The sequence below is a fragment of the Hymenobacter sp. YC55 genome (genome assembly GCF_029433095.1).
Classification (GTDB): domain Bacteria; phylum Bacteroidota; class Bacteroidia; order Cytophagales; family Hymenobacteraceae; genus Hymenobacter.
The window spans coordinates 1-57137 of record NZ_JARNTX010000003.1; the positions used below are offsets into that span (position 1 = coordinate 1).

The following is a 57137-nucleotide window of genomic DNA, read 5'->3' on the forward strand; positions in this document are numbered from 1 at the left end:
GGCCATGCACGGCCACGCACTGGTCCGTCTCGATGTGGCGGCTCGCATACCGCGAATAGATGATGCCCGGCGGCGTAAAGAGGGGCGCTGGCTCCGTTTTCATACGTTTTCCCGGTTACACTTAACCACACAAAGGTCGGAAGCAGCGAACGCAGAGTGTTTGCGTAGAAAGCTCAATGTTGCGTTTGCCCCTGAACGTGGGTGCGGGACTGTTGCAAAAGTTAGCTCCCGCTGAAAGTGGCCCAGCGATTGTTCTAGGTAGCTGGGCAGGGGGCGGCACTCTTGTTTTGTGCCTTATTCCTGCTTGCTCACCCAATCTGCATCACCGACCCGCACCTGCTCACCCTGCTCGCTGCCATCCGCCGCATGTGAGGCCCTCCCTCAGCCGCTCACACCTAGCTTTGCTCGCGCCCCCCCCGCTCGTCCCGCTGAGCGCTCGATGAGGGGCGGGCTACTTTCGCCCCGCGCCAAATAGAAACCGCAGGGCCTCGTATTCGGTGATGAAGGGCACCGACATATGGCTCTCGTCTTTGTAATACTTGCCCTGGTACTTCAACCCATTGTGCTTGTTGGTCTCCAAATAGCGCTGCAATTGCAATACACTGCGCATGTGCAAGGTCTCCGCCGTCGTATCCGCACGCACCGCCGGTAACTCCATGTCCTGCTCGGCCGTGTTGGCAATGCCGAGATACAGGGCGGTTCCTTGGAAGCTTCTCTGTTCCAACGCCCGTTTGGTTTCTTTTAAGAGAGTTTGCTTGTCCCACCACATGCTGGGGTCAATACAGATATAGGCGTTAAATAGTCGGGTATGGTGCACGAAGATTTGCATCACCGTCAGCCCGCCGAGCGAGTGGCCAATCAGCAGTTTGTCGGGTCGGGTCGGATAGTGCCGGTCAATGTAGGGGATTAATTCCTGTTCGATAAAGGCAATAAATTTCTCGCCCCCGCCGGTCGTTTTGCTAGTACCAGGCGCCCAAAAAGGCGGGTCTGTAGTGACATGCGTGGGGGTTAAATCTTTTCTGCGGTCCGAATGAAGCAGGCCGACCACGATCATTTCCGGACAAACGGTGTTGTAATTGGTGCTCAAGTATTGAATCAGGCTAGTCGTCGCGGCAAACTGGGCGTCGGCATCGAAGAGATACACCACCGGATACCGTTTGTTGGCCCCCTCCTTGCCGGAGGCACTAGAGGGGACGTGCACATAAAACTTTCGCTGTTCTTTTAACAGAGTTGAGGGGATACTGTCGGTTTGGCCCAGGACCAGTTGCTTGCCCGGCTGCGCGTGACAGGGGAAAGATAAAAGAACAGAGCAGAGAAAAAGAAGAACCTGTTTCATGGGCGGCGTCGGCTTAGCAAGAATAACTGAGGTGGTCTAAGCTAGCTGGCCCCCAGCAAGAAATATACGTCCTTCTTTTGCACGGTTAAGCAACGAGTTTGATACACCCTCGGCTATGGCTGTAAACGCGGGCGGTAATGTGGTGGTGACCGGCTTTAGTGATGGCGACACCACCGCCAACTACAACTTCCTTACGCTCAAATATTCAACCAGCGGCGGGCAATTGTGGGTGAAAACCTACAACAGCACTGGTGTCAGAAACAGCCAGGAAGTGCCCGCCAATCTGGCGCTAAATCCAGCGGGTAATGTGGCCGTGACGGGTCGTTCCTACACAAGCTCCGGCCAGAGTGCTTACGCCACGGTTAAATATTCGGCTGGTGGGCAGCAGCTATGGGCCGCGCGCTACGAGGGATTTGGCCCTGCAAGCCAGCTACACGGTGCAACTGGCGTTATGTTAGTTGGAAGCAACCCTGGTGACCCGCGCTGCATCTGGCGGCTAGGCCACTTCTTCTTCGTCCTCGATGTCACTCGCTTCGCGTTTTCGCCTGCTGCTCGGCAGGGCAATGGTTGTTCTGCTGGTAACCGCGCTACCCCTCGCTGCCCAAACGGTGCAGAAACAACGTCTGCCCCTCCGCGACGAAACCCATTTGTATCAAGCCAGCAAGCCCACTACGCCGTTAGCCCTCTTCGTGCTCGCTCCCCAACGGCCGACCCCGCGGGGAGTGCTGCTCTTACTGCCCGGCTTGGGGGAGAAAGCCGAAGACGTGTTCCAGCAAACCAGCCTGGCCCAGGAAGCGGCCCGAGCGGGCCTACTGACGGTGGTGCCCACCCTCAACAACCGGCTCTACCTCGACTCGGCCAGTGCCCACTACCTCGATGACGTCCTGCGCCACCTGCTGGCACAGTACCCGAACATGGAGCGCCTGTTGTTCCTGGGCGGCTTTTCGGCCGGCGGACACTTAGCCTTATCCTATGCCGAACGCCTGGTGGGGGATACGACCCGCCTGCCGTTGCGGGTGAAAGCCGTGTTTGGCGTCGACCCCCCGGTGGATCTGGCCGCCTTCTGGCAGGTGGGGCAGCGGCGCATCGCCCAGCAGTGCAGCCCCTTGCTGGTGCGGGAAGGCCGCTCGCTGGTGGCCACCCTAACCCAGGCGTTCGGCGGCTCGCCCGAGCAGGTGCCGGCGGCCTATCATCAGTACTCGGCGTTTTCCAGCAGCAGTCCCAGCGGCGGCAACTTGGTCCTGCTCAAAGCGATTCCCGTGCGCGTGTACTGTGAGCCCGACCTGGCCTTTTGGCGCCAGCACTACTGTCCCACCCTGCAGCTCGCGGATCTGAATGCGGCCCACCTCCAGCTGTTGGTAGCGTGTCTGCGGCGGCAAGGCAACCAGCGGGCGCAGTACCTAGAGACGCGCGGCAAAGGACGCCTTGGCCGACGGCCCTTCCCGCATTCCTGGTCAATTGTCGATGCTCCGGAGTGTATTCACTGGCTGCAAACCGTTGGGCCAGAGGAGTGATGAGCCATATTCGTCGGGTTACTGGAGCCTTTTTTAGACGGTACAGCTATTGGTGTCGTCTTAAAAAACGAACCAATAAAAGGATGGCTAACCGGGGAATGGGCATCCGCCACTACTTTGGCGCTGAAACAGTTCATTGGCCTGTCAGCCTGTATCTACTCGGCTACGCAAACTCCCGGCCTGTCCAAAGAATGGATCTTTAAGTTGGAAAGGTGGCCGTAAAGGTGGAGCCCCGACCCAATTCGCTTTCGACTTCGATGCTACCTCCGGCCTGGTCGAGGATCTTTTTCACCAAGTACAACCCCACCCCCGTGCCCTCGACGTGGGCGTGCAAGCGCCGAAACAAGCCGAACAGCTGCTGCTGCTGGGCCGCACTCAAGCCCAGCCCGTTGTCGTGCACGCGCACGACCAGCCGGCCCGCCTCGCGGTAGCTGCGCACGCGCACGATGGGCACGCGGTCGGGGTGGCGGTACTTGAGGGCATTGCTGATCAAATTCAACAACACCGAGTGCACGTGCTTGGCGGCAAACCAAAGCCGGGCCGGGCCGGCCAGCTCTACCTCCAACTGCCCGCCGGTGGCCGCGAACTGAACGGCGAGTTCCTGGCGTACTTCTTCGAGCACGGCAGCCAACTGCACCGACTCGCGGGGGAGGTCGGCTTGTACGCGCGTCGCACCAAAGTCGGCCAGACGGTCGAGCGTGTGGCGAAAGCGCGCCATCGACTCCTGCATCATGGTCAGGATAAGCTCGACTTGCTCGGCTTGCCGGGCCGCGGGGGGCAGTTGCTCGACCAGGGCCTGCACTAGCCCTTGCAGATTAGCCACGGGCAGGCGCAGGTCGTGGGCGGCGGCGTACACGAACGTGTCGAGCTCGGTGTTGAGCTGACCCAACGCGGAGTTGGTGTGCTGCAGCTCGTCGTTGAGTACGCGCAATTCTTCGTTGCTGGCTCCGAGGTCCTGGTTGGCGTCTTCCAAGGCCTGGGTGGTGTGCTGCACCTGGGCTTCGAGGTGGCGGCGGGCGGAAATGTCTTCCAGTGTGGTGTAGCCGAGCTCGCCGCTTTCGTCGGGAAACAAGACCGACGTGACCCGGCACCACACTAGGCTGCCGTCGGGGCGCACCAGGCACGTCTCGAGGGCAAACCAGGGCAGGTGGTGGGCCCAGAGGGCAACCTGTAAGCGGGCCCAGTCGGCCACGTAATCAGGGTGGGCAAACTCGAGAATCGTGTGGCCCAGCAAATCCAGCGGCGAAGCCAAGCCCAGCAAGGCGGCTACGGCGGCGTTGGCCTGCCGAATGGTGAGGTCGGCCGCAATGATTTTATGGCCCAGCGGGGAGTGCTCGAATACGGTGCGAAAACGCACTTGGCTGAGGCGGTATCGTTCGCGTTCCGCGTGGTGGGCCGCGTGCTGGTCGCGCTCGGCCTGCAGGCGCGCCACTTCAGCTTGAGCGGCGCGCAGCTCGGCTTCGAGAGCCTGATACGCAGAGGGGGGCAGATCAGGCATAACAACGACCAACAAGCAACAACCTTCGTCAGAAGCGGAAAGGTACGCGTTTGGCGCCAAGAACCGCGCGCAAGGTCGAACATTACGCGCTTACTGACAGATAGTACAGCCTCGTCTTTGTTTCAACCCGTAGCTTCGCATGGGAGTTCTTCGTTCTCCTCTTTCTGCCCGGACCGAACCTGAAGGAGTAACGGTGGAAACGCAGGTTTATTTTCAGGAACGATAGTAGGCAGGGCTTGGCCAGTAAAAGCACCAGAAACCGGCCACTCACGGGATAGGGCGGTAGCCCTCCTGGCGACCGTAGTTTCCGCTACGGAAGAGGAAGCAAAAATACACTTTGCTGTAGGCTGCCAGACGTACCGCCGTAACACGGAGCCAAGTAGGGAAGAGCCTATTTCTCAGCATTTATTGTATTATATAAAGTACAACTATCTTTCGATGTTATGCCAAACAATCAGCAATTGCACTGTTAAGATAATTTATGCGTGAAAACTGCTATCTTGCAATCTGCCCAGCCCGTACGAGCAGCGTTGTACTCGAGCAGTAGGAACCCGAACGAGTCTCTGCATGCCCTAGGTAACGCAAGTACTCGGCCCTCCAGCGCAACTTTCCTTTTCCCGTTAGACAGCCGGCAGTGCTGCTCGTCGCAGTAATTGCGCTTCCCTTTCCCTTCTGCTGCCTCGTCAGCCCTTTTCTATGTCGTATCCCCTGCCCTTCTTCGCGAGTTTTTTGCAACAGGGTCCCATGCTCTTCTTCGTGTATTCCTTGACGCAGCAGCGGGTGCTGTACGTGAGTCCGGCCTACGAGCGGGTGCTACATGGCACTTGCGCCCGCGTCAACGAGGAGTTGCCGGCGTTGCTGGCGCGCGTGCATCCCGACGACCAAGACCACGCCGCGGACTGCTGGCGGCGCTGGCAAGCGGGGGGCCTGCACGAACCGTTTGAGTTGCGCTTGCGGCAGCCCACCGGCGAGGATCAGCACCTGTGCCTGACCCCGCACCACCTGGTTGGTTCCGACGGCGAAACGCAGGTGGGCGGCCTGGTGGAGGATATCACGACCACCAAAGTCATGCTCTGGCATGCCGACAAGTACAACTCGAAAAAGAACACCACGCTCGAAATCCTCTCCCACGACCTGGCCGGCCCCTTTGCCATGTTACAGCAAATGAGCGACTACTTCCACGAGGCGATGGCCCCGCTGCAAAACCCGGAGCTGGTACGCATGGTCGAGCACATGCGACAACTGTGCGGCGACAGCGTCAACCTGATTCGTGATTTCGTGGATCACGAGTTCTTGGATTCGGTTCACGTCGAGCTCAAGCGCGAACGGGTGGATTTGGTGGAAAAACTGCGCTTGGTGATGGCGCAGTACCAGCAGGGGGAACCCTACGTAGGCAAATCCTTTGCTTTCCACGTCGAGCAAGCGCCACTTTACGTCGTCATCGACCAGAACAAGCTCATGCAGGTCATCAACAACTTGCTCAGCAACGCGCTCAAGTTCACGCCCGACGGCGGCACGATCACCGTCAGCCTGGCCCACGCGCCCGGGCAGGCGCTGGTACGCGTGGCCGATACGGGAGTGGGCATTCCCGAAGCCCTGCACCCCACGCTGTTCGAGAAGTTCACCCCGGCGCGGCGCCCGGGGCTGCGGGGCGAACGCAGCACGGGCCTGGGCATGTCCATCATCAAGACCATTGTCGAGCTGCACGAGGGAACTATCGCCTTCACGAGTGCGGAAGGGCAAGGCACCACCTTCACCCTCACCCTGCCCCTAGCCGACGAGGACCCCGCGCTACGCTAACCCGCGGGTCAGGTCGCCTTCGCGCATAAATTTTTTCCGCCGGGATCAATGGCGAGCACCACAACCCGCGGCCGCCGACTTGGTAAGGCAGGGAGGGGACGCTTATTATTAGAGCTGGCGGGATCTAGAGCCGTATCTAAGTCCGGCTGAGTTCGCGCAGGGGCACACGGGGGCCGGGGCGCGGGCGTTGCCGTGCTGGTGCTGCCTATGATTGTCACCACGCTCGCGGCCGTGAGTTTGCTGCGCTACTGGCCCGCGCAGCTGCCGCGCCGGCTTCCGCCGCCCGACAGGCCGGACAGCCGTATCCTTGCAGGTGCTGGTGACCCGCCTGCGCAAAGCATCCATGCACCGCACAGCCAATCACGACGATAGCGGCGTTGGCGCGATAGACGACCAGTGAGTAATCGTAGCGCGGGCCGTGCACGGCCCGTGCGCGGGCAATCCAGCCCTGCCTGGTTTGTTTAGCTGCCATACTGCATCTCGTTTAGTGGACGCTCGCTACCCACTATGGGCCGAACGGAGGCGATGTAGGGCCGAGCATACCCTATGGGCCCGGCCAAGAACACCGTCAATTCCCTTAGTAGCCTTAAATTCAACCCTGCCATTTTCAGAAGGTAAGTAGTAAAGGAAAAACCATCTGGCACCAACGGGGTGCCAAGCCGCTTAAAGCTGCTGCCAGACTCTGCGGCCCCCTTTTTAAGAGAACGCCCCCTAGCATTTTGCAACCCTCCAGTAGCAAAACGCCAGGCGGCGTTACGCTCGGTTTGGGGACGGTTGCTGGCCGGGTTCACCCGTCCGGCTGCTTCAAACTTGCCGTAGCGGGAAGCTCCGCGGGGTGGGCAACTGGGGGGCCAATTACTTTTTGGCTCTTGCCCTTAGGCCCACGAGTGATCTTAGGCTGACAACTACCGGGCGGAGCGCCCGCTTAATACAAGAATTTTAGGGGCGGGTGCTCCAGAAGCGAAAAGCTTCGTAGGAAAGACACTTCACGAAATAGTCACGCATCGAAAAGCCGCGCCATTCCAAACAGTAGCGCTGAAAGGCGGCTACTGCGCAGCACGCCTCGAAGCCTTGCTGCGCGTAGTAGTTGTGCTGGCCGGGGGGAAGTGTCAACAACCACTCGGCATAATCAGTAGCGGTCAGTTCGATGGCCGTGCGCTGCGCATGGTAGGCCAAGGCAGCCCGTTCAATCTCCAACTCAATTGCAGTCATAGCCAGGAATCAGGCAGCCGGAAATACCAAGCAAACAGAACAAGGAGCAAACCACCGAAGAGGGCATGGCATAGGTAGATCCGTTTTTTTCTGTACCCCTGAGGTGCAGGACGGTTGCCAAGCCGCCAATAGGGTGCCAACCGGCCAAAACGGGCTTGTAGAGGCTTGAGCGCCCCGACCGCGTGCCAGGCCCCCTAGCGTTATGCTGCGCTCTGCTGGCGAAACGACTGGGGTCTACTCGTTCACTGCTTGCTGCCATTAAGCTCATTGAGGCCAGTTTTCAAGCTTTTTGTGTACCCTTGCACCTCTAGCCACCGAACATGCTGGCTACGATCCTTATGCCCGACGGAACCCTACTGCTGATTGACGACGAAGGCAGCCTGCGGCAGTTGTTAACCCGCGTGCTGGAACTGGAAGGCTACACCGTGCTACCAGCGCCCACTGCGCAGCAGGGGCTGGAATTGTTGCGCGACCACGCTGCGGAAATTCTGGTGGTGCTGTCGGACGTGAAGCTGCCCGACGGCCACGGCCTGAGCTTGCTGCCACGCTACAAGGCCGTGGGGCCCCTGGTGGAGGTCATCCTGATGACGGCCTTCGGTACCATTGCCGATGGGGTGCAGGCCATGAAATCGGGCGCCTTCGACTACCTCACCAAAGGCGACTCCGACGACCAGCTGGTGGTGGTAGTGGAGCGGGCCGCCGAAAAAGCCCGCCTGCAGCGCCGCGTGGCCGAGCTGGAAAAGCAACTGGCCCCGCAGTTCACCTTCGATTCGATGATTGGTCATTCCGCGCCGCTCACCCAAGCCAAGGCCCTGGCCTTGCGCGTAGCGCCCACCGACAGCACCGTGTTACTGGAAGGACCCACGGGTTCGGGCAAAGAGTTGTTTGCGCAAGCCATTCACGCGGCCAGCCCACGGCGCACCAAGCCATTTGTGGCCGTCAATTGCAGCGCCTTCCCCAAGGATTTGCTGGAATCGGAGCTGCTCGGCTACCGCAAAGGCGCTTTCACGGGGGCCCTGACCGACAAGCGCGGCCTGCTGGAGGAAGCCAACGGCGGCACGCTGTTCTTGGATGAAATAGGGGAGCTGCCGCTGGAGCTGCAAGCCAAGCTGCTGCGGGTGCTCGAAACGCAGAGCTTCACCAAAATCGGGGATACCAAACCTGTAACCGTAAACGTGCGCATTGTGGCCGCCACCAACCGCCACCTGCGCCAGGAAGCCGAAGCCGGCCATTTCCGCCCCGACTTGTACTATCGGCTGGCCGTGTTCACCGTGGCCGTGCCCCCGCTCAATGCCCGCCGCGAAGACATCGAGCCGCTGGCCACGCACTTCCTGCATTTCTACGCCGCCAAGCTGCGCAAGCGCTTGCGCGGGATGGAAGTCGACTTTCTGCGCCAGCTCACCCACTACAACTGGCGCGGCAACGTGCGGGAGCTGAAGAACGTGCTGGAACGCGCCGTCATTTTGGCCGAGGGCGAGTGGCTGAGCCCCGACAACCTACCCGTTGAGTTCGCCCAACAACTCGCTCCCGCCTCGGGCCCGTCCACCGCCCACGAGCGCACCTTGCGCAGTATGGAGTGCCAGCACATTCGCAGTGTGTTGCAGGAAGCCCACGGCAATAAAACCGAAGCCGCCCGCATCCTGGGCGTCGCCCTGACCACCCTTTACCGCAAGATTCAGGAGTACGAGTTGTAGCGCTCCGGCATACGGCAACGTATGCCGGAACGCGTCTCTTTATCTTGTTCGCTCTGGATAGCATCATCCGCGCCAGTTACTCCGTCTGCTACTGCTGCCGCCGCGTCCGGCGCCGTCCTGCACGTGGCCACCCCGGCCGGGGTTCTTATTGCGCTAGACATCGTGTACGGGGATATTGGCACCACCCCGCTGTACGCGCTGCGGGCTATTCTGAGCTTCTATGCGCTGCTCCGGCGGCAGCCAGCCAAGTGGCTATACTTACCGGGTTGGCCTCGACAACAGCAACGTGACCAGCGCAAATTGGCCCCTTGCCATTCCCGAGCGCCCGGAGCGGCAACTCGTGCGCAAGCAGCCGCCAGTCCACTCCGTAACTCGACCATGTAAATTAGCGGGCCCCTCGCTGCCTAGCGAAGCAGTAGCCCGCCTCTAGCGTTTCGATAGGGGCGGGTGGTATTTTAGGGTACGCCATAAAGAGCGATTTTCTATTTAATCAACTCACTATCTAATTGTTATCAATAATTCTTGCTGGCTGTACGGGGCTGGCATCTGCCTTGACTAAGCAGTGAACAGGTTTTTCGGTCCTGGGTGTGTGCCACGGGGCCGGTTGGTTTCACCTTCTGTTCTGCTGCTTATGTTTGCTCCCCATCAACTGGCGACGCTGCTTGTCCAGCATTTCCCCGCCCTCGTTCCGACTTGCAGCCGACTTGCTTGCCAGCCACCATGCCGCAACAGTTGTTGTACTTCGCGGCCTATACCCGGCAGGTAGCTATTCGGGGCCGCTTGCACGAACTGCGCGACTGTCTGCTGCTGGCCGGCCAGCTGTTACACCTCAACGATTCAGCGCTTTCTTCGGCGGTGGTGCATATTTATTTGCCCGCCCTGCGCTTGTCCGAATTACCCCAGGACGCGCAGTTGGTGCGGCAGTTCATGCCCGCGGCCCTCTGCCAGGCCTGTTATCCGCATGCCGCCTAGGACGAAGCCTATCCTAAGTTTATCCTTTTTTCGTCATGAAATACGCATTGGGTTTCTTGCTGCTGCTTTGGGCTGCTATTGCATTAGTTAGCTGAGTTGTATTTTCTCTTACTTCTGTTGCTCGTCGTTCTGCCGTAGGCGGTCGGGCACCCCCTCCCCTTTGTTTTTTGCCATGCTTACTCCCGTTGAAACGGCTCAAGTGCTTGCCAGCAATTTCCCGGAATTAACTTTTTCCCTACGTAGTACCCAAGGTCCCCACGGGCGAAGCGGCTTTTACAGCCAACTCGACAGCTTCGCCGTGTTCACCCGCCGCGCCATCGATGAGTGCCACCCCAGCTTGTTACGCCACTGCTTTGCCGTAGCCGATACCCTACTGCAACGCGCTGATGCGTACTTGGCCGCGGCCATCGAGACGATTTATCTGCAAGGCTTGCACCTCGACGATACGCCGGCCGGCAATGAGCTAGCGCGCGCGTTGATGCCTGCTCGGCTCTACCGCGCTTATGAGCACCAGCGAGCCAACATTCTTGGGCTGGGTGCTAACTAAAGCCGCCTTACCTTCCTGCTAGTCCAACTCAATCAGCTTACCCGCCAGAACTTTTATGTAGCCAACCGAAACGCCTTACGCGGGGCCGCCAAGCTTGTCGGTTAGCGAGAGTTCAGTCCCGACTGGTACCGCGGTATTGCATTGCAAAACGCTTCTCCTCCGCACGTACATCAGGAACTGCAGACGTAGGGGCCAGCACCAGAATCCTTGGCCACACCCCTAGCGGGCAGATTCATTTGCTGTAGCGGCGGCGAACCATCGCCCTCGATATTCCGCACCAGGACAACCTCGCGCAGCACTTCATGCAAGCCCTCTGACAGGGAAATGTCGTGCTTTCTCTCCTTGATGATTAAGGCAATAAGCACGTGCTCTCTTGAACTGCGACTGGCGGCTGCCAGAACAGAAAACGCTTTTTTGTCCAGTGTCATTTAGTTGCTCTGCTCACCAAACGGGCTCAAAGGAATGAGGAAGTATGCTGGCTTGCTAAGGGACCACCTCTATCTTGTTCGCTCCCTTCTCAGGATTTGTTAGGAGGGCCAAAAAGAAATAAGTCTAGGGCAGCACCTACCGGCTTGCTGCAAAAGAGGTACTAACAAACCTTCGGGTTTCAAGGCAGCGCGTCCTTCGCCACGCGCGCAAGCGAATATATTTATACTTGATTGCTGTTATATTTCTACTATTTCGGGGATCTTAGTACCTGTTCATGTGCTGCCGGTGGTTCGCTAGTTGGTACTTGTCGCAGAGCCAGGCACCGTCAAGCAGGAGAGTGCTGCCGTTTCTTGCCGGCTGGTTAGCCGTTTCCCGTCTGCCTTCTTCTTTTCCCCATATCCCACCCCTTGTATGCTCTATTTTACGCAGGTGCTGCTCGCAGCAGGTTTCTTGCTGCCCCCCCTGACAACTCAGGTACAGGTCGACCAAAGCGTACCCCACGCGGTATGGGCAGTTCTCCCAACGGCTGCCCAGCCAGCGCCCCGGCGCCCACTACTTCGTCCCGGCCCCTCGCCAACTCCCAACGCGTCCCGCCCCGCGGAGGCCGTCCGCGAGGTATGGGCGGCGCGGTATCAGCTGACAGCGGGGCAGGCCACGGATATGACCCTAGACGCGGCCGGCAACGTGGTCGTAACCGGCACGTTTTACAATGGTAACGCTTCCCAATACGTCACGGTGAAGTATGCGGCCAGTGGCCAGCAACTCTGGACGGCCCACTATGACGAGGCCGCAATCGGCCGGGCCGCGAAAGTGGTGGTCGATGCCACGGGCAATGTGTACGTGAGCGGAACGGGAACCAACGGTCCTGGCGGCAACCGGCAAGACTTTATTACCCTCAAGTATTCCGGGAACGGCACCTTGCTTTGGAGTAAGCGCTTCGACGGGGGTATGCGGCGGCGAGATTACGCAGCGGACGTAGCGGTGGATGCGGCTGGCAACGTCTACGTCACCGGCACCTCAGATCCGGGAGGGACGGTAGAGAGCGACTTCGGCGAGTTGGCGACCGTGAAGTATTCACCCACCGGGCAGCCGCTCTGGACAAACTCCTTGCCGGCCGACTTCTCCCGTTTCCGGCAAGCGGTGGCAATCGCCCTCGATGCGGCCGGCGATGTGGTGGTCACCGGCTTCGATGGCAGCAGCGGATACTTGACGAGTAAGTATGCGGGAGCTAATGGGCAGCAACTCTGGCAAACCCGCTCGGCGGGTCGAGTCCCGGTTGACCTGGCCGTCGATGCGGCCGGCGATGTCGTGGTCACGGGCTCCGTGTCCGAGAACGGGTACGTAACGTGCAAGTATGCGGGCACCAGTGGCCAGCAAGTCTGGCAGGCCCGCGACGGGAACCCGGGGCAAGTCAGTGCGCTGGCCGTCGACGGGAACCGCAATGTGGTCGTTACCGGGTACTCGGGCGCCGAGTATGCCACCCGGAAGTATTCGCCCAGTGGTCAACTGCTCTGGGTGGCGCGTTACGCCGGGCCCGGCACCGGCTTGGAACGAGCGACGAGTGTCGCCCTCGACTCGGCCGGCAACGTGTATGTGACGGGCACGTCGACCGTTGCCACTCCCACCAGTACCATCACCAACAGCTTGGCCACCGTCAAGTACGCCGCCGAAGATGGCCAGCCGCTCTGGGTCGCTCGCCATACGCGGGCGGTCGGAGTGAATGCAGCGGGGGTAAAGACGGTGGGGGTCGTCGTCAGCCCGAGTGGACTCGTATACGTAGCCGGCTCCAGCGAAGGGGCCTACTTCGCGTTTCAGTACGCCCAAACGGGGGGGCTACCCGCCGGACAACCCGTGGTCGGACCCATCAGCGCCACAACCGATCGGGGCGCCTGCAGCGCGCAGCTGGCCTTTGCTGCCCTTGCCCCGGGGCCACCCGCCACGCTCACCTATGCGCTGCCCAGCGGGCCCATCACTTCACCCCACGTGTTTCCGGTGGGCGTGAGCCAAGTGACCGCCACAGCGACCTCCAGCGCGGGCACCTTCCAGCAGACGTTCCCCGTGACCGTGACCGATACCGAAGCGCCCACGCTGACGGTGCCCGCGGAGTTCGTATCGTTTAAGGCCCCGGCCGATTCCTGCGTTGTGACGCGCCGCTTGGTTTCGCCAACTGTCACCGAGTCTTGTGAACAAGTAACCGTAGTCGGGGTGCGCAGCGATTCGCTGGCCTTGAGCGCCCCTTTCCCCGTCGGGCAGACCGCCCTGTTATGGCGGGCAACCGACCAAGCCGGCAATCTAACCCAGGTGAGGCAGTATATCAATGTCTTCGAAGAGACCCTTCCCATTGTGCGCGCCCAAAATGTGACGGTGCGCTTAGTGAACGGGCAGGCCACGGTTACGGCCGAGCAAGTCAACAACGGCAGCAGCGATAACTGCGGCCTTGCCTATATGGCGCTGAGCCGGGCCTACTTCACCGCCGCCGACCTGGGCCCTAATCCCGTTACATTATTTGTGTGGGACCGCTCGCGCAACTTGGACAGCGCTCAGGCCGTGGTCACGGTGCTGCCGGCGGCCCCTACCAGCGGCCCGGCCCGCTACCGCCTGCATGCTGGCGGCGGCCCCCTCACGACCGCACTAGGCCTGTTCGCCGCCGACGAGTACGCGGCGGGCGGGGCCGTTTTCACGACCGACCAGGCCATTGCCGGCACCCCCGACGAGGCGCTCTACCAAACCGAGCGCTACGGCAGCTTCACCTATAACCTGCCCGTGCCCAACGGCCAGTACACCGTCCGGTTGCACTTCGCCGAAATCTACTGGAACGCGGCGGGCCAGCGCGTCTTCGACGTCGCCGCCGAGGGCAGCCAGGTGCTCAGCGCCTACGACATTGTGCGAAAAGTTGGGGCCTTCACGGCCACCACCGAGACCTTCCCCGTCACCGTCACCGACGGCCTGCTCACCCTGACTTTCGCGCCCGGCACCAGGGGTGTGGATTTGCCGAAAGTGTCGGCCATCGAAGTGCTGGACGTGGTGCCGGCGGCCGTGCTGCGCCTCAAAGCCGGTGGGGACGCGCTGAGCACCTCCCTCGGTCACTTTGCCGCCGATCAATTCGCGACCGGCGGCAGCGACTTTGCTACCGACCAGCCCATTGCTGGCACCGAGGACGATGCCTTGTACCAGAGTGAGCGTTATGGCAACTTCGTCTATCACCTGCCGGTGCCCAACGGCACCTACACGGTCAAGCTGCACTTCGCTGAGCTCTATTGGAACGCGGCGGGCCAGCGCGTCTTCGACGTGGCGGCCGAAGGAACGACCGTGCTCAGCGCCTATGACATCGTGCGGAAGGTAGGCCCGCTGACGGCCACCACCGAGTCCTTTTCGGTGACCGTCACCGACGGGGTACTCTCGCTGGCCTTTGCCTCTGGCGTTACGGGGGTGGACCAAGCCAAAGTGTCGGCCATCGAAGTGCTCAGCAACAATGCTGAGCGGCCCGCGGCTAGCCCGCTGGCCGCGGTTGCGGCGACCAAGCTGCCGGTCTACAGTGCCCAGGTCAAGCTCTATCCCAACCCGTCCGCTGACGGCCGGGTTACGGTCGAGTTGCCGGCTGCCTTCCAGGGAGAAATGAGCTATACCTTGGTCTCATCGTTGGGCACAACCCTGAGCCAGGGCCAGCGCACCATCTCGGCCGCGGGACAGCCCTTGACGTTCGACTTCTCGCTGCAGCTCGCGGCGGAAGGCCTCTACTACCTGCACTTGCGCGGGGCCCAGGGCCAAGCGCACGTTAAGCTACTACGGAAATAACCCACCGCCCCGGCGCTGACCCGACGCGCGCTGAAGCGTCCAACGAACGAGGAGGCCCTGCTGCGGCAGAGGGGCACCGTTTTGAACCGCCTGCCCGGAACGAGGGGCCAGTCCAGCTACGGGCGGATGCCGAAAAGCGGAAAAGGGTCTGCTGCCTCGGGCGGCAGACCCTTTTTTTTCTCAGGGGGCCCTGCGACCAACTCGCGATTTATAATTCAACTTGAGGAGCTGGCAGGTGCGGGCCCTTTTACCCAGTGAGCACCTTCCAAGTGAATCTGCAGAAAAGGTTCCTGCTAGGCCACTAACAAGCTACTCTGTGTGTACACACAAGAGCTCTTTACTTGATATAATTCAACTTCTCGGACTACCGTAAGCCTGATTTTAGCAATCCATCGGCACTGCGCTGAGGTTAGTTCAGAGAAAAGAGGCCTAGACCATTCGTGACGTATGGTCATCCGATTGAGATTGTCCCGAATCGCCCCCCCTCCTGCACCTGGATGGAATCCGGAAACGCAAAGTACTCGCGCAGTTGGGCAGCGTCGAGGGGTTCTGTAAAGGTGTAATCCTGACTTCCTCATTTTGGCTAACTCTTTCCTCGATTAGCCTAATTAAGGCCAATAGCCTCTGGTAACCTTTGTGTTTCAACTAAAAAGCAACACATGAAAGCGCAACATGGTCAAGCAACCCGTATTGCCCTCGTAACGGGGGCAAATCAAGGCATCGGCTTACAAGTCGCAAAAGAACTGGTGGCAAACGGGTACACCGTTCTGGTGGGTTCTCGAAATCTTACAAAGGGGGAAGAGGCAGCAACGGGTATTGGGGCTGGTGCAATCCCCATCCAGTTGGATGTGACCAATTCGACGTCAATAGCCAAGGCAGCCGAACGAATTCATACAGAATATGGCAGAATCGACGTACTAGTGAACAATGCGGGAATCTCACAGGCCGGAAGAGCGAACCGAACCTTTGAAGAGGCTACCAACGAGGCCCGGGCAAGTATGGCTTCCCTTGAGGAAGTGAAAGCCATATGGGAGACCAATGTCTTTGGGGTTATCGCCGTGACCCAGGCGATGCTGCCCTTCCTCAAGGAATCTGCTGCCGGACGAATCATCAATGTATCCAGTGCGTTGGGTTCCCTGAATCTAAATGCAGATCCCACGTATCCTTATCGGGCTATTTTTGGAGTGGGGTATGCCGCCTCTAAAACGGCCCTTAATGCCGTTACCTTGAGCTTTGCTATTGAATTAGAAACGTCAACTATCACGGTCAATGCGGCAAGTCCCGGTTTCCCGGCCACCGCTCTCAACAATTTTCAAGGTACGGAGACGATAGAAGTGGCGGCTCGTAACATTGTTCGTGCGGCGCTGGACGAAAGTGGTGTAACCGGTACATTCACCGGTTCTGATGGTGCCTTACCTTGGTAAATAAAAAAGGCATAAATAAAAAGCAAATCTACCCTGGAACGCGTAAGTTCCTAGTTAGATTTTTATTGAAATGAAAGATGAAAAAGGAAGAGCGTCCCTATCATAAATTTAATTCTTTATCCGAAGCCCATCGGGCGTTTGGCTTGCCTAAACCGCAGCACCCGTTGATAAGCTTAATTGACAATACAAGTAATCAAATCGATTTAAATACGCTACCTAACTCGATTATTCTGAATTTTTACAAGATATCATACAAAATAAAGCTGACTGGAAGCGTAAAATATGGGCAAGGGTCTTATGACTTCGATGAAGGTGGTTTATTATTTGCTGCGCCTGAACAGGTAATTGGGATAGCAGATGAAGCCGACGGCCATAGAGGGTATTCCTTGTTTATCAGTCCGGAATTTTTACTGCACCATCCTTTAGCAAAAAAAATCAAACAGTATGGCTTTTTCTCTTATTCTGTCAACGAAGCCTTGCATCTTTCCGACCAGGAAAAGTCAACAATAGACGCCATATTCAAGCTAATTGAAGAAGAGCTCAACAGCCGGATTGATGATTTCAGCCAGGAAGTACTTATTTCACAGATTGAATTGCTTTTAAATTGCTGCAACAGGTTTTACAAAAGACAATTCATCACCCGTAAAGCTGTAAATAATGACTTATTACAAGCACTGGAAGATATTTTAGAAGAATGTTTTAGCGCGAACGGACCCCTTACCCAAGGGTTACCAACGGTACACTTTCTTGCTGAAAAATTAAATATTTCATCCAGCTACTTGAGTGATATGTTACGAAGCCTTACGGGACAAAATGCGCAACAACACATCCACAACAAACTAATTGAAAAGGCAAAAGTAAAAATATCAACTACTAATTTAACGATAAGTGAAATTGCGTATGAATTAGGTTTTGAACATCCCTCTTCATTTACTAAACTATTCAAGGCAAAAACGACTATTTCACCTTTAGAGTTTAGACAATCCTTTGTTTGATACCTGACAAGAAATGCTGAAAAGACAAGGCCGTTATGCTTCCTCCGGGGCGCATTGCTCCCCTTGAATGGGAGGCTGCGGAAGGCGACTCAGTACACTAGGCAGGTGTTGACGGCCGCCATGCCTCGTCGAAAGATAAGGATGGGGTGGGCCGTTTAGGCATGACAGGTAAACTAGATTTTAGGGGTAATTAGAGGGTGATGTTCCGTCCGCCGCCCGAAGGTGCGAAAGAAAGGGGAGCCTGGGTTGCGTAGCCAGGGGTCGGGGTACAGGAACCGACAGGCTGGCCCATCGGCCCTTGTCATCCTTCCACTACAACGAGTTCTTCGGAGACGAGTATCCCCCCTTGGGTCAGGTCGAGGAAGTTGGCATGGTCCGGGTCCACTTTGGTTTGAAAGTTTTCAGAAAAGAACAACGCGTTCAGGTCTTCCAAACTGTCAAACCACGTTTCCACTACCGCATCGTAGCTCGGCTCGCCAAACCCAGCGGCGGGAATGGGGTAAGAGACAACGAAGCGACGCATGTACCGGGCTTCGGGAAGGGCAAGCAGCAGCGGCTCATGCACGTTCCGGCGATAGTCTTTAAACTCCTGCTGGCTCATGCCGGCGCGGCGCTTCAGGGTAAGGAGCAGTTTTATCATGGCAACAAGGGGGGATCCGTCCAGAGCGGATGTTTGTAGATAAACCGAGTTAACCCGCCGCCCCGGCAGGAGCACCAAGCCCCGCTTTAGCGAAGCCTACTGCCACCAGGCGGCCTGTTTAACGACAGCAAAGGTCGGTCGATGACATAGCCGCTGTTTACCAAATTCACTCAGATACTTACCAAATTCAAAGACGCCGAAAAGTCGAGGGCGTGAGGCCGGTGTGCTTTTTAAAGAAGTAATTGAAATGCGCCGGCTCGTCAAACCCGAGGCTGTAGCCGACTTCGGCGATGTTCCAGTCCGTGTGCCGGAGCAGGGCTTTTGCTTCGCTGCTCAAGCGGGCGGCAATGTGGTCGGTGGTGGTTTTGCCGGTTGTGGCTCGCACGCAGTGGTTGAGGTGGTTGGGGTGCACGGCTAAGTGCTGGGCAAAATCGCGGGCCGAGCGCAAGGCCACCCGCTGGGTGGGGGACTCGAGGGGAAACTGCCGTTCGAGCAACGCTAAAAACCCGGCCGTGAGGCGCGCTTTGGCATCAGCCGGCGGGTAGCGGGTACCGGCCGGCCGCAGTTTAAGAGCGTAGTGCAGCAACTCCGCGGCGTAGGTCCGCAGCAGGTCGTACTTGAGCAAGTAGTCGGAGGCGAGTTCGGTTAGCATTTTCTCGAACAAGGCACTCACTTCGGCCACTTGGGGAACCGTGAGGGGGTAGATGAGCACGTTGCCGGGCCCGAAGAACGGTTGTTCGGGGAGAGTTATCCCCCCACGTTCCTGAAAGAAGTCTTGGCGAAGAATGCAAAAAAAGCCGGTTATCTCCGCGGAGAGCAGGTATCGAGTGTAGGGTAGTTGCGGAGCGAAAAACAGTAAGGCGGGGCCAAGGGCCTCGACTCGTTGGTCGGCGTAGTGATAGGCACAGTGCCCGTGGCGGAGCAGCGCGATTTTGTAGAAATCGCGGCGGCTAAACTGCACGGGCTCGGCGCCGAGGACCAGGGACTCTTCCAAGCGAAATACATTGACCTGCCCCAGGTCGGTGGGCCGGGTATCCGGGGTAGTTTGGAAGTGGTGCTGATAAAATTCGGGGAGACCCTCGGGCTTTGCCATGCGGCAAACTTACCAAATTCACCTTTTCTCGGGGGCGGGGCCGCTGGTTTGCCAGCGTCGCTTGGCCCGCTGAAATGGTTTCCAGAAGCGGCAGTCGGCCATCCAAATAAAAGATAAGCTCACCCCACCGCGAGGAAGCGGACTAAGCCGCAGTCAGAAAGGGGTGCCTTGTGGAGCCATCTCTAGTTGTCGGTAGCAGGCGGTACTTGCTAACGCTTCACTGGCCAACTATTTTTTTGTGGTGTATAACTCCCCAAGCCGCTAACCCTTCAATAATGGGTTGCAGGGTTTTGCCATGTTCGGTCAGCTCATAGGTAACGGTTATGGGTTGCGTATCTACAATAGTTCGCTTGATCACCTGGTTTATTTCCAACTCCTTCAATTCCTTGCTCAACATTCGATTGGAAATCCCGACTACATCATGCAAGATGTCGGAAAACCGTCGTTTCGTGAAACAGCAAAGAGCGGAAATAATGGCAATTTTCCATTTCCCGTTCAGCACATCCATCGAGTCCTGAACGGTTCGCATGAGGTACTTACGTCTGGTTTGAGCGTCTTCTTTTGAGGACATGGCAAGGTTACTTGGTAACACCGATGTAACGGTTATTTTTAATTACAAAGTTACTAAATAGAACAAGGGTAGTCTACTTTTGGCCCGTCAACCAACAAACTTTTTCATCATGCGTCTGAGAGGAAAAAATGCGATTATTTGTGGGGGAACCACCGGCATTGGGTTTGCGGCGGCCCAGGCCTTTATCGAGGCCGGGGCGACGGTTTGGATAACGGGCCGAGGGGAAGAGAATCTACGGGCCGCGGCGGCAAAAATCAATAGTCCCCATCTACGAACCGTAGTGGCCGACACCTCCGCGCTGGCTGGTATCGCCGCGCTGGAACAAGCCGTGCAAGAAAGCGGGGCCACTATCGATGTGCTCCTGTTGAATGCCGCCATCGTCGGCATTCAGTCAATTGAGCGGACCACGGAAGCGGAGTTTGATGCCCAATTCAACACCAACGTGAAAGGCCATTACTTTACGTTGCAGAAGCTGCTGCCTTATTTGGCGGATGGGGCCTCCGTACTGTTCACCTCTTCCGGTTCCGCCACGGCGGCCACGCTAAATACGAGCGTGTACGCGGCGACCAAAGCCGCCTTAAACAAAATTGCGCAGGTTGCCGCGAATGAGCTGGCAGGCAGAAAAATTCGCGTAAACGTGGTGAGTCCCGGGCCGGTTGCGACGGAATTAGTGTTAGCTGCCCCGGCAGAAGTGTTGACCCATTTTGCCTCCTCGACGGCCTTGCAACGACTAGGGCAGCCCGAGGAATTGGCCAAAGCCTTCTTATTCCTGGCTTCCGATGAGGCCAGCTTTATCACTGGCACGGAGCTGCTGGTAGACGGCGGTTGGGTTAACTACGCGTACAAGTAGAAACTCTGTTCTTCGGAACGTGTTAGGGAAGTAGCCAATGCTGATTAGGGCTTGCCCTATGTGTTTAACCATACCCTCTCTATTGTACAAGCTCCCACTTAAGCTCAGGAAAGCGACATGCTTTTCTTTGCTATTTCTGTAAGCTTCTAACTGCTAGGTGCCCGCAAGGAATATTAAACCAAGCAAGAAGCGAAGACAGTTATCTTTGAATTCCGCAAGTTCGCTGCCCGATGAAACCCACTTCGCTCGACCAGTTTTACCAGGAGGCAACTACTGCTCTTGATACGAAATTGCAGGCTTTGTTGCCCCCCGACATTCAAAAAGAAGTGGGGCATTTCAATGTGTTCAACATCCAGGAGTTGTTCGAGCGCCTGCGCGAGAAGCCCGTGATGCCCTACGACCGCCGGGCCTACTATAAAATCAGCTTGATTAGCGGGCGCAACCAAGCCGAATACGCCGACAAAGTAATTGCTATCGAGCGCAATGCCCTGCTCTTTGCCACACCCAAGGTGCCCTACCATTGGGTGCCGCAGGACCTGGAGCAGGCGGGGTATTTCTGCATCTTCACCGAAGCCTTTCTGCTGCCAGCCAAGAGCGGGGTGGTGCTGGACGAGTTGCCCATCTTCCAAGCCGGCGGCTACCCCGTATTTCAAGTGAGCGACGAGGAAAGCGCGGAAATCAAGGCCATCTTTCAAAAGATGCACCGGGAAATCGGCTCCAACTACGCCTACAAATATGATCTGATTCGCACGTACTTGCTGGAAATCATTCATCTCGGGCAGAAGCTGCAGCCCGTGACGGCGCTCTACCCCGCCCATACCGCTTCTGCCCGGGTATCGTCGCTGTTTATTGAACTGCTCGAGCGGCAGTTTCCCATCGAAACGCCTCGGCAGAAGCTGCAGTTGCGCACAGCCAAGGACTATGCGGACCGCCTCGCCGTGCACGTCAACCACCTCAACAAGGTGCTCAAGGAACACACTGGCCGCACCACCACCGACATCATCGGCAGCCGCGTGGTGCAGGAAGCCAAGCTGCTGCTCAAGCAAACCAACTGGAACATCTCGGAAATTTCCGACAGCCTCGGCTTTGCCGAAGTCGCTCACTTCTCCAACTTCTTCAAACGACAGACTTCCTTTTCACCTTTGGCCTTTCGAGCGTAGAGCCATTAGATGTGAATTTCGCAAAAGATGGATTGCGGAACGCAAACACTCCGCGGTGTTCTAGGGGGACCTTTGCCCGGTCATTATTTCTCTAGAAACTCATGGACGTACGTCAGAACACTATTCTCATTACCGGCGGTACCAGCGGCTTCGGCTACGCGTTTGCGGCTCGCTTACTGGAGTTGGGCAACACCGTGCTTATCACGGGCCGCAACCAAGCCAAGCTCGACGAAACCAAACGTCGTCTGCCCGGCGTGCATACCTTCCGAAGCGACGTAAGCGACCCGGAAGCGATAGCGCGTCTCTACCAGCAGGTAGTCAGTGAATTTCCGGCCCTCAACGTGCTCATCAACAATGCCGGGGAGATGCGCAAGCTCAATCTACAAGATCCGACGCTGGATTTGCGCGACCTCACCCGGGAGGTAGACATCAACCTGGTGGGTCCCATTCGCATGGTGCAGCAATTCCTACCGCACCTGAAAACCAAAAAGACGGCGGCCCTGCTGAACGTGACGTCCGGGCTGGCCATGACCCCATTTCCGCTGGCGCCGATTTATAGCGGCACCAAAGCGGGGCTGCGCGCTTACACCAAAGCTTTGCGGGTACAACTGCAACACACGCCGGTCAAGGTATTTGAACTGGTAGCGCCCGCCGCCAAAACGCCCCTAGCCGATCCGTTTGCCGGCGTGATGGCCGAGAGCATGCTCATGGCTCCGGACAAGGTGGTTGCGCAAGCCATCGAGGGGCTGCAGCACGATCGGCTGGAAATCTATCCCGGCCTGTCGCGCATCTTGCGCTACATGAGCCGTCTAGCCCCGGGGGTACTGCTCAAGCAAATGAGCAAGGGCGTAACCGAAGCGTTTGCCCAGCCCCGGGTGAAGGCCTAAGCGCGCTACGTTTCTTCCTCTATCCTCCCTGTCATGGCCCGGCTGCCCAGGCCATTAGGGTGAAATGGGATTGGCGGAACTGTGCTGCACGTGAAAAACCGGCAGGTGATTGAGCCGCCAGTAAGCTAAAAGCATAGCGGCCTTTTGTTCGGCGGTAGAATGGTTGCGCTCGTTTCCCCAGATAGGCTAGATCCTGGAAGTTTTTCTGGATATCGATGAGCAACAAAGCAGGGCCGTTTTTTCGATTGAGGGCCATACATGTCAGGTTGAAAAGTACATTCAACTGATTGGCACAACCCATTTTAATGAAGAAGCATAAGAAGGGTGACTTGAGTAAGTGAGAGTTCTAGTTGGCATCGATTAGCTGGCCGGCGCCGCTTACCTGCGAGTTAATCTGGGGCTGACCTTGGTAGCGGACTTTGCTACCCCCGCTGATGCGGGCAGTCAACCGCCTTGCAACGCGGATGCGGGCCTCGCCCGCGCCGGAAACGGTGACGTCAGTGGTCTGCGTCGCGAGGTCGAAGGCTCGCAGCTGGCCCGCCCCGCTTAAATTTACCGTTTGTTCGGCCGCGGTGCCGTGCAACGTAACCTGGCCGGCTCCGGAGATGGTGGTGAACACGCTGCCTATTTCCTGACAAGCCAGCGTGACGTGACTCGCGCCCGAGGTTTCAATGTGCAACTGATTGCCGGTCCAGGCCGAGGAACTGGCAACCTGCGCAACCGATGAAGCCCCCAAACTAGTGAGCATGGGCGTGGTCAGGTACACTTTTACCGGCTCGTGCTTGCCCAGCCGGACCCGGTCGAAGTCGATGGCGAGCCGCTTGCCTATCACCTGCGTACGCAGCACGTTCAACACGTTGCGCTGGCCTTCCACGCGCAGCTCCGGCTGATTGCCTTGCGTCAAAGCTAGGTCGATGGCGCCGCTTACTTCTACGCTTTCCACTGGGCCAACTACCCGGGTCTCACTTACCACGGGTCCTTCGCCCTTTACTTTAGGGCCGATATTATCCCGGTCGCAGCCCACTAGGAATAGGGCCGCGAATAAGAGCGTGCACAGACGTTTCATAGCCTCAGAAAACAAAAATCAAGGTTGCAAAAAGGAGAGTAGCTTATTGCGCTAGTTGCAGCGCGCGTTCAAGTATAAGGTCGTGGCCGGCCGCCAGATCGGCGGCGGTGTTGGCTACGGCCACATCGGGTGTCAGGCCGCGGCCTTCCCAACTCACGCCGTTGTGGTCGCGGTACTCGCCCACCGACACGGTGAAACGCCAGCCGTTGGGCATGTCGCGCTCCACCCGGTCGGAGAAGGCGCCGTAGGTGGCAATCCCCACTTGGCGCACGTGAGGCAATCGTTTCAGGGCCAGCGTAAAGGTTTCGCCGGCGCTGAAGGTGTCGTCGGAAGTGAGCAGGATGATGGGGTTGGTGTACTGCCGCGAGCCGGTGGGCTGCACGTACCATTCCTGCCAGGCCGTGAACTGGTTGTGCAACGGCCCGTTGCGCTTGCGCGACTTCATGTAGAGGCGCCGCTGGTCGGCGAAGCGGCCCGCCACGTACTGACCTAGCTCGTCGCGCCCGCCGGAGTTGTCGCGGATGTCGAGCACCAGCGCTTTAGTGCCCTGTAAGTCCCGGAGGATGTTGTCGAGGTTTTGCTGGTAATTCCGGTAGTCTTCATCCAGCCCTGACAGGTAGAGGTAGCCCACGTTGCCCGGCAGTTTGCCGTAGGTGATGGTCGGAGAAGCCAGGTGGCTTTCGGTGAGGTAGCGTGCCTTGATCAGCGCCAGGCTGGTGTGGTTGAGCGCCGGCCCGCGGCTCTGGCCCGACACGTAGCGCGGGTACTGCGCTTCGGTCGGGGACAAGCTCACGTGCCCGTCGTTGAGTTCGTCCAGCATGTGCGTTAGCACCCGGTACAAGTCCGCGTTGTCGGATTGCGGCGTGAGCTGCGGGCGGTAGTTGCGCTGCACGGCCAGCCAGTCCACGGCCTTCACCTCGAAGCCGCCGTAGAGCTGATCGAACTCCTGCCAGACAAATTTGAAGTTGGTTTGGGCCGTAGCGGTGGGCTCGACCTCTAGAGTTTCGCAGGAGGAAAAAGTGCCCAGCGCTAGCATACAAGAAAGAATAAGTGTTTTCTTCATGGTTAAAAAGTGAGCCGCAGAGCTAAGTTCAGGCTATGCGAAAGGGTGGTGAGCGGCCGAGGATCGGGGTGCCGCAGCAAATTGAAATCATAGCCGAGGCCCGCCTGCCAATGCGTACCAAAAGCATGTGTGGCCGCTAGCGTCAGAGCGGCTTGCTGCAAGCGGTGCCCGCCTTCGAGCTGGGTGTTGTGGCGGTAGAAAGCCTTGAGTTGGCGGGTTTCCTCGGGCCGCGAAAGGGAACTGTGCCAGGGCAGCCGCGTGATAAGACCAGCCAGCGCGTACTGGCCCTGCGCTTCCAGCACCATTTTCGAACCCAGCGCGTAGCGCAGCTGGGCCACCACCGGCACCGACGTGATGCTGGTCATGCTCGCGTGTGGCTCGCTCTGCGGGTAGTGCAGCAGCTGTTGCAGGCCGCCGCCAACCAGCACTTCACCGGCTTCAAAAGTCGCGAAGCGCCGCAGGTAGTGTACCTGCCCACTGGCCGTCGTGAGGTTGTCGCGTAAGGGTACGGGCGTATCGCCGAAGTATACCATCCGGTCGGGATAGGCTTTGGCGTAAAACGCACCGTGGGCGGCACGGGCGCCCACAAACCACTCGCTTTGGAAGGTGCGGTGCTGATAAGAAACGCCTACTTGCGCGAGCTGCCCTTGGTAAGCAAGCGGACTGGCGTTGCGGTCGTGCACGGTGTGCAGCACGGCGCCGGTGTGCAGCGTGAGCGTATGGTGGCTCGTTGGGGCCAGACCCTGGGCACCCGCGGCCCCCGGGGCCACGAGCGAGCTTAAGGCCACTAGCCTGAGAGCACTCAAAGTTGAATTCATAGTTGGAGAAAAGGGATCTATCTAGCTGTTAGTTAACTAGGTGCAAAGCTAGAGTGCCCCTCCTCGCCCAACTTTCGCCAACGGGATTCTAACTTTTCCCGGACGGATTTTCGCGGCGCATTTAAAAAGCCTTCCTCGGCAAAGAGCCGCCTTAAATATTAAAAAGCCCCGGCATAATGTACCGGGGCTTGCAGTAAACTATAGCTGACTTGATAAAGGGCGAGCCGTTGAGGCATTGCTCTAAAGAAGCAGCGAAATGCGCATGTTTACTGTTTGTCGTTGTCGAAGTACCCTAGCAGAAAACGTCAGCCACAAGCAGCCAGCTTTTCCACGGGTGGGCTAGCTCTGGTATTCTTTGTGGAGCTTGCGGATCAAACGTATCTGGCTCCGGTGGTAGATTTCGTCTTCGATCAGGTGAAACAGAACCCAAGCTAAGGTGCACCCTATATTCGCTTGATACCCCTCGATTCGTTTTGTGAAGTCTTCGAACGTGAGGGCCCGCACTGCCTGCACTGGTAATTGCCGGGATGCCATCAAGGAGGCTTGGTAAACGTTGATCAGCTGACCATACGCCACGCAATATCTGTTGCAACTGGCAGTGGAAGAGATGTAGTAGCAGATCAACCAGCGGTATAGATCAGTGCCTTGGCCTTGATAGCACAAAGTTGGGGGCCTAGGCAGGGTTACTGTATTAATAGCTGCTCTAATTCAGTTAACGGTGAAATTTCTTTGCGAAAGGCCGAGCAGCCGGCGTTAAGGCGCCACGCGCAAGGCGCATGTTCGGATAACTATCGAATTGGCCTAGCGCAATATGCCAAACAACGTGGCAGGTTTTAGCAAGAGGTAAATGAATTAGACAATAATAACTCCAAATGTTGCTATTAGGCGCGAGAAATAATTCTAGTATTTACAATAAATCGCTGACTTAGCGGAAAACTATGTTCAACTAAACCAGCGGTTTTATGCCCCGCTGGCTGACTGTCTCCCGTTTACAGCAGGGGCGCCGGGTACCCCTGCTGCGGGCATTCCTTACGCAACTTTACACCACGGGCACAGTACCCCCGTCAATCAAATAGTTGGCGCCGGTCAAGTAGGACGCGGCGGGGGAAACCAGAAAATGAACCAGCGACGCAATTTCTTCCGGCTCCGCCATGCGCCCCATGGGGATGCCGCCCGCTTGCGCTGCCATTTGCTGAAAGGCTTCCTCTGCGCTCAGGCCGGCAGTGGCCGCAACTTTCTGAACGAGTCCCTGCATCAGGGGCGTGTTGGTCGCCCCGGGCGAAACGGTCAGCACGCGTACGCCGTGGGGGGCCAGTTCATTTGAGAGGGCTTTGCTATAGGCATTGAGCCCTGCTTTGGAGACGGCATAGGCCAAATTGTGAGACCACACGGGCTTCACCCCCGCCACCGACGAAATGTGAATAATCACCCCGCTTTTCTGCGCCAGCATGTGGGGTACGAGCGCGCGGTCCAGCCGAATGGTCGCCAGCAAGTTAAATTGCAATTCCTGCTCCCAATCCTGGTCCGTTAAGCGACTAAAGCCCCCCCCGGGCGCCGTCACGCCCCCCATATTGTCGACTAGGATATCCAGGCCGCCATACGTGTCGTGGATGGCTTGGGCCAGCTGGTCTACCTGCTCCGGCTTGGTTAGATCGGCTTCGAGGAACTGATGAGCCGAACGGGTCTCTGCCGGCTGCTGACGGGCGGTGATGATCACATGGGCGCCGGCCTGGCTTAATTTGTCGGCAATGGCCTTGCCAATGCCTTTGGTGCCGCCCGTGACCAACGCCGTTTTCCCGGCTAGGTCGTGGTACTGCTGGTGGTTGCTTTCCATCTGACTCCTTGTTCTGAATGATAAACTACAGACGCAAAGGTCCGGGCTTACTCCCACGGGCAGGTAACTGAAATCAATCGAAAAAGTATACAAAACAGGCCAGCACTACCCCTTCCCGACCGCCACCGCCACCTCAACCCAACCGGCTCTGGTGCGCCGACGGGTCAGCGGGAACCGCGCGCCTGGCCTAGACCTTGCGGCGCAGGGACAGGGGCGTACGGCCGGTGTGCTTCTTAAAAAAGGTATTGAAGTAGGTCGGGTACTCGAAGCCGAGGCAATAGGCAATGCTGGCCACGCTCCAGTCGGTGTGGTGCAGCAGCGCCTTGGCCTCGTCCAGGATGCGGCCGGCAATGTGGGCACTCGTCGGCTTGCCCGTCACCTGCTTGACGGCTTTGTTGAGGTGATTGACCTGCACGGCCAACCGGTCGGCAAATTCCTGCGGCGTTTTGAGGGCCAGCTGCTGCGTCGGCAGCTCGATTGGAAACTGGCGCTCGAGCCGTTCCAGAAACAGCGAGGTCAGGCGGGTCGCCGCGTTCTGCGGCAGCCAAACCGGATTTGCCGGCTGCAGGTGCAGCGCCTCGTGCAGGAGTAAGTGCACATAGGTGCGAATCAGGTCGCCCTTGAAGGGATAGTCGCCGGCCTGTTCGGTTAGCATCTTGTCAAAGATGCCCCTGACGTAGTCCGCTTGGGAGGCCGGGAGTTTAAAGAGCGGGGGGCTGCCAAGGCGAAACAGGGGCGACTGCTGCAAGCTTTCCGACCGGTCAGCAACTTTGACAAACTCCTCGGTAAACAAGCAGGCGTAGGCGTGCAGCCGGTCCGAGCGCAACTCCAGCGAATAGGGAATATGCGGATTGGTAAAGAACAGGTACGGCCCGTCGAGCTCCACGCGTTGGTGGGCGTAGTGAAGCCGACACTGGCTCTCCAGCAAGAGCACTTTATAGTAGTCGCGCCGGCTGAAGATCTGCGCCGCCAGCCGGAGCTGATCCGCCGACTGCAGCGTCAGGTTTTTCTCGTACACCTTGAAGCCTTTCAACTGTAAGTCAACGAGAGAAGAGAGGGTGGTGCTCATGCGGTACAAGTACAGAAAGGGTTAGGTGGAGGTTGTTAAACAACTCGGGCAACCTCTCCGGCTCCGGTATGGTCTCGTTTGTTTTCCCATCTTACGGCCTTGTTAAACAAGCATTAACCTGCTTAACAGTCCAGCTAGTGGGTAAACATTCGTTTGCGCTATTCTCTGTTACCGGTGTTAAGGGACGTGTAAAACTATCGTCCCTCCTTACGCTGACAGGGCATGGCAGCCTATCAGCAGCGTTCACGCTACCTGATCACCGAGTCGGAGGATTTCCCTCTTTATTCCCCAACTCCCTACCTCGCTCACTTAGCCGTGCCCCCTGGGAGGGCCGCCAATGCCCCCAGCGCTTTGCGCAGGCTGATGTCTACTCACTGAAAGACCTCCCAGAAGGTCAGAAAGGTAGGGCCAATAAACTAAATCCCGTTCTCTTTATGGCCCTACTTCCTAACTCCAGTTGATTCAGAAGAGCAGTCCAAGAAGCGAAACGTGAAAATTGATAACCTTGGAGTTCTGCCCCTACTAGGCCGCTGGTGAGCGAGCAGTATGGAAGCCACGCCAGTACCGCTTGTCCCCGATCTTTTGGGCAGCCCAAACAGGTGATGCATGCTAGCTGGCAGTAGTGCCGAAGTGATAGCACTACCCTGTCGGTGCCAACTGATTCTATGACCCGACAAGCCGTCTCTTCGCCCAAAAAAAACGCACTAATAGCTGGATAACAAGCCGGATTTTGAAACATATAGCCCTTATGCGTTACCCATAGTCGAACGCCTTGAGGTGAGGCTCAAACACGAAAATGCGGTTGCGACTTAGGCCGGTAATTTCTTTGAGGTAGCCCTGCTCTCGCAGCCGGGCCACTAGCTGGTTGGCTGCCCTGTAGCTGAGCTCGCAAGTAAGGGCAGCCTGCTCGACGGTAGTAACGGGTTTGGCAAACAGGGCTTGCAGCAGGCGCAGCGCGGCGGGCGCCCGCGTGCTGAAAGTGTCGTGAATAACCCGCTCCATGGTCAGCTTTAGAGTCAAGAAGGTCGAAAGGGTCTGCACGGCCTGGGCGGCGGTTTGCTCGATGCCAACCAAAAAGTATTTAAGCCACTGCACCAAGTCGCTTTTCTGGCGTACGAGCGTCAGATTGTCGTAATAAAGGTTTTTGTTTTTCTCGAAGTAGGCCGATAGATAAAGCAGGGGCTGGTTCAGGATGCCTTCGCTTACAAGGTAGAGAGTGATGAGCAAGCGCCCGATGCAGCCATTGCCGTCGAGAAACGGGTGAATGGTTCTGAACTGGTAGTGCGCCATGCCAATGCGGATAAGCGCCGGCACGTGGATGTCGTCGTTGTGCAGGAAGTTCTCCAAGTCGCCCATGCGTTCCGCTACCAACTTGTCGTGGGGCGGGATGAAAGCGGCATCCGCCAAGCTGTTGCCCCCAATCCACTTTTGGCTCCGCCTTAACTCGCCCGGCTGCTTATGCTCGTTATACTCGCCGCGTCCGCTGCTGAGCAGCGTCAGGTGGGTCTGGCGCAGCAGACGCGAAGAGATGGGGAGGGCAAGCAGCAACTTACCCGCGGCGCTATTCTGGCATGACCGACGTCCTTATAAAATCCTTCCTAAAGCTCGCTGCAACCGTGCCGGAGAACCCAGAAGACAAGCCTAGGGGGCGGGTAGCGCGCCGTCCGCGCCGACTTTGCGCCGCCGCCTTAGCGGGACAGCACCAGGCGCTGCGTTACCTTGTACCCGGTGGTCGTGAGCCGGCTTAGTTAGGTCACCTCATAGGTCACCGCCTTTCCAATAGATACACCGTTTCCGTCGAGGCCCCGGCTCCTACCGTGCTTTGCACCACGTGTACCAGCTTCCACCCTTGCGCGTAAAGCTTGTTAACCGCCTGCAGTTCGGCGTGGTGAATTTCTAATGCGCCTGCTGCACTTGGACCCTCGTTCGATACTTTTATTTTCGAGAGCTCCTGAACGGTCCGCCGGCCGTCGGGGTACAGGATGGTGATTTCGGCAGACCTAGTTTTGCCGGGCCGTCCGCTGCCAATTACAGCCATATAACCGGTTGTTGCCGAGGCTTTGGGATAAAAAGACCACGACCCGATGGCAACGAATACAATGGCGAGGAGAATCAATAGATTTTTCATGGTGGCTGGAGCAAAGTGATTTAATTGGTCTTGGTCACTCACGGCGCGGACCTATTCATATTGGGTTTCGCGCAACTGCACCGGCGGGGCCTTGACCTTACGGCGCAGCCGAATGTTGAGCATTTCAACCAGCAGCGAGAAAGCCATGGCAAAGTACAGGTAGCCTTTATCGAGGTGCTGGTGCGCCGCTTCCATGACCAGCATCAAGCCAATCATAATCAGGAACGAAAGGGCCAGCATCTTGATGGTGGGATGGCGGTTCACGAAGTCGGCTACCACGCCACTGAAGGCCAGCATAATGCCCATCGAAACAACTACCGCTATCATCATCACCAGCACGTTGTCGACCAGGCCGACGGCAGTCAGGATGGAGTCGAAGCTGAACACGAGGTCAATAAGGATAATTTGTGTAATCACCTGCGAAAGTGCCTTGGCGGTATTGCCTCCGGCCTGCGCCGATTCCTCTTCACCTTGTAGCTTGGTGTGAATCTCGGTCGTGCTTTTGTAGATGAGAAACAAGCCCCCGGCCAGCAATATCAAGTCGCGGCCACTAACGGGGAACGGGGCACTCAACCAAGGCAGCGTCAAGGTGAACAGGGCGGCCCGCAAGCCCACAATCCAGGAAATACTCATCAGCAGCCCTAGCCGAAACACTAAAGCCAGCAGCAGCCCGATGGTGCGGCCCCGCTTCTGCTCGGCTACGGGCAGGCGGTTGACCATGATGGAGATGAAGATGATGTTGTCGATGCCGAGCACGATTTCCATCAACGTCAAGGTCAGCAGGCTAATCCACGTATCGACGTGCGTAAAGGCCTCTAAATCGTACATGGGTGAAGCAGGTAAAGTAAGCGAGGAGGAAAAGGCGGCCGGCGCGCCGGTGTCTCGGCCAGCGAGACGGGTAGAATCGGCGCGTTACCGAACAAGGGGCGCCGCGGCACTTCCTTTATGGTGCAGTTGCTAGTAGGTGATAAGGTACTGAAACTTAGTTGGAAAAGTCGCCGGTAGCCTCGGGCTGATACAAGATGGCTTCCAGCCAATACGTAGCCTGTCCCGTGGGCAGAGGCCACGTCACCTGGTCACCGACGCGGCAGCCGAGTACGGCCGTGGCCACGGGTGCCAGAATCGAGATTTTGCCGGCTTTCACGTCGGCATACTGCGGGTAGACCAGGGTGATTTCCAATTGCGCGTCGCTGTGCAGGTCGCGCAGCCGCACCCGGGAGTTCATCGTCACAACGTCGGGCAGAATGTCGGTGGCGGATACCCTCTCGGCGCGGCGCAGCTCGTGGTTCAAGGCTTCCACGGCGCCGTTGCCGAACTGCAGGCGGTGCGAGAGCACCAACAGGTGCAGGCGGGCGTAATCAGCGTTGGTTACCCAAATAGTGTTCATGGCAAAAGGAGTTAGAAGGTGGGAGCGCGGAGACCGAGCAGCAAGTAGGGGTTGCTACTTGTTGACGTGCAGCACCATGCTGCTCGGGTTTAGTAAAGAACCAACCCCATCATGAGAATGAGATGAGAAGGGAATGAGAAATGATGAGCGCCCCATTATCACGGGCTGTATCCACTTCCTCCTTGTAGGCAGCCTCACAAAGCAGTAACCCCACCTCGGCCGGACGCGAATAAATCCGTCCCGTCAAGGTGGAGCTACGGTATGGCAATACTTCTCTCCGCTCTGGCCATCAACACCTGGCTGGCGTAAGCAAAGGCAGTTTGTGCCGGCCTACTGCCAGCCGCCGCCGAGCGCGCGGTACAGCGTTACGCTTTGGAGCAACTGCGCCTGGCGCGCCTCGGCTAAACTTAGCTCGGCTTCGAGTACGCTGCGCTGAGCGGTAATCACTTCTAGATATGTCGCGTAGCCGGCCACAAACAATTCCCGGGAAGTGGCCACGGCTTCCGTCAGCAGATTCACTTCCTGCTGGCGGGCAACGGCCGAAGCGCGGTAGTTTTCCAATCCCTGCAAGCCCGTTACCACTTCGCGAAAACCAGTTTGCAGCGCCTGGTGGTAACGGTAATAAGCCTCGTAGTTACCGGCCACGGCTTGGCGGTATTCGGCCTTGAATTGCGCCCGGTTCAGCAACGGACCCGTTAAGCCTGCCAGGGCCCCGTAGGCGAGCGAAGCGGGGTTGAACAGCGCTTCGGGCCGGAACGCATGAAAGCCGATGTAGGGCGTGAGCGTGAGCGAGGGTAGAAAGGCGGCCCGAGCGGCATCCACGTCGGCGCGGGTAGCTTGCAGCGTGAGTTCGGCTTCGCGCACGTCGGGGCGGCGCAACAGCGCCGTGGACGGCACGCCAGCGCTGAGGCGGGTGGGCAGCGTTTGGGCGGGCAGGGCTTGGCCGCGGGTGATGGGTTGGGCGTAGCGCCCAAGCAGCTGGTTGAGGCTGGTTTCCGCTTCCGTCACGCGCTGGCGGGCTTCGTAGGAAAGGCTTTCGGTGCGCGCGAGCTGGGCGGCGAACTGCTGCACGGCCAGCTCGGTGGCCCGGCCCGCCTGCTTCTGCACCCGAATCAGCCCCAGGGCTTCGCGCTGCAAGGCTAAGTTGCGCTCGAGCACGGCCCGCTGGTTGTCGGCCGTGAGCAGCTCGTAGTAGAGGCGGGCCACTTCAGCCACGACGGTGGTTGCCACTAGGTTGCGGCCCTGCTCGGAACCGAGTACCCGCAGGTACGCGGCCCGGCGACGCTGGCGCAACTTGCCCCAAATGTCCAACTCCCAGGAACTGCGCAAACCCACAAACAAGTCCGGCGTCACGGGCCCCGGAATGCGCTGCTGGCCCTCGATGTTGGGGGAAAGGTTGGTGTCGAAGTTGCCCACGCCGTTGAGGGTGTAGCGGCCGAAACGGTCGGCGCCAGCCGAAGCTGCCCCCGACACGACCGGCAGCAACGCCCCGCGCCGGGCCAGGTATTGGGCGCGGGCCACTTCCACCCGCTGCAAGGCCACCCGCACATCCAGGTTTTGCCGCAGGGCCGTGTCAATAAGCGCGGTCAGGGCGGGGTCCTGAAAGAACTGCCGCCACGATTTTCGTCCGGCGTCGAGCGTGTCGAGGGGGGCGGGTTGGGAACTCACCTTGGAGGCGTGCTGGAAAGATGAAGGCAGGGCCGGACTGGCCGCGGGCTGGTCAGGAGCTGCCACCCGGCAGCTAGTGGCCAGCAGCAGCGTACCCGTCAGCATATACAAAAGCAAACGCATAAGCGAGAATAGATTAAGTGAAGCCGCGGGAAAACCGGGCGCAAGCGTGGGGCTGCCGCTAGTGCGTTACCAGTTCCGCTTGCTTGGCCACGGGGGCCACTGGTTTTTCCGCGGGCGCGAGGTTTTTGCTTTTCTCGAACGAGGCGAACAGCACGTACAAGCCCGGAATCAGCACCATGCCAAACAAGGTGCCCACCAGCATGCCGCCCGCCGCCGCCGTGCCAATGGAGCGGTTGCCCAACGCCCCGGCCCCACTGGCCACAACCAGCGGAATCAAGCCCGCCACGAAGGCAAACGAGGTCATCAGAATGGGGCGCAGACGCGAAACGGCCCCTTCCACGGCGGCGGTCAGCACGGCAGCCCCGGCCCGGCGGCGCTGCTCGGCAAACTCGATGACCAGAATGGCGTTCTTCCCGAGCAAACCCACCAGCATTACCAAAGCCACCTGAGCGTAGATGTTGTTTTCCAGCCCGAGCAGCTTGAGGCTGAGAAAGGCGCCAAACACCCCGGTCGGCAGGCTTAGGAGCACGGGCAGCGGCAGCAGCAAACTTTCGTACTGCGCGGCCAGCAGCAGGTACACGAAAATCAGCACTACGCCGAATACGTACAGGGCTTGGTCGCCACTCAGAATCTGCTCGCGGGTCATGCCGCTCCACTCGTAGTCGTAGCCGCGGGGCAGCACCTCGGCGGCCACTTTTTCGATGGCCGTAATGGCGTCGCCGGAACTGAAGCCGGGGGCCGAGTCGCCGTTGAGCATGGCCGAGGTGTACATGTTGTAGCGGGTCAACTGATCAGGGCCGAACACCCGCTCCAACCGCACGAAGGTGGAGAAGGGCACCATTTCGCCCCGGTCGTTTTTCACGTGCAAGGCCAGCAAATCCTCGGGCCGCCCGCGGTACTCGGGGCCGGCTTGCAGCATCACCTTGTACATCTGCCCGAAGCGGATGAAGTTGGAGGCGTAGTAGCTGCCCATTAGGGTTTGCAGGGTGCTCATGGCCTTATCAATGGTCACGCCTTTCTTGGCCGCCATGTCTTGGTCGACGTGAATTAAGTACTGCGGGAAGTTGGGGTCGAAGCTGGTGAAGGCCCCACCGATGGCTGCATCCGCGCGCAGCGCCGTCAGGAAAGTTTGTGATACTTCGGCGGTTTTTTGCAGGTCGCCGGTGCCCGATTTATCAAGTAAACGCAGCTCGAAGCCGCTGGAGTTGCCGAAGCCAGGCACCGTAGGCGGCGGCAGAAACTGAATGTCGGCGTCACTGATGTTCTTGGTTTTCTCTTCCAGCTCGGCAATGAAATCGGCCACCGACTGCTCGCGCTCGTCCCAGGCCTTGAGGTTGATCATGCCCATGCCGTAGCTGGACCCGGCCACCTCGTTCACCAAGCTGTAGCCAGCCAGCGTCGATACCGATTCCACGGGCTTGAGGGCACTGGCAATCCGCTGCACTTCGTCCAGCACGGCTTCGGTGCGCTCTACGGTGGCCCCGGCAGGGGTCGTGACGTTCACGTACACCATGCCCTGGTCTTCGGTCGGAATGAAGCCCGCGGGCAGCACCCGGCTCACGCCCCACGTAGCCGCGAAAAAGCCGGCCAGCACCAATAGCGTGATGGTGCGGCGCCCGGCCACCACTGTAAGCAAGCGCTGGTAGCCACCGGCCAGGGCCTCGTAGCGGCGGTTGAAGCCGGCAAAGAACCGACCCATCAGCCCCTGGCGCGGCGTAGTAGCATCGTGCTTGAGCAGCAGCGCGCACAAGGCCGGGGTGAGGGTGACGGCATTCACCCCCGAAATCACAATGGCAATGGCCAAGGTCAGCGAGAACTGTCGGTAGAACACGCCCACCGGCCCGTCCATAAAGGAAACCGGGATGAACACCGCCGACATTACCAGGGTTATGGCAATCAGGGAAGAGCTGATTTCGCCCATAGCCTCGAACGTGGCGGCCCGCGCCGGCAGGTGCTTTTCCTGCATTTTGGCGTGCACCGCTTCCACCACCACAATGGCGTTATCAACCACAATCCCGATGGCCAGCACCAAGGCAAACAAGGTCAGCAGGTTGATCGAGAAGCCTAGGGTCTGCATGAAAAACAGGGTGCCAATCAGGGCGACGGGCACGGCCAGGGCCGGAATGAGGGTGGAGCGCCAGTCCTGCAAAAACAGATATACAATCACGAATACCAGCAAGAAAGCTTCCACCAGCGTGCGCAGCACCTCGTGAATAGAGGCGTCGAGAAAGCGCGACACGTCGTAGGCAATGCTGTACTTCATGCCGGGCGGAAAGCTGGTTTCCTGCAACTCGGCCATGCGCGTTTTCACGTTGGCAATCACCTCGGAGGCATTCGAGCCGGGACGCTGCTTGAGCATGATGGCCGCCGAGGGCCGTCCGTCGGTTTTCGAGGCCATGCTGTAGGTGAGCGAGCCAAATTCCACGTCGGCCACCTCGCGCAGGCGCAGTACCGAGCCGTCGGCGTTGGCGCGCACCACCAGGTTGCGGTACTGCTCGGGCTCGAAGAACTTGCCGGAGTAGCGCAGCACGTACTGCATGGCGTGGGGCGTGTTCGAGCCCGAGCTTTCACCGGATTTACCGGGGGCTGCCTCCACGTTCTGGCTGCGGATGGCCTCCACTATTTCGTCGGTGCCCACGTCGTAGGCGGCCATGCGGTCGGGCTTGAGCCACACCCGCATCGAGTACTCGCGGGAGCCCATGATTTCAGCGAAGCCCACCCCATCAATGCGCTTGAGCTCCTGCAACACGTTGATATCGGCGAAGTTGTAGATGAATTTCTCGCCGGCCGCTTTGTCGTCGCTGGTGATGTTGAGGTAGAGCAACATCGAGTTCACCTCTTTCTCGGTGGTCACGCCAGCCTTGATAACTTCTTCCGGCAGCTCGTCGAGAATGGTGGTTACCCGGTTCTGCACGCCCACGGCGGCCAAATCGGGGTCGGTGCCCACCTGGAAAAACACGGTAATCAGCGTAACGCCGTTGTTGGAGCTCACCGAGTTCATATAGGTCATGCCCGGCACGCCGTTGATGGCCCGCTCTAGGGGCGTGGCCACGGCTTTAGCGCACACTTCAGCGTTGGCCCCGGTGTACTTGGCCGTCACGGTTACGGAGGGCGGCACGATGTCGGGGAATTGAGTGATGGGCAGCGTAAAGAGGGCCAGCATACCCAGCAGCACCAGAAACACCGAAATAACCAGCGACAGAATGGGCCGGCGAATGAATATATCGAACATAGGGCAGCAAGCAGACGCGCTAGGCGGTCTGCAAATAGGTGGAAAGGAGTAGGCGGGCGGGGCCGTCAGCGCCAGCAAAAGTCCGCTGGCAGCCCCCTCAGCCCGGACCGAACAAGGCGGTTAGCGCGCCGCCAGCAGCGAGTCGAGGGAAACGGAGCGGGGCTTGATCTGCTGGCCGTTCTTCAGGCTGTTGGCGCCTTCGTACACGATTCGCTCGCCGGGCTTCAAACCTTCTTTAACCACGTAAAAATCCCCGGTTCGGGTTTGGGGTACGAAGTTGCGCATGTGCACGGTATTGGCTTGGTCCACCACGTACACGTAGTTTTTGTCCTGGATTTCAAACACCGCCTTCTGGGGCAGCAGCAGCGCCGCCGGCAACGTAGTAGTCAGGCGAATCCGGCCCGAGGCGCCGTGCTTGAGCAGCCCCTGCGGGTTGGCAAACCGCGCCCGGAACGCCAGCGAGCCGGTGTTGGGGTTGAACTCGCTTTCGGTGGTTTCGATGTGGCCCGCCTGCGGATACAACGAGTTGTCGGCCAAGGTCAAACGCACCGAGTCGGAATGCCGGTCGGGGTACTGCTGCCGAGCCTTCAGGTACTGCAAATACTCGCCTTCGCCCACGTTGAAGTAGGCGTACACCTCGTGCAAATCGGAAACCGTAGTTAGCAAGGTACCTTCTTCTACTAGGCTACCCATTTTCAAAGGGATACGGTCAATAATTCCGTCGAAAGGGGCGCGCACCAGCGTGTAGTCCAAGCTCAGGCGGGCCGCGGCTACTCCAGCCTGCGCCTGCGCCACCCGGGCCCGGGCGTCTTTCACTTTGTTGGCCGCCAGGGTCAATTCGGTTTTGGCAACGATGTTCTTGGCAGCTAGCAATTGCACTCGCTCGCGCTCCACGTCGGCGGCGCCGGCTTGGGCTTGCGCGCTGGCCAGCGCCGCTTGGGCCTGACTGAGCTGGTTGCGGTAGGCACTGGCGTTGAGTTGAAACAACGGTTGGCCCTTCTTCACCGGACGGCCTTCATCCACGTAAATGCGTTCCAAAAACCCCGCCACCTGGGCCCGCACTTCCACGTTGCGCACCGCCTGCACGTCGGCCACGTAGTCGTGGAACAGGTCTTGCTCCGCGGTTTTCAGCGCTACCACTGGCCGCACGTCCGGGGTAGCTACGGGGCCTCGGTCTTTGCCGTCGACCGAACAGCCACTGACTCCGGCCGCGCAAGCCGCGACCAGCAGCGCCTGCCGAAAGTGAAAACCTAGAATCCCCTCGGGGGAAATGAATGCAAGCGGTTTGGAAGTACGTGAGTTCATGGAGGTGGAGTGTATTAACGCTCGGCCAAAGCCGAGTTGCGGCTCTGGGGACGCAGCAACAAGAGTAAGCTGTCCTGCTGCTGCTGTTGGATCTGGCAATGGGCTAGCAACTGCTGCGTGAGGTGCAAATCGGCCGTCGCCTCGGCCAATTCTTCGCTGTGTTCGGCCGGGAAGATTTCCAGCCGGGAAGTAAGCAGCAGCCCGTTGAGCCCAAGCGAAAGAGCCAGGGCAACGGCGAGCAGCAGGACGGCGAGCGTGGTAAACCGGGAGGTGCAGCGCATTGGAAACAGGGCAGCAGGAGCCAGGTGAAAGTGCCGTAAAGGACTCGTCCCGACTTAAGAATGAGATGAGAATGGAATTAGAAAAAATTAAAGGGCTGGATTGCGCAGCCTCAGCCGCGCAATCCAGCCCTTTAGTCGGGCGCAAAAAGGGAAGAACTACAGGGGAGAAGCGGGCAGCAATACCGTGGCCGTAGTGCCCTGACCGGGCGCCGAGGTGATTTCCAGCTGGCCCCCGTGGCGCAGCACAATGCGCCGGGTGAGCGGCAACCCGAGGCCGTAGCCCGGCCGCCCCATGGCCCCTGCTGCCCGGTACAAGGGCTCGTAGATCTGGTGTAGTTCCTCGGGCGAGAGGCCAGGGCCCGCGTCGGTGATGCGCACGCACAGCCAGTTACTAGCCGCGTACGTTATTTCCGTGCGTACCGGCCCCGCGGAGTACTTGCCGGCATTGTCGAGTAGGTTGAGCAGGGCCGTAGTTAGCAAGTCGGCGTTGCCAGCCAGCATAAATAGGTCGGCCTCGGTGTCGGTGGGCAGCGTCCCGAAGGCCAGGCGCCATTCCCGGCCCGGGTACCGGCCCCGCACCAAGGTCAGGGCCTCGTTCACGCATTCGTCGAGGCGCACGGGCACAAAGGCGGGCAGGGCCCCATCCACTTTGGCTAGGTTCAGTAAGCCGTTGGTAAGCGCGCTAAGGCGGCGGGCGGCTTCCAGGCTCTGTTCTAAGCTCTGGCGGGCTTCGGGCAAAGTGGTATCGTATTCGAGCGCTGTTTCCAGGGTGCCCGTCAGCGTAGTAAGGGGGGTGCGCAGCTCATGGGAGGCGTGCGAAAGGAAGCTTTTCTGCGCCTCAAAGGCCTGCTCCAGCCCGGCCAGCATGGTATTGATGACTTTCGCGAGTTGGGCGAGTTCGTCGCGCCCGTTGCCTTCGGACAGCCGCCGCCCCAGGCTAGTGGCCGAAATGCGCCCCGCCTGCCGGCTGATCCGAGTCACGGGCCGCAGCGCCGAACCCGCAAACAACCAGCCCGCCAGCACTGTGACGGCCAGTGCGCCCACGTTGCTTAGCAGCAAGAGCAACCCCAGCTGCCGCAGTTGCGCCCAGCCCACCCGGTCTTCGGCCGACACTAGAATGCGGTACTGGTCGGGACTCGACGGTTCCGAAAACACTAGCCCTACCGTTTCGCGTCGGCCTTCCCGGGGGAAGGACACCAACCGGCCCGGCACGAGCTGCCCCAAGCGGGCCCGGTTAACGGTTTGGTCGATGCTATCGGCGGAGCTGTAGCGAAGGGTGTTGTCGGGACCGTAGATGCTGATTTGCTCGCGGGGCAGCGTGAGCAGGTCGCTGCGGCGCAAACGGCCGAGCATGCCCGCTTCCAGCTTGTGGGTACGCATCAGCACCCGCCCCGCCACCGTGCCGCTGCTGGCCAGGCGAAACTCAAACCGTTGGGCCCGGGTGTGGGCGTTGAAGTAATAAATAAACGCGGAGAAGCCGAGTTGAATCCCAAGCACCAGCAGCGTAAAGCGAAGCATCAGCTTGTTGCGAATCAGCATCTAATTGTCAAGTGATTATAAGGTTATTTCTACGGGTTTAAGCCTATTCCGGCAGCCAGGCAACAAGTTTATTCGGCCCGCATCACGTAGCCCATCCCGACCACGGTATGGATCAGCTTGGGCGAAAAGTCCCGGTCTATCTTCTTGCGCAGGTAGCCCACGTACACGTCAATGATGTTAGTGGTGGTATCGAAATCCACTTCCCAGACGCGCTCGGCAATATCCACCCGCGAAACGATGCGGCCCTGATTGAGCAACAGGTGTTCCAGCAACGAATACTCCCGGCTGGTTAGGTCGATGCGCTGGCCGGCGCGCGTTACGATCTTGGAGTCCAGGTTCAACTGCAAGTCGGCAAGTTGCAGCAACTGAGGGGTACTGGTTTCCGCGTAGCGCTTGGTTAGGGCCCGTACCCGCAGCAGCAACTCCCGAAACGCGAAGGGCTTAACCAAGTAGTCGTCGGCCCCAGCTTCAAACCCAACTTCCTTGTCGGCGAGGCTGTCGAGGGCCGTTAGCAGCAGCACGGGCACGCGGGGGCCAGCGCGGCGGATGCGCTGGCACAGTTCCACGCCGTTGAGGTAGGGCAGGTTCACGTCGAGAATAACCATGTCGTAGGGCTGGTGCTGATACAGCGACCAGCCCGAGCGGCCGTCGTAGGCAATAGTCAACTCGTAGCCTTCATGCTCGAACCCTTTCTTAACAAAAGACGCCACATGAGGATCATCCTCGACGAGTAAAATTTTCATGTTAAAATGAAATATGGTAGACTATTGCACAAATAAAGAGCATAATGAAGGCCAAATTCTCATAGTGGCTATTACAGAACTTGGTGCTGTTTATTTAAACAATTGCCTCACCACCCAATAATGGTCTAAACTGCCTGGTTAGTGCTTTTTTTACAGCTGCGACCCGTTCGCAGATACCGTTAGCAAGGTATAATTAGAGTTCTGCCACAGCCACTCGAATTACGTTAATCAATTTTTCCGCTAAGAGAGCCAGTCAGCAGTCTGTTTCTCGTTTCTGTCTGATAATAAGTGAGGGGTGCAAGTCCCTTAAACGAGAGACTAATTACGCGGGCCTCGTTGGTCTGCTTCCACGCTCCCCTCTTGGTTGAAAAATAACTGAATAGCAGGACGGGCGACGCCTAGGGAAGCAACGCCCCGCTGGGACGGAGCGGCGGCGAGCCAAATCACCAAACAGGAATCAGTCCACTGGTACTCCAAGCGCTGAGTTAACCGAAACAACCCGTTTTCCAGACACCGCCCATCGGAAGCGTAATACGAGACGCGGGTCAGGGGCCCATACCGCGCCCCCACCGGCTTGAACCCCCACAGTTCGTGCACCTTATCCTGCAAGTTCCTGCCTGTTGCCGGGATGTCTGCCTTGCCTGGCATCTGCTCAAGCGTTAAGTACCGTTCCGCTAGCAGTTGCACCTGGTAAAACCGCGACTGCGACTGCGGGCTCCTGCGCGTAAACCGTCCAGTTGCGGGATGGTACGTTCCCCAAGCCTGGCGGGAACTGCTTTTGACGCGCAAAGAGAGGGCCCCGGTCTCATACCCGTCCGCAGAGGCAGAGGGCGGTGGGGTAGGCCGCTCACAAGCCAAAAAGGGCAGGGTGGCGGCGGCCATAACGAAGGAGAGGGACCATGTACGCATATCAATACGGCAGTGGTTGCCTGGCCGCGATGCCAAAGCTACTAGCGGCTAAGCAACAAAATGTTAGTTCAACTTATTAGCCGTTCATCATATACAGTAATGCGAGCGTTGCAGCTTGCGGCTCCCGCTTCCATAAGGCTGCCTATCACCGGGTATATGTGCAAGGGCCACAGAATAGGAAAGTTATACAGGGCAAACAACGAAAATCTTAGCTGAAAGCTAGGGCTCCTTTTTAACAGGATGTAGCTTCTCGGACATGGCTATGACAGAAACGGACTACCAACAAATCATTGCTCCTTATCTGAATCACCAGACAACAGTAGACGAATTCATTGCTTCGTTTATGGCACAGTGGCGACAGGCCCGGGATCAGACAGAGGACGTTTCTGTAGGGGACGAACAAGTGACGACTGTGCGCTTTCGTCGCATGATGAATCGTCTCTTCACGAGCTGCGATTGCTACGGTGAGGCACCAGTCGGTCCCTTTGAAATAAGCGAAGAAGTTCTTCGTCATGAGGTAGGCCTCTTTGCTTACATCTGTTGGGAATAGACGACAGTTGTGCGCCCTAAAGACGTGCTTCTGTCTCGGGGCGCTCCACAGAATAAGCCTATTATGAAACGAATCGTTATGCTTTGGCCACCCCTTAGGCAGGGCAGCTAGAGCATAGCGAATTGTCTCCCAATGACGTCTACCAAAACAACTTCCCATCCGACACGAAATCGTTGACTTTTTGGTAGCCGGATAGGAGTTAGCTGCCCACGTGTAGCAGAACTGTGCGGTTGTGAGGCCCCTGCTCGTGCAGCCGGTCTCCTGCGGGCATACGGCCTGCTGTAAGCGATGGATAGAGTACCTATTGTGGGACTTGCCCGCTATCTTTACCGTGGCGCTTAAACCAGGTGCCTACTCCCCCACCCGGTCCGCGTCACCCGCCTTCCTCCCGCTATTCTACGATGCCTCACCACGAAATGGAGCCGCCGGAAGCGTTGCGGAACTTGGTGCACTGCTTTTGGTACCACTGCCTCGACTTCGGCGAACAGCCCGTCGTGTTCGAGGTCCCACCGGATGGCTACGCGGAAATCATTTTTTATTTTGGCAGCGCCTGCCACCTAGCCACGCCCTCCGGCTGGCAGCTCTTGCCGTCCCCCTTTCTGATGCCGCTGCTCCAGCAGCCGGCGCGGTTGACCACCATAAACCGGTTGGAAATTATTGGCATCCGCTGCTTTCCGTGGACCGTGTTTGAATTGCTGGGCCTCTCGCCCGGGGACGCTCCTCTCAACTTGGCGGCGCATGCCTTGGCGCAGCTGCACGGCCCACTGAGCCAGTATCTGCAGGCCGGTCAGTTAACAGAAGCCCTGGCGCAGGTCGCGCAGTATGGTGTGCAGGCGCAGGCGCAGATGCCCAAGCCGGGATGGCTGGTCCAGGCGGGTCGGGCGATGCGGGCGGTCACGGGCACGCTGCCCGTCCGGCAGGTAGCGGCGGCAGCCCACGTGACGGTTCGTACCCTGGAGCGCCATTTCAAGCACGCCGCCGGCTATACGGTAAAAGACGTGTCCTCGCTGATGCGCTTCGAGCAGGTCCGCAATTGTTTGCTGCTGCAGCCCACGACCAATATTGCCGCCTTGGCGTACACGTTGGGCTATACCGACCAATCCCACCTGAGCCGGGAGTTTAAACGCTATAGCGGCGTCACGCCCGCCGTCTTCGCCCGCAAGTCGCTGGCCAAGGGGCCGACAATCGGACCCGAGGTGAGCGCCTTTCCGGAACCGTAGGCCCGGCACAGCCAGTCCTAGTGAGCTTCGTTACGCCCGAAAAAAACCCCTCCGAGCAGACAACCGGAAGCGTAGCACGGGCAATAAAACCCGCTGGGGCGCCCCAAGCGCAAATGGACGTTAGTACCCGGCAAGCAGGTTACGGCTGGAAGCGTTGTTGAAAGGAAAAGTTTACGTCGTGCATCGCCAGCTCGTTCTGGCGCGTGACGCGTTGGGCCGCCCGTGCGTAGTCGAGCATCTGCCGCTCGTAGTCCTGAATAGCGGCCTCCAGGTTAGGGAAAGAGCCGCTGGTGAGATTGGTGGCTAACAGCAGGGCGTCTTGCAACCCGAGGTTGACGCCCACGCCGGCGAAGGGTGGCATCAGGTGGGCCGCGTCGCCGATGAGCGTGAGCGGCAGCGGGCGCTGGGCGTGCCAGGGCAGGTCCAGAGAAAGTTGGCGGGCGGGCAAGCCCACGAACGTGGTCGGGGCCTGAAATAAGTGCTGGTAAACCGGCGCCTGCCGCGCAAACAGCGCGGCCAGGAAGGCGCTGATAGCCGAAGGATTCGAGAAGTCCAAGCGGTTGTCCAGCAGCCAACTCGCGGGGCGCTGAAAGCTGACGCCGTAGCTCAGCGCCCCGGCGTTGTCGGGGTTGGCTACGAGCGTGAGTCCGTCGGCCGCGAACATGAGGATGTTGTCTTGACAGAGGCGGTAAAAGTCGGGACAGTTGTGGGCCGGCTCCCGTATTTCGCCCTGAATCATGAAGGTGCCCGTGTAGGCGACCTCGGCGGCGGTAACGTACGCTCGGGCCCGCGACAGGCCCCCGTTGGCCCCGATAACCACTTCGGCCGTGGCGGGGGGGCGGTTGGCAAAGTGCAGTTGCCAGGAATCCTGCGCCGGCTCCAAACTGGTAACGTGGTGGTCCCATTGCACGGTGCCGGCCGCCAGACTCTCCAGCAGCAGGGTGCGCAGCGCGTTGCGGTTCAGCTCGGGATTGGTCGTGTTCGGTGGAGTCGTCAACAGTACCTGGCCCTGCGCATCGACGAGCGTGCGGCCCATGGGCTTGGCCAGCTCGAAGTAGCGGGCTAGCAAGCCCGCTTGGTGCAGGGCAACTTGGCCGGTGTCCTCGTGCAAATCCAGCGTGCCGCCCCACACGCGGGCCTGAGGGGTGGCATCCCGTTCGTAGACGGTGACGGGTACGCCCTGCTGTTGGAGCAAGCGGGCCATGGTTAAGCCCACCGGACCCGCTCCGAGGATGGCTACTTGTCGGTTATGCAGTAACATATTTTGTCTGGACGTAAGGGAGGGTTCATAGGGCAAAGTTGCCGAGCTGACCGCCGCCAGTCTTGTACAAACGCGACAAAATCGGGTACTGCCTCTACTCTAGTAACTGTTGCAGAGAAAGCCAAAGAAGACCACGATTACCCTTGTTTTCGGGGCTGTCGGTGTGGGAACGAGATTCATTCAACGCGAATACATTTCCGATACCTCCCTCCTGCTGCTTATTTCCTTCTAAGGAGGAAGGTTCTCAGGAAGAAACAAGCGTATACCGGCTGGCCGCCGCCCGGAGGACCAGGGCCAGCGCTGACCAGGACGCGACTGGCTTGATACGTCTAGCGGCGGTGGCTTGCTGATGAGGGCAATGTAACTGGCCTACAAAGCCTAATACAGAAGCGGAGTTGTCATGGTTGGCGCAACAACTAAGCCCTAGCCAGGTCTTCTCAATCGAAGCACTGATACCCCACCGGGGATTGCTACACGGCCTGCTGCCCAATGCGATGCAGGGCGGGGCGCGCAAATTCATGGGTAGCGGTCACCGACCCCAACAGCGAAGATGCCAACGAGCTGGGGGTGCAACGCTTTGCCTATTTGCACTCGGTCAAGCAACAGGGCCACACCACGGTCTTTTTTTAGGTTTGGCTAACAACTACCTTCTTCCGCTATGGCCCACCCGCCACTCGTGCGCTTGCAACTACCCGCCCGCTGGGCGGTCTGCTCCAATGCCTTTGGGGAGGAAGAAATGGTGGTTGACGGCTGGATTGAAAACAACCAGTACGGCCACGAGCAGGGGAACACACGCCACCGATGGCCCTAATGGCGCGCCCCCCTTATTGGACTGGTCCTGCTGCTTATCATACGGCCCTCGACTAGGCGCCAGGCGCAGGGTATTCACTAGGCTGCACTGCTCCTATTTGTGTACCCCATACTTGCGATTCTGATTCTTAGTGAGGTGGGTGTCGAGCGGCCTCGTTTCCATGGAGGTGAGCTCCCAGCGGTAGAAATTCAAATGCCGACGCGACCATAACTAACAGGGGTTTGAGCACCTAGTGACACCTCTGGTTTCCACGCTGGTCTTCATAGCAGGGTACGGGATCTGCATATCCTCTGCACAGGCGCTCCGGAAACAGAGCAGTGGCAGCACGGTTAATTACCGCGTGGCCTTGAGGCAAAAACAAGTTGACAGGTAATTTTTGGGCGGGTTTGTCGCACAGCTTAACCTTATGCTTTTAAAGCAAGAGGGGCGACCACTGGCCAGGCTTTTGTTATGTCTAGGATCATGAAAAATCTATTACCTGTATTCGGCATCCTCTTATCGCTCCGTGCGCTTGCGCAGGGGCCAGATAGGTCGAAGGAAGAGAAAGCACGGGAGGCCGTGCGCGCCGACATTTATGCGCGGGCATCCGCTAGAAAAGTGTTCTACCAGCCGGGAGAATTCCAGACAAGTTCGTATACCAACCCAGAAAACAACGCGGCCTTTGCTGGTGGCACCTTAGTCGTGCATCGCTTCCGAACTAGGGATTCAACCAACTTTGTGAAGTCTTACCACGTGTCGTACGTAGTTACCCCGGCGGGTGAGGTGTACGTGCTAGAGGTTTTCAACCCTAGGCGCTAAGAGAGCCTACGAAACACTGACACGATTGCCAAGTGGGAAGGGCGGATCTGCTTGCAGACCGCAGGTGAGGCAAGTTCTTGGTGGATTCGATGCCCACTCCTGGTACTGGCGAAATAAAAAAGAAGCCCGACCATTGGCCGGGCTTTACTGAGGTGGTCTAGTTGGGCCGGACAGAAGTAGGACGTATATTTCTTCGGCCATGGCAGCAAAAGCAAGCGGATCGTCGCCCGACAAACGACGCAAGTACGACGCGGCCTTTAAAGTGGAAGCGTTGCGCCTGACCTCGGAGAGCCGCAGCGCGCAGGCCGCCGCGTTGCAACTGGGCATCAGCCCGAAGCTGCTTTACCGCTGGCAACAGGCCTAAGTGGTGGCCGAGGTGGGCAGTGTGGAAGTAGCCCGCGACCCGGAAGTGCGGGCCTTGCGCTAGGCGGTCTAGTCAACGCGGTACTCTGGCAGCAGCACCTCACGACCAGCCCCTGCTCCGGCAACACGGACCTCAGCGCGGTACTGCTCCCAAACGAGCAGGATGGGGCCGTTCGTGGCCACGTGTTGTACAAGCTTAGTTGGGAGTGATACGCCGTTATGGCTCTTAGCACGCACCGCTGGTTAGGGTCTGCTTCTTACTGCTTTTCAGACAAGTCTTTTAGTTCGATGTTTCTAAAATCAACCGGCTGTCCTTCGCTCTGCAGCGCAATAAACCCGCTTGTTAACAGTTGCCCATCCCGTTTTATCGCCGGATCGAAACGATTCACGACCCCGCCCCCAATCTGCGGGTTGGCATAGCGCATAACGGTGTCGCCGTTGATGACATGAATAACGCGCGAACCGCCCAACACAATAAGTTCAGCTTTCACCCATTGATCCCCCTCGTAGGTTTTCGAGGTGGACTCGATGCAGTGGCGCTCGTCAAGTTGACCCTGGTACACAATGTGGGTGCCCGGCGAACACATATTTCCGGTCGGGCGCGGCTTGCCATCCCCAAGGCCGCCTAGAAATTGAAACTCCACCGAAATCGGCCAATCCTGTTCTTTCGGCATCGTGCGCGGGTCCTGGGAGTGAAACATGACGCCGCTGTTGCGTAAGGTATAGCTTGGGGCCCCTTCTTGAAGCGCCCCTACGAATCGGTACTCTAATTTTAGGTGGTAAGAGGAAAAGGGCGTCTTGTAATACAAATGGCCAAATTGCTCGTTGAAATCCCCGTATTGATCGTAGCGCACCTTGATAATGCCATCTTCAACCCGGAACGTATTCCCAAAATTCTCGTCCACGTCATGGTGATGAATTTTGACAACCCAATCCGAAAGATCCCGGCCGTTAAAGAGCTTGATCCATTCCTTATCCTCTCGGGCAGGCTTACCCGATGAACAGCCAGTTAGTGCCAGCAGCCCCAAGATCGAAACAGCAACTAGTCGCATCAGTGGTGGTTGAATGGTAAAGAATATCGGTAAAATAATAAACTTCAGTTAAGGTCATGAAAAGACAACCATTACAGCAATACCGGCATGGCTTTCCTTGACCTTACGTACCGGGCCATTAAACCGGAACCGTTGTTAACTTCCTTCGTCGAAAGTTTCTGGATGCTGGTTAACCCAACGGGACTGGCCCAGCCCATCGTCCTCGTGCCTGATGGTCGCATTGACGTATTCTTTTCCGTTTCCGCTGCCGAACCCTACCACGTCAGCCTGCTAGGGCTGCAGGACCGGCCCGAGGCCCAAGTAATTGCGCCGCACTCCACCGTATTTGCCATCAGCTGGAATCTGTTGGCAGTTGAATACATCCTGCCAACCCAAGTGGGCTCCTTGTTGCAAAACGGGTGTGAGTTGCCCGGCAACTTCTTGGGCATGGGCATAGACGACTTGCAGGATTTCGAGGGTTTCTGTGCGAAAGCAGCGGCGCGCATCACGCAGGCCCTTCCCGCCCGGGTTGACCCGCGCAAACGCCAGCTGTTCGAGCTGCTGTATGCCTCACACGGCAGCCTGTCGGTTCAGGCGCTGGCCGAGGCGGCCGGCTGGAGCAGCCGGCAAATCAACCGGTACTTTACCCGCATGTTTGGCCTCCCGCTGAAAGCCTACAGCTCCATCCTCCGGTTTCGGGCCACCTGGCCGCAGCTTAAAGCCGGCCAGCTGTACGCCGAAGGGAACTTTGCCGATCAAGCCCATTTCATTCGCGAGATGAAGAAATACACGGGCGCCGTACCCAAAGAAGTGGCCCGCAACCACGATGACCGATTTATTCAATTATCCACCTTGCCGGGAAAATAATTTTGCATTGGATCAACTCATTCCATGCAAGCATGTTACTTCAAAACAAACAAGTAGCCATTGTGGGCGGTGGCCCTGGCGGCCTGACCCTGGCCCGGCTGTTGCAAATAAACGGGGCCGCCGTCAACGTATACGAGCGTGACCTTAACCCCGAGGTGCGGGTTCAGGGCGCCACGCTGGACTTACACAACGATTCAGGCTTGGCCGCTCTGCGCCACGCCCAGTTACTAGACGAGTTCAAAGCCTGCTACCGGCCCGGCGCCGACCGGCTACGTTTGGTAAACCAACACGCGGCTATTGCTTACGACCAGCACGAAGAGCAGCAAACTGCCACCTTCGGCGACCCTTGGTTTCGTCCTGAAATTGACCGGGGACCGTTGCGCACTCTCTTGCTCGACTCGCTGCAACCCAACACGGTGGTGTGGGACCGCCGCCTAGCAGCGTTAACTCCCCTAGGCGAGGGGTGGCAGCTCGCCTTTGAAAACGGCACGACCGCCACGGCAGACCTCGTCATCGGGGCCGATGGCGCCAATTCCAGCATCCGGCAACTCGTGACGCCGATTCAACCCTTCTATGCCGGGGTAACGGTGGTGGAAGGCACCGTGTACCACGCCGCCCGCAATGCGCCCCGCATGCACGCCTTGACGCAGGGCGGGAAGGTGTTTGCGATGGGCAACTCCCACACGCTTATCACCAGCGCCAAAGGCGACGGCAGCCTCTGCTTTTACACCGGTTGCCGAACCCCCGAATTCTGGGTAAAAAACAGCGGCATCGACTTTACTGATGCGGCGCAGGTGCTAACTTGGTTTCAACAAGAATTCGCTGGCTGGGACGAGATGTGGCAGGAATTATTTACCAACAAAGCCACCCGGTTCGTGCCCCGCCCCCAGTACTGCATGCCCCTCGACCAGAACTGGGAAGCTCAAGCCAACATCACCCTGCTGGGCGACGCGGCGCACCTGATGCCACCCTACGCCGGCGAAGGTGTAAACATGGCTATGCTCGACGCGCTGGAACTGAGCCAGAACCTCGCTAACGAACACTTCCCCGATGTGCGCACCGCAATCAGGCATTACGAAGCTCGCATGCGCGAGCGGGCCTCGCTAGTGGCACAGGAAACCCTAACGCAAACCGAAGCCTTGCATTCGCCCCGCGCGCTGGCGCACCTGCTGGCCTTGTTTGGGGTAGCGTAAATTCAGGACCGCTTCTCCAACTGCAAAGACCCTATAAGTCTAGGGCTTTGCCCTAGGGCAACTTGATTAGGGTAAAGCCCTGGACTTGTAAGGTTGTTACTTTCCAAAAGCAGCCGCAAAGTCTTGGGCGAACTGCGCGAGCTTCACTTGCCCGAGGGTGGCTGGTCGGGGCTGCGCGTAGCCCTTTTCAGACTCCGGCAGAAGTTTATTGCGCCGAGCACCCCTACCACCTCGGCCGCGCCAACGCGTAGCTAGAGGCGCATTGCCACCTTTCTGGTCATCTATCTGGGTTTTAAAGCATGCTGGCCAAAAAGTGGGCGCAGGGAAAAGTTCTTAAAGTAGTTTAAGCAGCCGCGAAGTGTCATCTCCGAACTTTGCCAGCTCCTTCCCCATCCTTTCCTGGCCCATGCACATGCCGGAACTAACGGCCAGCGCTGCTTGGCGCTTACTTGCTTTAGCTGGTCTCGCCCAGGAAAGCACTCTGGGGCTTGTTTTCCACTTCCTTTTTCACGTACCATGCCTGCGCTCGACCGCCACCTCGTCATTCAACACTACACCGCCGCCTGGGCCGAAACCGACCGCGACCAGCAACGGGCGCAGTTAGCCCACTGCTGGACCCCTGATTCCACCTATGAAGACCCACAAACGCCCGTGGTGCGCGGGGTTGAGGCACTGCTCGACGTGATTGCGGGCTTTCACCAGGCCCTGCCAGGGGCACGCCTCTCCCTCAACAGCACCTTGGAGGAATACCACCAGGTTGGCCGCTTTCATTGGCTGCTGCGGCAACCAAATAACCCAACAACCTACGGCACCGACTTTGTGGAGTTCAACGAGCACAACCAGCTGATGCGCGTTGTCGGCTTCTTTAGCCATCTGACGCGTTTGCAGCGGTAGCCGCTTTGCTAGGCGGCCCTAAGTACTCGGGCGCAACAAGGGCCTCAGAAGTTACGCCGGTGCAGGGTAGGGAGTCGGCAACTCGGGGTGCTTGAGCTTGACCCAGACATAGTCGTCCTGCACCTGCCCGTGCTTGACCACGGCCTGCCGGCGGATGCATTCCAAATAGTAGCCGTTTTTCTCTAAGGCCCGCATCGACGGCTGATTGAAGGCAAACACGCCAGCCTCCAATCGTATTATGTCGAAGGCGGCAAACGCATACGCCGTAAACTGACGAATGGCCTCGGTGGCCACGCCCTGCCCCCAGTACGGGACGCCAACCCAGTAGCCCATGCCCGCGCTGAGTTGGAACACGTCTTCTTTGCGCCACAGGCCAATGCTGCCCACCAACTCTTGGTTGCGCCAGACAGCCAGATTTTCGGCCGGCTGCTTGGGAAGTTGCGCGGCCACGAAAGCCTCGGCGGCAACCAGGGTATAGGGATTGGGGGTAGCGTCGAAGCCATTGGCCAGGATGCCGGGGTGATTGCGCATCTCCGCAATGAGCGGCGCGTCTGAAGGGGTGAAGGGCTTTAGTTCTAGCATAAACGGTGCGTGACCAAGGAGTCCTTCGACTAGTTACTGGTTTCCATTGGTTTCCACTGGTTTCCGCCAGCAAGGGCTCTAATCGCGCCACTAAGGCATCCAGGGTGGCGGTACGGGCATAGTGGCCAGTGCCGCAAGCCCGTGACCGGGCAGCGGCACCCAGGACACCCAAACCCGGCCGTTGCTAACAGCCAAGAGTGTGCAAGCCTGGCTTGGGGCGAGCCTTTCTGGTGGGAGTCTGGTAGCTCTGCGAAGAAACAAAAAGAGCCGCTCTGTTACGGAGCGGCTCTTTTCATTTTTATGCGTGGCGTGCGTACACCTCTTCAGTGTAGTCAATACCCGAAAACTTGTGTCTACAGGGGGTTTTGCACAATGGCTTTGTTGACATTGAGTTCCGCCTGCGGGAACAGGAATTGCCACTCCTTAACCCCAGCTGCTACCCGGAGGTTGCCACCGGTGAGGGCCCAGGCCCACTGTGTAATATGGTTCTTACTTGTTCTATCTAGCGGGCTGTTGGTGCGTTTCAAGTCCAGGAACCGGAACCCTTCGCCCCACAGCTCTATGCGGCGCTGGAAAAGAATTTCATCTACCAACGCCTGCCCAGTGCGGGTGGAACGCACATACTGCGGGTCGCGCGCACTTACCAACGTAAACAGCGTGCCCGCCGCGGCGGCCAGTCCTTGCCGGGCTTCGGCTTCGGCCTGGATCAGATACAGCTCGGCTAAGCGCATGTGCGGCACGTCCCCGATGCTCAGGTTCGGGTCCGCCACCAGAAACTTCTTATGCCCATACGGTGCTTTCACACCCGTGGCAGGAGCTGGTATACTGGCTCCGGTCGGGTCCCACAGGGCTTTACGGATATCAGTGGCCGGGATTTGGTTGTAAAGCACCGAGTTGATTTTCTTCGGATTCTGCCGGATAACGGTCGAGCTATAGTTGGCTGACATATAGGCGAAGAAAGAGTAGAAATAGCTGGTCTGGTCGGCCTGCATTTTGCTACCCCACAGCCACTCCGGGTTTTCTATGCTATTGAACCCACTCGTGTACTGCGTCCGGCTCATGAGGGTAGCGCCGCTCTGCTGAATGGCTTCCTGCGCTAACCGTGCGGCCAGGGGCCAGTTTTGCATGGTCAGGGCCACCCGGGCTTTGATGCCTTTGGCCACCGCCGCATTGAAGTGCGATTTAGCCGGGCGGTTGGCCGCGCCGGTCAGCATCCCGATGGCTGCATCCAAGTCCGCGTTGATTTGGGTATACACCTCTTCCACAGCAGCGCGCGGTTGGCCTACTGTTGTGCTAGAAGTCATTAAGGGTACGCCTAACTGGCTGTTGGTTTTGCCGGCGTCGTACCGCTCCCCAAACACTTGCACCAGCTGAAAATGAGCCCAGGCCCGGTATACGAGGGCCTCGCCAATTATCATCTGCCTTTCTGCTTCCGGGCCGGTGGCGCTGCCCAAACCGTTGATGAGCACGTTGGCATTGGCTATGATGCGGTAGTAGAAATAGTACCAGGCATGATTGTACGAGGTAGTCGAAGTAGCATTTCGGTGTGCAATCCAGTTGTGCTCATCGGCCCACCAGCTCGTTCCTATGGTCTGCACCCAGTCTTCCCCCAAGGCATCCATCATGATCTTGTTCGAACCTTCTCCGCCCTGGTTCTGCCTCCCATTGTGTTGGAGATACATTATCCGATGGATACCGTTCAGCGCCGCCATCCCGTTTTTAGTGCTGGACAGCACATCCCCTTCTGTTACGGCAGTAGTGGGTGCCGTATCCAGGTACTCCTTATCACAGGAGGAAAAAATTATGGCGCTGGCTAGCAACGCGCTGTATATAGTCTTTTTCATGACTGTTCAGTCCAATCAGTTGCTACAAAGAAAGATTCAACCCCAGAGAAAGCACCCGGGCGGGCACGTACACCGCCGACGTAGTACCCGTGAAGGTTTGGGCCACGTTCATGCCTTTTCGCTTGGAAATCAGCGCTAGGTTTTCCCCCGTGGCGAAGATGTTCACGTTGCGCAGCTTGAGCCTAGTGGTGAGAGGAGCCGGGAGGTTGTAGCTTAAGCTCACCGAGCGGAAGTTCAGGTAGGAAGCATCAATCAACCACCGGTCGGATTCTGCCCCCAGGTTGACTGTATTTCCGGCTTGCATTTTAGGCACGTCGGTGATATCACCCGGATTCTGCCACCGGTTCAGCATGTCCTTGTGTATGGCGCCGCCGTAGGTGCCGTGGTTCATTAGGGTGGCGTACTGGCCGTCATAGAACTTGCCGCCTACCGAATAGGTAAGCAACGCCGACAGGGTGAAGCCTTTGAAGGAGAACGTATTCGTAACACCACCTGAGAACTTCGGAATAGCCGTGCCGGCGTAATGGTACCGGGCGTTGTTGGCAAGCCAAGTCACGGTATCGGATCCGATGATCTTGCTGTTGGCCTCGTTGTATGTATTGGCGCGGTAGAGAGCATTGCCGTTATCGGGGTCAACGCCATAATATTCGCGTAGCCAAAACGACTGCAAATCTTCGCCTACTTTCAGCTTTTTCGTGCCGGACACCAGTTCGGGGTAAGGCAGCCGGGTTATCTCGTTTTTGAAAGTGGTCCAGTTGACATCCAAGTTCCAGGTGAAGGCGTCAGTTTTGATGACATCACCGGCTAGGCGCAGTTCTACGCCCTGGTTGTACATCGTGCCCACGTTTTCAATCCGGTTGGCTACCCCGCTGGACAGGGGCAACTGCACTTCAAACAACAGGTCTTCGGATGTTCGCTTGAAGTATTCAACCGAACCGTTCAGGCGGTTTCCAAACAAGGCAAATTCCAGTCCCGCGTCGAAGCTGTTGTTCTTCTCCCAGAGCAAGCTCCGGTTTCCTAGGGTTGCTTGCGAGTAGCCCGGCTCGGCGGCGTTGTTTTGGCCGAGTGTGTAGAGCGCCTGCCAGGCGTAATACTGATTGCCGTCGGTGTTTTCAAGGTTTTCGTTGCCCACTTGCCCGTAGGACGAGCGGAGCTTCACCATGTCCACCCACTTAGGTTTGGTGAAGAAGGTTTCCTGGTCTAGGCGCCACGAGCCCCCCACCGACCAGAAACTGCCCCAGCGCACGTCCTTGTAGAAGCGGGAAGAGCCGTCCCGCCGGTACGAGGCAGAAACCGTGTACTTGTCGTTGTAGGTGTAGTTGGCCCGCCCGAAATACGACTCTATCCGGTGTTCTTGCAGATAGGTGTTGAAACTATTAATGGTGCTGAAGTTCTGCAGCTCAGTGTTATTGGCAATTACCTCTCCTGATTTGGAGCCATTCAGGTAGTCCCGGCTTCGGCTGTAATTCTCGTGGCCCACCAAGAAATCCACCGTGTGCATGTCCGCCAGCGTCCGGGTGTAGTTGAGGAGTTGGTTGGCCGTGTAGCTCGTTAGGTTGTACAGCACGCGGCCCGCCCGCCCGGCTGGCGCACCATCACCTACTATGGTGTTTTCGTAGGTCTGCTCTTCGTAGTTGGTGATGTCCGCCGCGAAGTTAGCCGTGAACTTGAAGTCTTTCAGGAAGGTGATTTCCCCATAGGTTCGGCCACCCAGCACATTGTTCCGGTAGAGGTTGTTGTTCCATTCCGTTTCAGCTATGATGTGCCGGCCTGGGTACACGGGGCGGGTCATGGTTGGCGAGGAGCCGCCCAAATCGTATATCCGTTGGCCATTCGCGTCGAGCACATATTCCCCCGTGGTCGGGTCGTGCTGGTAGATGGGGTAAATCGGACCCACCCCGCGGCTGAAGAAGAAAGGATTCACAAAGCTTGTGGCGCTTCCTGTGCCCGCCCTAGCCTGATTGGAGTTGGTGAGAGTGTAGTTCAGGTTTACACCCGCCTTGAACCACTTGGTTAGGTTGGTGTTGACGTTCAACCGGCCCGAAAACCGCTCGAAGTCCGATTTGATCAGGTACCCTTTCTCGTTCAGGTAGCCCAGCGAAACGTAGTAGTCGCTTTTCTCAGATCCGCCATTGAAGCTCACCGTATAATCAGAGCGGGAACCGTCCCGGGTCAAGGCTTTTTCCCAGTCCAAGTCATCGCCCCACAGCAGCTGCGCTTCCGGGTTGAGCGTGCCATCGGGCAGCACAATCTGGTTGTTTGGCACGTTGAACGGGTTGTAGCCCAGCAGGCCCTTGATATCGGCGGTAGCCCGTTGGCTGGCCTGCGCGTTGGTGACGGTTGCGCTGACCAGGCTATTGCGGTAGGCTTCCCACATCAGCGGGTAGTACTGCTGCGCGTTTACGCGTTCATATTCGGGAACTGCGCGCGAGGAAACGCCCTGCAACGCCCGTACGTTGACCTGCACCCGATCTTTCTTGCCCTTTTTCGTGGTAATCATCACCACCCCGTTGGTGGCCCGGGAACCGTAGAGGGCAGTGGAAGCGGCATCTTTCAACACCGAGATGCTCGCTATATCCTCGGTGTTTAGGTTCGACAAACCGGCCGTATACGGCACCCCGTCCACGACGTACAGCGGGTCGTTGGCGTAGTTCACCGAGCTGAATCCCCGGATGCGGATCTCAGGGCCGGAGCCCGGCTGGCCGGAGCCACCGGAAACCTGCACCCCGGCCGCTTGGCCCGCAAGGGCGTTGGTGATGTTGGTTACCGGCCGTTGCGCGAGTTTCTCGGCCCCAATCTGCGCCACCGAACCGGTGTACGTTGCCGGATCGGCCGTACCGTAGGCCACCACCACTACCTCGTTCAGGCTCTTGGAGTCGGTAGCCAAGCTCACATTGAGCGTGGACTGGCTGCCGACGGCCACCTCTTTGTTGATGTAGCCGATAAAGGTGAACACCAGGGTGCCCCCGCTGGCTGGCACGCTGATGCTGTAATTGCCCTTCTCATCGGTTGGCGCGGCCGTGGAAGTGTCTTTGAGGTGGACGGTCACCCCGGGCATGCCTTCGCCGGTAATGGCATCCGTCACTCGCCCTGTTACCGCCTTGTTTTGCGCCCACGCCTGCACGGGGAGGGCCGACATCAAAACAATGCTGGAAAGTAAAGCTTTCTTCATATGAATTGTGAGTTGTTGAATGAACGAGGTGTTGGCTGAGCTACCCTGCCGCTTTCCGGACCTTCCTACTCGCTGCCTTCAGCACGCTCCAAAGCCGACCCAAGCAGTTAAACTGCTTGCGGTCAACTAATTATTAGCCGGCTTTCACTTGTTGTCACCGCTCTAGCTGGTGAGTGTCTGGCAGCTGTGTCCCTGGCTACTCTTCTCGGAGCGCACGTCAACGTAGTCGCAGGGGCAGTAAGGCAGGAAGGATCCTCAGACAAGGGCAGCTACCCTGGTCGCGCTGCGTTTTCTGCAGCTATTCTTCGATCCGTGTTAGGTTACCTGCTTTGTCTACAACTTGCCCTCTGTAGGTGTGGGCATTGCCAGCAGAAATGAGCGTAATGTTTTCTCATGCACTGAATCGTTTATTGATAGTATTCCAGTTATAAGCCCTAAGAAAAAGCAAAATAGTAACAGTATCATAATTAAATTGATAATTTATTCCATAAAACAACGCTAATATTGAAAATATTGCAATCGATTTCCCTTGCAAATCGTCTCTTAAAAATTATATAAAAGAAGGATTTAGCTACTTTATATTGCACTATTACAAGCCAGTTCTGCCGGCGCATTTTTTTAGCAACTGCCGCAACAGTGGTATCGAGGAACGTATTTCTCTTTATGGCTTGAGTAATAGTCGAGGGGTGATTCTTCTAGTAGGGAGCTACAGCAGGCCGTAGTCCGGGTTGACCTTGCGTAGGGTTCACGGCCCCGTTAGTAGGTTGGCAATAGCAGGTCGACAGGCATATGCAAAAAAGCCTGAACTACTCGGTAGTTCAGGCTTGGCACTTTCAGCGTGTGCTTTGTTTGCCGTATTAGTTTGCCGGCTTGGATGGTTTCACGTACTTATCCAGCCAGGCATTCGTCTCCCACAGCACGTGGAGCAGGTTTTCACGGGCCGTGTACCCGTGCGCCTCGGCCGGGAGC

General features: G+C 58.1%; 50 protein-coding genes (1 of these 50 running past the window's edge). 20 read left to right on the forward strand and 30 right to left on the reverse strand.

Going from position 1 to position 57137, the window contains the following annotated elements:
• Window positions 1-451: 451 nt before the first annotated feature.
• Window positions 452-1336, reverse strand: coding sequence for an alpha/beta hydrolase-fold protein (locus P1X16_RS20310; protein ID WP_277233022.1), 885 nt, complete (start codon window positions 1334-1336; stop codon window positions 452-454).
• A 521-nt stretch (window positions 1337-1857) separates the two neighbouring features.
• On the opposite strand from P1X16_RS20310, the gene P1X16_RS20315 reads away from it, so the two are divergent.
• On the forward strand, window positions 1858-2850 hold the full coding sequence (locus P1X16_RS20315; protein ID WP_277233024.1) for a hypothetical protein: 993 nt from the start codon (window positions 1858-1860) through the stop codon (window positions 2848-2850).
• A gap of 199 nt (window positions 2851-3049) precedes the next feature.
• Here the strand turns inward: P1X16_RS20315 and P1X16_RS20320 are convergent, their stop codons facing one another.
• Window positions 3050-4348 carry a HAMP domain-containing sensor histidine kinase gene (locus tag P1X16_RS20320; protein ID WP_277233026.1) on the reverse strand — a complete coding sequence of 433 codons (1299 nt, stop codon included), beginning with the start codon at window positions 4346-4348 and terminating at the stop codon, window positions 3050-3052.
• Window positions 4349-5044: 696 nt separating this feature from the next.
• Here P1X16_RS20320 and P1X16_RS20325 point away from each other — a divergent pair.
• Window positions 5045-6148 carry a PAS domain-containing sensor histidine kinase gene (locus P1X16_RS20325; RefSeq protein WP_277233028.1) on the forward strand — a complete coding sequence of 368 codons (1104 nt, stop codon included), beginning with the start codon at window positions 5045-5047 and terminating at the stop codon, window positions 6146-6148.
• A 939-nt stretch (window positions 6149-7087) separates the two neighbouring features.
• Here P1X16_RS20325 and P1X16_RS20330 read toward each other — a convergent pair.
• On the reverse strand, window positions 7088-7360 hold the full coding sequence (locus tag P1X16_RS20330; protein ID WP_277233031.1) for a hypothetical protein: 273 nt from the start codon (window positions 7358-7360) through the stop codon (window positions 7088-7090).
• A 320-nt stretch (window positions 7361-7680) separates the two neighbouring features.
• On the opposite strand from P1X16_RS20330, the gene P1X16_RS20335 reads away from it, so the two are divergent.
• From P1X16_RS20335 to P1X16_RS20350, 4 genes are all read left to right on the forward strand, one after another.
• A complete protein-coding gene (locus P1X16_RS20335; protein ID WP_277233034.1) occupies window positions 7681-9054 on the forward strand; it encodes a sigma-54 dependent transcriptional regulator in 1374 nt (457 codons plus the stop codon).
• Window positions 9055-9075: 21 nt separating this feature from the next.
• Window positions 9076-9438, forward strand: a complete 363-nt coding sequence (locus tag P1X16_RS20340; RefSeq protein ID WP_277233037.1) for a hypothetical protein — start codon at window positions 9076-9078, stop codon at window positions 9436-9438.
• Window positions 9439-9774: 336 nt separating this feature from the next.
• Window positions 9775-10026, forward strand: coding sequence for a hypothetical protein (locus P1X16_RS20345; RefSeq protein ID WP_277233040.1), 252 nt, complete (start codon window positions 9775-9777; stop codon window positions 10024-10026).
• Between the two features lie 172 nt (window positions 10027-10198).
• Window positions 10199-10573: a hypothetical protein gene (locus P1X16_RS20350; RefSeq protein WP_277233042.1), complete on the forward strand. Its 375-nt coding sequence runs from the start codon at window positions 10199-10201 to the stop codon at window positions 10571-10573.
• Window positions 10574-10743: 170 nt separating this feature from the next.
• Here P1X16_RS20350 and P1X16_RS20355 read toward each other — a convergent pair whose 3' ends face one another.
• Entirely contained in the window at window positions 10744-11001 is a 258-nt protein-coding gene (locus P1X16_RS20355; protein ID WP_277233044.1) for a hypothetical protein, read from the reverse strand.
• A gap of 412 nt (window positions 11002-11413) precedes the next feature.
• On the opposite strand from P1X16_RS20355, the gene P1X16_RS20360 reads away from it, so the two are divergent.
• The 3 genes from P1X16_RS20360 (at window position 11414) to P1X16_RS20370 (ending at window position 17216) form a co-directional block, all read left to right on the forward strand.
• Window positions 11414-14797: a malectin domain-containing carbohydrate-binding protein gene (locus P1X16_RS20360; RefSeq protein WP_277233047.1), complete on the forward strand. Its 3384-nt coding sequence runs from the start codon at window positions 11414-11416 to the stop codon at window positions 14795-14797.
• A gap of 659 nt (window positions 14798-15456) precedes the next feature.
• A complete protein-coding gene (locus P1X16_RS20365; protein WP_277233050.1) occupies window positions 15457-16221 on the forward strand; it encodes an SDR family NAD(P)-dependent oxidoreductase in 765 nt (254 codons plus the stop codon).
• A gap of 77 nt (window positions 16222-16298) precedes the next feature.
• Window positions 16299-17216 carry an AraC family transcriptional regulator gene (locus P1X16_RS20370; protein WP_277233053.1) on the forward strand — a complete coding sequence of 306 codons (918 nt, stop codon included), beginning with the start codon at window positions 16299-16301 and terminating at the stop codon, window positions 17214-17216.
• Window positions 17217-17517: 301 nt separating this feature from the next.
• On the opposite strand, the gene P1X16_RS20375 is transcribed toward P1X16_RS20370, so the two are convergent.
• The 3 genes from P1X16_RS20375 to P1X16_RS20385 form a co-directional block, all read right to left on the reverse strand.
• On the reverse strand, window positions 17518-17856 hold the full coding sequence (locus P1X16_RS20375) for an EthD domain-containing protein (RefSeq protein ID WP_277233056.1): 339 nt from the start codon (window positions 17854-17856) through the stop codon (window positions 17518-17520).
• Between the two features lie 187 nt (window positions 17857-18043).
• A complete protein-coding gene (locus P1X16_RS20380; RefSeq protein ID WP_277233058.1) occupies window positions 18044-18949 on the reverse strand; it encodes a helix-turn-helix transcriptional regulator in 906 nt (301 codons plus the stop codon).
• Between the two features lie 217 nt (window positions 18950-19166).
• Window positions 19167-19520, reverse strand: coding sequence for a helix-turn-helix domain-containing protein (locus P1X16_RS20385; protein WP_277233061.1), 354 nt, complete (start codon window positions 19518-19520; stop codon window positions 19167-19169).
• Window positions 19521-19629: 109 nt separating this feature from the next.
• On the opposite strand from P1X16_RS20385, the gene P1X16_RS20390 reads away from it, so the two are divergent.
• From P1X16_RS20390 to P1X16_RS20400, 3 genes are all read left to right on the forward strand, one after another.
• Entirely contained in the window at window positions 19630-20370 is a 741-nt protein-coding gene (locus tag P1X16_RS20390; RefSeq protein ID WP_277233063.1) for an SDR family oxidoreductase, read from the forward strand.
• A 230-nt stretch (window positions 20371-20600) separates the two neighbouring features.
• Window positions 20601-21530 carry a helix-turn-helix domain-containing protein gene (locus tag P1X16_RS20395; RefSeq protein WP_277233065.1) on the forward strand — a complete coding sequence of 310 codons (930 nt, stop codon included), beginning with the start codon at window positions 20601-20603 and terminating at the stop codon, window positions 21528-21530.
• A 101-nt stretch (window positions 21531-21631) separates the two neighbouring features.
• A complete protein-coding gene (locus P1X16_RS20400; protein WP_277233068.1) occupies window positions 21632-22417 on the forward strand; it encodes an SDR family NAD(P)-dependent oxidoreductase in 786 nt (261 codons plus the stop codon).
• Between the two features lie 31 nt (window positions 22418-22448).
• Here P1X16_RS20400 and P1X16_RS20405 read toward each other — a convergent pair whose 3' ends face one another.
• The 17 genes from P1X16_RS20405 to P1X16_RS20485 form a co-directional block, all read right to left on the reverse strand.
• Window positions 22449-22673, reverse strand: a complete 225-nt coding sequence (locus P1X16_RS20405) for a hypothetical protein (RefSeq protein ID WP_277233070.1) — start codon at window positions 22671-22673, stop codon at window positions 22449-22451.
• A 90-nt stretch (window positions 22674-22763) separates the two neighbouring features.
• Window positions 22764-23483, reverse strand: a complete 720-nt coding sequence (locus tag P1X16_RS20410; RefSeq protein WP_277233073.1) for a head GIN domain-containing protein — start codon at window positions 23481-23483, stop codon at window positions 22764-22766.
• 43 nt (window positions 23484-23526) lie between these two features.
• Window positions 23527-24546 (reverse strand): S41 family peptidase, encoded by a 1020-nt coding sequence (locus P1X16_RS20415; protein ID WP_277233076.1) that lies wholly within the window; start codon window positions 24544-24546, stop codon window positions 23527-23529.
• Window positions 24547-24548: 2 nt separating this feature from the next.
• Entirely contained in the window at window positions 24549-25364 is an 816-nt protein-coding gene (locus P1X16_RS20420; RefSeq protein WP_277233077.1) for a hypothetical protein, read from the reverse strand.
• Window positions 25365-26403: 1039 nt separating this feature from the next.
• Window positions 26404-27198, reverse strand: coding sequence for an SDR family oxidoreductase (locus tag P1X16_RS20425; RefSeq protein ID WP_277233080.1), 795 nt, complete (start codon window positions 27196-27198; stop codon window positions 26404-26406).
• 187 nt (window positions 27199-27385) lie between these two features.
• Entirely contained in the window at window positions 27386-28267 is an 882-nt protein-coding gene (locus P1X16_RS20430; RefSeq protein WP_277233083.1) for a helix-turn-helix domain-containing protein, read from the reverse strand.
• 753 nt (window positions 28268-29020) lie between these two features.
• On the reverse strand, window positions 29021-29815 hold the full coding sequence (locus tag P1X16_RS20435) for a Fic family protein (RefSeq protein ID WP_277233086.1): 795 nt from the start codon (window positions 29813-29815) through the stop codon (window positions 29021-29023).
• Window positions 29816-30032: 217 nt separating this feature from the next.
• Window positions 30033-30395 carry a hypothetical protein gene (locus tag P1X16_RS20440; RefSeq protein ID WP_277233089.1) on the reverse strand — a complete coding sequence of 121 codons (363 nt, stop codon included), beginning with the start codon at window positions 30393-30395 and terminating at the stop codon, window positions 30033-30035.
• Between the two features lie 51 nt (window positions 30396-30446).
• Window positions 30447-31223: a TerC family protein gene (locus tag P1X16_RS20445; protein WP_277233091.1), complete on the reverse strand. Its 777-nt coding sequence runs from the start codon at window positions 31221-31223 to the stop codon at window positions 30447-30449.
• Between the two features lie 154 nt (window positions 31224-31377).
• Window positions 31378-31782, reverse strand: coding sequence for a nucleoside diphosphate kinase regulator (gene rnk / locus P1X16_RS20450; protein ID WP_277233094.1), 405 nt, complete (start codon window positions 31780-31782; stop codon window positions 31378-31380).
• A 330-nt stretch (window positions 31783-32112) separates the two neighbouring features.
• Window positions 32113-33573 (reverse strand): efflux transporter outer membrane subunit, encoded by a 1461-nt coding sequence (locus P1X16_RS20455; RefSeq protein WP_277233099.1) that lies wholly within the window; start codon window positions 33571-33573, stop codon window positions 32113-32115.
• Between the two features lie 58 nt (window positions 33574-33631).
• Entirely contained in the window at window positions 33632-36805 is a 3174-nt protein-coding gene (locus tag P1X16_RS20460; protein ID WP_277233101.1) for an efflux RND transporter permease subunit, read from the reverse strand.
• Between the two features lie 120 nt (window positions 36806-36925).
• Window positions 36926-38110: an efflux RND transporter periplasmic adaptor subunit gene (locus P1X16_RS20465; RefSeq protein ID WP_277233104.1), complete on the reverse strand. Its 1185-nt coding sequence runs from the start codon at window positions 38108-38110 to the stop codon at window positions 36926-36928.
• Between the two features lie 14 nt (window positions 38111-38124).
• A complete protein-coding gene (locus P1X16_RS20470; protein WP_277233106.1) occupies window positions 38125-38391 on the reverse strand; it encodes a hypothetical protein in 267 nt (88 codons plus the stop codon).
• A gap of 156 nt (window positions 38392-38547) precedes the next feature.
• A complete protein-coding gene (locus P1X16_RS20475; RefSeq protein WP_277233108.1) occupies window positions 38548-39930 on the reverse strand; it encodes a HAMP domain-containing sensor histidine kinase in 1383 nt (460 codons plus the stop codon).
• 68 nt (window positions 39931-39998) lie between these two features.
• Window positions 39999-40673, reverse strand: a complete 675-nt coding sequence (locus P1X16_RS20480) for a response regulator transcription factor (protein WP_277233111.1) — start codon at window positions 40671-40673, stop codon at window positions 39999-40001.
• A gap of 318 nt (window positions 40674-40991) precedes the next feature.
• Window positions 40992-41582 carry a hypothetical protein gene (locus P1X16_RS20485; RefSeq protein ID WP_277233114.1) on the reverse strand — a complete coding sequence of 197 codons (591 nt, stop codon included), beginning with the start codon at window positions 41580-41582 and terminating at the stop codon, window positions 40992-40994.
• 897 nt (window positions 41583-42479) lie between these two features.
• Here P1X16_RS20485 and P1X16_RS20490 point away from each other — a divergent pair.
• The gene (locus tag P1X16_RS20490; protein ID WP_277233117.1) at window positions 42480-43352 is read left to right on the forward strand and encodes a helix-turn-helix domain-containing protein; all 873 of its coding nucleotides are present in this window, start codon (window positions 42480-42482) and stop codon (window positions 43350-43352) included.
• 139 nt (window positions 43353-43491) lie between these two features.
• Here the strand turns inward: P1X16_RS20490 and P1X16_RS20495 are convergent, their stop codons facing one another.
• On the reverse strand, window positions 43492-44613 hold the full coding sequence (locus tag P1X16_RS20495) for an NAD(P)/FAD-dependent oxidoreductase (RefSeq protein ID WP_277233120.1): 1122 nt from the start codon (window positions 44611-44613) through the stop codon (window positions 43492-43494).
• Window positions 44614-45271: 658 nt separating this feature from the next.
• On the opposite strand from P1X16_RS20495, the gene P1X16_RS20500 reads away from it, so the two are divergent.
• The 3 genes from P1X16_RS20500 (at window position 45272) to P1X16_RS20510 (ending at window position 46586) form a co-directional block, all read left to right on the forward strand.
• Complete coding sequence (locus P1X16_RS20500) at window positions 45272-45424, forward strand: hypothetical protein (protein ID WP_277233123.1); 153 nt, start codon at window positions 45272-45274, stop codon at window positions 45422-45424.
• 462 nt (window positions 45425-45886) lie between these two features.
• Window positions 45887-46222, forward strand: a complete 336-nt coding sequence (locus P1X16_RS20505; protein WP_277233125.1) for a hypothetical protein — start codon at window positions 45887-45889, stop codon at window positions 46220-46222.
• Window positions 46223-46421: 199 nt separating this feature from the next.
• Window positions 46422-46586, forward strand: a complete 165-nt coding sequence (locus tag P1X16_RS20510; protein ID WP_277233128.1) for a transposase — start codon at window positions 46422-46424, stop codon at window positions 46584-46586.
• Between the two features lie 256 nt (window positions 46587-46842).
• Here the strand turns inward: P1X16_RS20510 and P1X16_RS20515 are convergent, their stop codons facing one another.
• Window positions 46843-47637 carry a DUF1080 domain-containing protein gene (locus tag P1X16_RS20515; RefSeq protein ID WP_277233131.1) on the reverse strand — a complete coding sequence of 265 codons (795 nt, stop codon included), beginning with the start codon at window positions 47635-47637 and terminating at the stop codon, window positions 46843-46845.
• Between the two features lie 87 nt (window positions 47638-47724).
• On the opposite strand from P1X16_RS20515, the gene P1X16_RS20520 reads away from it, so the two are divergent.
• The 4 genes from P1X16_RS20520 to P1X16_RS20535 all read left to right on the forward strand — a co-directional run bounded on the left by P1X16_RS20520 (window position 47725) and on the right by P1X16_RS20535 (window position 50570).
• Window positions 47725-48483, forward strand: a complete 759-nt coding sequence (locus P1X16_RS20520; protein ID WP_277233134.1) for an AraC family transcriptional regulator — start codon at window positions 47725-47727, stop codon at window positions 48481-48483.
• Between the two features lie 32 nt (window positions 48484-48515).
• Window positions 48516-49676, forward strand: coding sequence for an NAD(P)/FAD-dependent oxidoreductase (locus tag P1X16_RS20525; protein WP_277233137.1), 1161 nt, complete (start codon window positions 48516-48518; stop codon window positions 49674-49676).
• Between the two features lie 93 nt (window positions 49677-49769).
• The gene (locus P1X16_RS20530; RefSeq protein WP_277233139.1) at window positions 49770-49931 is read left to right on the forward strand and encodes a hypothetical protein; all 162 of its coding nucleotides are present in this window, start codon (window positions 49770-49772) and stop codon (window positions 49929-49931) included.
• A gap of 261 nt (window positions 49932-50192) precedes the next feature.
• On the forward strand, window positions 50193-50570 hold the full coding sequence (locus P1X16_RS20535) for a nuclear transport factor 2 family protein (protein ID WP_277233141.1): 378 nt from the start codon (window positions 50193-50195) through the stop codon (window positions 50568-50570).
• Between the two features lie 51 nt (window positions 50571-50621).
• Here P1X16_RS20535 and P1X16_RS20540 read toward each other — a convergent pair whose 3' ends face one another.
• From P1X16_RS20540 to P1X16_RS20555, 4 genes are all read right to left on the reverse strand, one after another.
• A complete protein-coding gene (locus P1X16_RS20540) occupies window positions 50622-51152 on the reverse strand; it encodes a GNAT family N-acetyltransferase (protein ID WP_277233144.1) in 531 nt (176 codons plus the stop codon).
• A gap of 353 nt (window positions 51153-51505) precedes the next feature.
• Window positions 51506-52996: a RagB/SusD family nutrient uptake outer membrane protein gene (locus tag P1X16_RS20545; RefSeq protein ID WP_277233146.1), complete on the reverse strand. Its 1491-nt coding sequence runs from the start codon at window positions 52994-52996 to the stop codon at window positions 51506-51508.
• Window positions 52997-53018: 22 nt separating this feature from the next.
• Entirely contained in the window at window positions 53019-56168 is a 3150-nt protein-coding gene (locus P1X16_RS20550; RefSeq protein ID WP_277233148.1) for a TonB-dependent receptor, read from the reverse strand.
• 857 nt (window positions 56169-57025) lie between these two features.
• Window positions 57026-57137, reverse strand: partial view of a prolyl oligopeptidase family serine peptidase gene (locus tag P1X16_RS20555; protein WP_277233150.1) — the 3' portion only. Its footprint extends 2345 nt past the window's final position; the window shows 112 of its 2457 coding nt (coding positions 2346-2457); the start codon falls outside the window, past its right edge; its stop codon occupies window positions 57026-57028.

Bases quoted from the DNA above. Each gene is read 5' to 3' on its own strand.
- P1X16_RS20455 (WP_277233099.1), bottom strand. From the start codon at position 33,573: ATGCGTTTGCTTTTGTATATGCTGACGGGTACGCTGCTGCTGGCCACT.
- P1X16_RS20340 (WP_277233037.1), top strand. From the start codon at position 9,076: ATGCCGGAACGCGTCTCTTTATCTTGTTCGCTCTGGATAGCATCATCC.
- P1X16_RS20360 (WP_277233047.1), top strand. From the start codon at position 11,414: ATGCTCTATTTTACGCAGGTGCTGCTCGCAGCAGGTTTCTTGCTGCCC.
- P1X16_RS20550 (WP_277233148.1), bottom strand. From the start codon at position 56,168: ATGAAGAAAGCTTTACTTTCCAGCATTGTTTTGATGTCGGCCCTCCCC.
- P1X16_RS20505 (WP_277233125.1), top strand. From the start codon at position 45,887: ATGAAAAATCTATTACCTGTATTCGGCATCCTCTTATCGCTCCGTGCG.
- P1X16_RS20425 (WP_277233080.1), bottom strand. From the start codon at position 27,198: ATGGAAAGCAACCACCAGCAGTACCACGACCTAGCCGGGAAAACGGCG.
- P1X16_RS20325 (WP_277233028.1), top strand. From the start codon at position 5,045: ATGTCGTATCCCCTGCCCTTCTTCGCGAGTTTTTTGCAACAGGGTCCC.
- P1X16_RS20335 (WP_277233034.1), top strand. From the start codon at position 7,681: ATGCTGGCTACGATCCTTATGCCCGACGGAACCCTACTGCTGATTGAC.
- P1X16_RS20510 (WP_277233128.1), top strand. From the start codon at position 46,422: ATGGCAGCAAAAGCAAGCGGATCGTCGCCCGACAAACGACGCAAGTAC.
- P1X16_RS20545 (WP_277233146.1), bottom strand. From the start codon at position 52,996: ATGAAAAAGACTATATACAGCGCGTTGCTAGCCAGCGCCATAATTTTT.
- P1X16_RS20355 (WP_277233044.1), bottom strand. From the start codon at position 11,001: ATGACACTGGACAAAAAAGCGTTTTCTGTTCTGGCAGCCGCCAGTCGC.
- P1X16_RS20390 (WP_277233063.1), top strand. From the start codon at position 19,630: ATGCGTCTGAGAGGAAAAAATGCGATTATTTGTGGGGGAACCACCGGC.
- P1X16_RS20485 (WP_277233114.1), bottom strand. From the start codon at position 41,582: ATGCGTACATGGTCCCTCTCCTTCGTTATGGCCGCCGCCACCCTGCCC.
- P1X16_RS20310 (WP_277233022.1), bottom strand. From the start codon at position 1,336: ATGAAACAGGTTCTTCTTTTTCTCTGCTCTGTTCTTTTATCTTTCCCC.
- rnk (WP_277233094.1), bottom strand. From the start codon at position 31,782: ATGAACACTATTTGGGTAACCAACGCTGATTACGCCCGCCTGCACCTG.
- P1X16_RS20345 (WP_277233040.1), top strand. From the start codon at position 9,775: ATGCCGCAACAGTTGTTGTACTTCGCGGCCTATACCCGGCAGGTAGCT.
- P1X16_RS20515 (WP_277233131.1), bottom strand. From the start codon at position 47,637: ATGCGACTAGTTGCTGTTTCGATCTTGGGGCTGCTGGCACTAACTGGC.
- P1X16_RS20415 (WP_277233076.1), bottom strand. From the start codon at position 24,546: ATGAAGAAAACACTTATTCTTTCTTGTATGCTAGCGCTGGGCACTTTT.
- P1X16_RS20350 (WP_277233042.1), top strand. From the start codon at position 10,199: ATGCTTACTCCCGTTGAAACGGCTCAAGTGCTTGCCAGCAATTTCCCG.
- P1X16_RS20430 (WP_277233083.1), bottom strand. From the start codon at position 28,267: ATGAGCACCACCCTCTCTTCTCTCGTTGACTTACAGTTGAAAGGCTTC.
- P1X16_RS20470 (WP_277233106.1), bottom strand. From the start codon at position 38,391: ATGCGCTGCACCTCCCGGTTTACCACGCTCGCCGTCCTGCTGCTCGCC.
- P1X16_RS20375 (WP_277233056.1), bottom strand. From the start codon at position 17,856: ATGATAAAACTGCTCCTTACCCTGAAGCGCCGCGCCGGCATGAGCCAG.
- P1X16_RS20540 (WP_277233144.1), bottom strand. From the start codon at position 51,152: ATGCTAGAACTAAAGCCCTTCACCCCTTCAGACGCGCCGCTCATTGCG.
- P1X16_RS20385 (WP_277233061.1), bottom strand. From the start codon at position 19,520: ATGTCCTCAAAAGAAGACGCTCAAACCAGACGTAAGTACCTCATGCGA.
- P1X16_RS20395 (WP_277233065.1), top strand. From the start codon at position 20,601: ATGAAACCCACTTCGCTCGACCAGTTTTACCAGGAGGCAACTACTGCT.
- P1X16_RS20405 (WP_277233070.1), bottom strand. From the start codon at position 22,673: ATGGCCCTCAATCGAAAAAACGGCCCTGCTTTGTTGCTCATCGATATC.
- P1X16_RS20320 (WP_277233026.1), bottom strand. From the start codon at position 4,348: ATGCCTGATCTGCCCCCCTCTGCGTATCAGGCTCTCGAAGCCGAGCTG.
- P1X16_RS20330 (WP_277233031.1), bottom strand. From the start codon at position 7,360: ATGACTGCAATTGAGTTGGAGATTGAACGGGCTGCCTTGGCCTACCAT.
- P1X16_RS20500 (WP_277233123.1), top strand. From the start codon at position 45,272: ATGGCCCACCCGCCACTCGTGCGCTTGCAACTACCCGCCCGCTGGGCG.
- P1X16_RS20445 (WP_277233091.1), bottom strand. From the start codon at position 31,223: ATGTACGATTTAGAGGCCTTTACGCACGTCGATACGTGGATTAGCCTG.
- P1X16_RS20535 (WP_277233141.1), top strand. From the start codon at position 50,193: ATGCCTGCGCTCGACCGCCACCTCGTCATTCAACACTACACCGCCGCC.
- P1X16_RS20365 (WP_277233050.1), top strand. From the start codon at position 15,457: ATGAAAGCGCAACATGGTCAAGCAACCCGTATTGCCCTCGTAACGGGG.
- P1X16_RS20400 (WP_277233068.1), top strand. From the start codon at position 21,632: ATGGACGTACGTCAGAACACTATTCTCATTACCGGCGGTACCAGCGGC.
- P1X16_RS20480 (WP_277233111.1), bottom strand. From the start codon at position 40,673: ATGAAAATTTTACTCGTCGAGGATGATCCTCATGTGGCGTCTTTTGTT.
- P1X16_RS20525 (WP_277233137.1), top strand. From the start codon at position 48,516: ATGTTACTTCAAAACAAACAAGTAGCCATTGTGGGCGGTGGCCCTGGC.
- P1X16_RS20465 (WP_277233104.1), bottom strand. From the start codon at position 38,110: ATGAACTCACGTACTTCCAAACCGCTTGCATTCATTTCCCCCGAGGGG.
- P1X16_RS20460 (WP_277233101.1), bottom strand. From the start codon at position 36,805: ATGTTCGATATATTCATTCGCCGGCCCATTCTGTCGCTGGTTATTTCG.
- P1X16_RS20420 (WP_277233077.1), bottom strand. From the start codon at position 25,364: ATGAATTCAACTTTGAGTGCTCTCAGGCTAGTGGCCTTAAGCTCGCTC.
- P1X16_RS20315 (WP_277233024.1), top strand. From the start codon at position 1,858: ATGTCACTCGCTTCGCGTTTTCGCCTGCTGCTCGGCAGGGCAATGGTT.
- P1X16_RS20380 (WP_277233058.1), bottom strand. From the start codon at position 18,949: ATGGCAAAGCCCGAGGGTCTCCCCGAATTTTATCAGCACCACTTCCAA.
- P1X16_RS20475 (WP_277233108.1), bottom strand. From the start codon at position 39,930: ATGCTGATTCGCAACAAGCTGATGCTTCGCTTTACGCTGCTGGTGCTT.
- P1X16_RS20495 (WP_277233120.1), bottom strand. From the start codon at position 44,613: ATGTTACTGCATAACCGACAAGTAGCCATCCTCGGAGCGGGTCCGGTG.
- P1X16_RS20370 (WP_277233053.1), top strand. From the start codon at position 16,299: ATGAAAAAGGAAGAGCGTCCCTATCATAAATTTAATTCTTTATCCGAA.
- P1X16_RS20520 (WP_277233134.1), top strand. From the start codon at position 47,725: ATGGCTTTCCTTGACCTTACGTACCGGGCCATTAAACCGGAACCGTTG.
- P1X16_RS20440 (WP_277233089.1), bottom strand. From the start codon at position 30,395: ATGAAAAATCTATTGATTCTCCTCGCCATTGTATTCGTTGCCATCGGG.
- P1X16_RS20410 (WP_277233073.1), bottom strand. From the start codon at position 23,483: ATGAAACGTCTGTGCACGCTCTTATTCGCGGCCCTATTCCTAGTGGGC.